Below are 52,179 nucleotides of genomic sequence, written 5' to 3'. Positions count from 1 at the left end.
GGACCGTAGCGGCGGAGCCGTGTAGGGCCGGCACCGCTCCCTACAAACCCACGCCCGCCGCCAGGCGCAACGGCGAACAACCCCCACGGCGGGACAGCCGACAACGTACGGCGCAGGCAAAGCGCAGCGGAGAGGCCGCAGGCGCAACGGCGAGAAACCCCCCACGGCGGGACGGCCGACAACGTACGGCTCAAGCAAAGCGCAGCGGACGGGTCAGTCCATCGGGTGACGCCCGCCCCACGCGCACCAACGTGCCGGGCCCTGTCGCCGTGGGCCCTGACGGCTCCGGAGGGCGAACGGTTCCGTCACCGGCCCCTTTGTGCGGTCGCGTGGGGCAAACTGGCTCGGTGGCGAGCAACATTCCCGAAGAATCAACCAGTTTCATCGGGCGTAGGGACGAACTGCGCCGACTGAACATCGAGTTGGCGCAGCATCGGCTGATCACCCTCACCGGCCCGGGTGGCGTAGGAAAGACCCGGCTCGCGATGCGGGCCGCGGGCGCCGCGGCGGCGCGTCATCCGGATGGGGCGCGCTGGGCCGATCTGTGGCCCCTGCAAGGCAACCGGCTGCTGCCGGCCACCGTCAGCGACGCGGTGGGGCTGTCCGACCACACGGCGCGGATACCGGTGGCGGCGCTGTGCGACTGGCTCGCCGACAAGCAGATGCTGCTGGTGCTGGACTCCTGTGAGCACCTCGTCGACGCCTGCCGGGACCTGATCGGCGATCTGCTGACGGCCGCCCCGCTGGTGACCGTACTGATCACCAGCCGTCAACCGCTGGACGTGGTCGGCGAGTGGGTCACCGAGGTCGCGCCGCTGCCGGTCGAGGGCGACAGCGATGCGCTGGCCCTGCTCAGCGAACGGGCCGGAGCGGCGGCCCCCAGGGTGCGGCTCACCGACCCGGCGAACGCCGCGGCCGCGGCCGCCATCTGCCGGCGCCTCGAAGGCATCCCGCTGGCCCTGGAGCTGGCCGGCGCCCAGCTGGCCGACAACTCCGCCGAGCGGGTCGCCGAACGGCTCAACTCCCGCTTCGACGCGCTCGACGGCGACGGCGACGGCGGCGGCGACGGCGTCGCCCGGCCCCCGTGGCACCGCACCCTGCGCACCGCCATCGGCTGGAGCCACGAACTGTGCACCCCACTGGAGCGGCTGCTGTGGGCACGGCTGTCCGTCTTCCGCGGCACCTTCGACGAGGAGTCCGCACAGTCGGTGTGCGCCGGCGGTCCGCTCACCGCGCAGGGCGTGCGCGCCGCGCTCGGGGGCCTGGCCGCCAAATCGGTGATCTGCCACGAGGGGCCGCGCTTTCGCATGCTCGACACGCTGCGCGAGTACGGCCGGATGTGGCTGGAGGAGCTCGGCGAGGCGACGGCGCTCGCCGACCGGCACGCCGAACACTTCCTGGGCTTCGGACGCCGCGCCGACGTCGGCTGGCTCAGCCCGGACCAGGTCAGATGGTACGAGCGGGTCGCCGAGGCCCATGTGGACCTGTGCACCGCGCTCGATCACCTATTGGTCGCCGATCCCGAACGCGCCCAGGAACTCAGCGCCTGCATCGGCTTCTTCTGGAGCTGCTGCCGTCATCTGCACGAGGCCCGCGGCTATTTGGAGCGCGCCCTCGCCGCCCACCTGGCGCCGAGCCCGGCCCGTACCCGGGCGCTGTGGATGCTCGGCGTCGCCCTGCTGCTCCAGGGCGACCTGGAGGCCGCCGACGAACTGGGCCGCCAGTGCTCTCGCGCGGCCCGCCAGGACGCCGACGCGGAGGCCCTGCGCGCGGCCGGCTATCTCGTCGGCCTCACCCACCTGATGGCGGGCCGCCCGCTGGCCGCCTACACCGTCGCCGACCATGTGCTCGGCCCGATGCCGGACGTCCCGTTCGAGTCCGCGGCCCGGCTGCGCTGCCACATCATCCGGATCTTCGCCCTCACCGGCCTGGGCAAACTCACCGAGGCACGCGCCGAAGCGACCGAACTGCGCCGCGGCTGTGTGGCGCACGGCGAATACTGGGCCCGCTCCTATGCCGACTACCAGCTCTCCCTGATCGCTCTCCTCAAGGGCCGCCCCGAGGACTCCGCGGAACACGCCCGCGCCATGCTCGTCGCCAAGCAGGGCATCGGCGACAACTTCGGTATCGCCCTCGGCCTGGACCTGCTGGCGGCCGCCGTGGCGGCACAGGGCAACGGCGAGAGCGCCGCCATGGTCTACGGCACCGGCCAGGCCTACTGGCGCGCCGTCGGGCACCCGCAGCGCGGCACGCCGGAGCTGCGCGCCGTACGCGAGGAGTGCGAGCAGCGGGCGCGCGCGGCGATCGGCGACGAGGCCTACGCGAACGCCTTCCGCCGGGGCACCGAAGCGCGCCCCGAGGCCTCCCTCGCGAAGGTGCTGGCGGGCGACCTCTAGGACCGGCCCGGCAGGGGCGGCAGCCTCACCCCACCGGGTCCCCGGCCAGTGCGTACAGCATGTCGTAGGCGGTGTCGACCATGTGACAGGTGCGCCCGCGGCGGGTGGCGACCGCCATCAGGCCGATGCCGGAGGCCGGCTGGAAGCCGAGGAACGCCTGCTGGCCGAAGGTCGCCCCGACATGGAAGAGCAGCGGCCCGCGCGGGGCGGGGTGGTGGTACCAGGTCAGGGTGTGGGTGTGCCGGTGCCGCCAGCCGCGGCGCAGCAGCGGGACCTGGACATCGCGCAGCGCCCCGGCCAGCGGGGTGTCCTCGGGGGAGAGGTGCGCCTCAAGGTAGGTGAGCAGGTCGTCCGGAGTGGCGTGCACCGCCCCGGCGGCGCGGAAGCCGCCCATGTCGGAGCCGGGGACCGGCGTTCTGCCGTTTGCGCGGTGGCCGATGGCGTCGGTGCCGGTGGTGCCGGCGCCGAGCGTGGCGCCGGTCAGCCCCAGGGGCTCCAGTACCCGCTCGATGAGCAGGGTCGCGTAGTCGGCGCCCGCCGCGCCCTCCATCGCCGGGCCGAGCAGCGCCAGCCCGAAGTTGGAGTAGCGCCAGCGGGTGCCGGGCGGGTGCCGGAGCCGGGTCCGGGCGAAGGTGTCCAGGAGGCGGCCGGTGTCGTAGCGGGCGTAGCCGTTGCTGTACGGGTGCAGCAGCGCCCCGGCCACCAGGTCGGCGGGGATACGGGGCAGCCCGGAGGTGTGGGTGGCCAGATGCCGCAGCGTGATCCGGTGCGAGGCGGCGTGCGGCAGGGGCAGCGTGGGCAGATGGTCGGCCAGCCGGTCGTCGAGGGAGAGCACACCGGACCGGGCGAGCTCGGCGAGCAGCAGCACGGTGAACGTCTTGGACAGCGAGCCGAGTTCGTAGCGCAGCGCATGCCGGGGCGTGGGCGGCGCGAGGGCCGTGCCACCGGTGATCACGGTCCGCCGGCCCCGGTGGGTGACGGCCAGCACGATGTCCGGGGCGTCGATGAGGGTGACCGCCTCCGCGAGACGGTCACCGAGGGCGCCACCGGGGCCGACGCGGCTCATCCGGCGGTGTCGGCGGACAGCGACCGGGAGGTGGCCATCGCCGAGGCGAACGCGGCCACCAAGGTGGGGTGGTGGACCAGGTCGAAGACGTCCTCCGGGTCGCCGGCCGGCATCCCGCGCTGAATGGGCATCGCGCCGCTGTCGGACTGCGCGGCGGCGTACCGCTCCCACATCTCACCGTCCAGGGTGGGCCGCGGCAGACACGCGTCGACGACGAGGAGCTCGCCGAGCAGATCCCAGTGCTCGAGGTCCGCCCAGTCCTCCATCCAGGCGGGCAGATACCGCGCGAGATAGTCGGCCAGCGCCGGGGGAATGCGGTCCGGCGCCTCGCCCCAGTTGGTGAGGTGGAAGACGGTGTGCGTGAGGTCGTAGGCGATGTGGTACTGCACCGTCCACGGCTCAGGCATCCGGCCCAGCCAGGTGGCCGCCAGGGCCCGGTCGAAGTCGTCACTGGGCGCGAGCTTCATCTTGCGTTCGGCGTTGAGGACTCCCAGCCGTCGGTTGGGCACCATCTCCAGCGCCGTCCAGGTGGCGGTGCGCCGGGGGATTTCGAGGGCCGCCTCCAGCGCGGGGTGGCGGTGGTCCAGTTCGTGGAAGGTCGCATAGATCTCCAGCGGAACGGGGGAGAGCGGCTCCTCGTGCTGGAGGGCGGCCAGTACGTTGCCGCCGTCCAGCAGCTCCCGCCAGGCGAAGTCCAGCAGCTGCCCGGCGCGCGCGTGCTGGCGGGAACCGGCCACGCCCTCCCGGAACAGCACCTGCATATTGATCGCCAACTCGCCGATGGGCTTGAGCCGTTCGATCAGGGCGCCGCCGGTGGCGCGGTCCTCGTCGGTCAGCCGGAAGAAGTCGCGGTGTTTGTCGAGCCAGGTCAGGGCCCGGTCGCCGACGCCGTGCAGCAGCGCGGGGGGAGCGGGTGCGGCGGTCACCGTCACGGAATTACCTCGCTTTCGCAGGGGGTCCGCAGGGCCGTCGCCGCCGCCCCGGATCCTTCCGGTGAAGGTCCCGGGGCGATCCGGGCGAGGGTGCCGGCGAACGCGGTCACCAGGGTGGAGTGGTAGCAGGCCGTGAAGGCCTCGGCGGGTTCGTCCGGGCGGGGCGCCGCGCCGGTCTCGGGCACGCTGCCGTCCGCCGCCTGCGCGGCGGCCAGCCGCTGCCAGGCGACGGGGTCGTACGGGGCCTCGGGCAGGCAGGCGGTCACGGCCAGCAACTCGCCCGCCAGGTCCCACAGTTGCTCCTCCAGCCAGTTCTCCAGCCAGGAGGGGAGCCAGAGCGCCAGATAGCCGGCGAGCTCCGCGGGCAGCCGCCCTGGGGCGCGGCCCCAGTCGGTCAGATGGAAGACGTCGTGGGTCAGGCCGTACACCGCCTTGCGGTCCAGTGCCCAGGGCTCGGGCAGCCGGCCCAGTCCGGTGTGCTGCAACACCGCATCGAAATCGGCGTGGGGGGGATGTCCGATGCGCCGCTCGGCGTTCAGCACACCGAGCGTGCGGGTGTGGTCCTCGCGCGCCACCCGCCAGCCGCGCAGCCGCGTCGTCGTCGACAGCAGTTCCTCGACGGCCGGATTGCGCAGCCCGGTCCGGGCGAAGACCCCGTAGATCTCCACCGGATAGGTGGCATGGGGCTCACCGCGGATCAGCTCGGCGAACAGCTCCCCGTCGAAGGTCTCCTCCCAGGCGAACGCCAAGAGCCCGTCCGCCGACTCCCGGATGTCGGCATGCGGGTGCAACGAAGCGATCACATGCATCAGTTCGGCCAGTTCGCCGAGCGGTTTGAGGGTCAGGTTCGGATCGGCGTCCGTGGTCACGTTCGCGGGCAGGCGGAAGAAGGGCTGCGCCTCGTCCAGCCACCCCAGGCTGTCCTGGACCATCCGGTCCAGCAGCCCCGGGGCGCCCCGGCCGCCGGTCACCACCCCCGCCCGTGGAACCGCTTGGCAGCCACGACATGCAGCGCCACCCGGGCGTCGCCGCCGCTCATCTGCCGTACGAAAGCGAGCCCGGCGTCCAGGCCCAGGGTCGTCGGTACGTCGGGCATCCGGGCCAGCCAGCGGCCGAGGCCGGCCGCCTGCAGCCAGTCCCGTCGGCGGATCGCGCGGACGAAACCGCGTGCCAGGTCGTCCGTGCGGGTCGTCAGATCCTCGGCGAGTCCCGGTGCCAGCCCCGGTAGGGCGAGCGCGGCCAGCTGGGAGGCCCGGTGGGCGAGCTTGGGCCAGGGGTCGGCCGTCACCCAATCGGCTCCGGCCGGTGGTGGCGGCGGCCAGTGCGCCGCTCCGCCGGGCAGATACGAGTGCGAGGCCTCGACCAGGCCCCGGTAGCTCCACACCGACACCTCCGAGGCATCCGCTGCCGGCGGGTAGGCGGCGAGCGTCTCGCGCACCACGGTCTCGTCGTCGCCACCGGGGGGTGCCCGGTGGTCCAGTGCATACGGTGCGAGCGCGTCGGCGCCCAGTACCCTCAGCGCCGCCAGTGACACCGCATCGCCCTGCCGCAGAATGCGTGACAGGGCGTAAGGGTCGCCCTCGCCCCGAAGGGCGAGGGCGACCCCGGTTGCGGCATCGGCGATCACAGCGCTCAGTGGGACTGCGCCCTGCGCCTGTTCAGCCAACGCATGCCCCTTTTACCGCGCGTCCGTCTTCGGACGGGGAGTGGGCGGCGAGATGAGCAGGAGCCCCAGAAGCAGCAGGCCTCCTCCGCACTCGCGGGTGTCGCGGAACACGCCGTGGGGTTCGGCGGAGTCCAGCAGCCCCTCGACTTCGGCGGCCAGAGTGGTCGTGTCGGTCGGTGCTGTGCGATCCGTAACCATAAGTTTTTTCCTCTCTTGTGCGGCGGACGAGATCCAGCCTTACATCCGCCCAAATAGCCCGCAATCGGAAGAAATCGGACCACGCGTCTTCCCGGCGTCCGGCCGGGAGGCCGCCCTGCGTGGCGTGTTGCCCGGACGGCTCGTCGGGTCCCGCCCCAACTCCCTTGAAAAGGAGACCTGTTGTCGGCGATGCGGTGACCGTCGCGCGGCGTACGGAGCGGTCCGGCACACCGCACCCGGCGGCCCTCGGCACTGCTCCGTTCGGGCGTACTACCCGCAAGTACGGCGCGCCGGGCGCCGTTCACACCTGCGGTACCGGCGCGGCGGCGGGCGCCGGGCACCGCGCCCCGGCGCGCTCGGCCCGGCCGCGGCTGCCCCGTGTGTGCGGCCGAAAGACCGGTCGGCGCTCCGCTTCTCCCGGAAGGGGAGCCGCGGAGGGAGCCCAGGGGGAGCCGGCCAGAGGGAGCTGTCCCCTGGCCATACCTTCCGTCGAGGTCTAAATTGGAAATTGGTTGAAGTCAAGCAACTAAATGCGGCCGATAAGCGCCGCTGGTGAGTGCCCGCACGTAGGCGCCGATGGGTGAGCGCCGGCGCATACGTGGCGCCGAGCACCCGACTGTCCCTGGTGGAGCCCTGTATCTATAGGGGTGGTGTTCCGTGGGAAAGACCGCCGAGCCGCCCGCTGCGACCGTTCTCGGTCCCGCAGCGCGCCATACGCCCGATCCCCGCTACAAATGGGTCGCGCTGTCGAACACGACGCTGGGCGTGCTGATCGCCTCCATCAATATGTCGATCATGCTCATCGCGCTGCCCGACATCTTCCGCGGCATCGGCGTGGACCCGCTCCGGCCCGGCAACACCAGCCTGCTGCTGTGGCTGATCATGAGCTATCTCGTCGTCACCGCCGTCCTGGTGGTCAGCTTCGGCAGGCTCGGCGACATGTACGGCCGCACCCGGATGTACAACCTCGGCTTCGCCGTCTTCACGGTCTTCTCCGTGCTGCTCTCGGTGACCTGGCAGCACGGCACGGCGGGTGCCCTCTGGCTGATCGCGATGCGCGTCCTCCAGGGCATCGGCGGCGCGATGCTGATGGCCAATTCCAGCGCGATCCTCACCGACGCCTTCCCCGCCGCCCAGCGCGGTCTCGCCCTGGGCCTGAACCAGGTCGCGGGCATCGCCGGCTCGTTCCTCGGGCTGGTCCTCGGCGGACTGCTCGGGCCCGTCAACTGGCGGCTGGTCTTTCTGGTGTCGGTGCCGTTCGGCGTCTTCGGTACGGTCTGGGCGTATCTGAAGCTGCGGGACACCGGGCTCCGGGTCCCGGCCCGGCCCGACTGGTGGGGCAACCTCACCTTCGCGGTCGGACTGATCGCGCTGCTGACCGGGATCACGTACGGCATCCAGCCGTACGGCGGGCACGCCATGGGCTGGACCAATCCCGCGGTGATCGCGGCGATGACCGGCGGGGTGGCGGTGCTGGGTGTCTTCTGCCTGGTCGAGCGGCGGGTCGCGGACCCCATGTGCGATCTGCGGCTGTTCCGGATCCGGGCCTTCACGGCCGGCAATCTCGCCAGCCTCCTCGCCTCGCTCGGCCGCGGCGGCCTGATGTTCATCCTCATCATCTGGCTGCAGGGCATCTGGCTGCCCCGGCACGGTTACGGCTTCACCCAGACCCCGCTGTGGGCCGGTATCTACATGCTGCCGATGACGGTCGGCTTCCTGGTGGCCGGACCGGTCTCCGGATGGGCGTCCGACCGCTTCGGGGCCCGGACCTTCGCGACCGGCGGCATGCTCCTCGCGGCGGGCACGTTCGTCGCCCTCCAGGCGCTGCCGGTCGACTTCTCCTACCCCGGCTTCGCGCTGATCCTGCTGCTCAACGGCATCGGCATGGGCCTGTTCGCGTCGCCCAACCGGGCCGCCGTCATGAACAGCCTGCCGCCCGACCGGCGCGGCGTCGGCGCCGGAATCAGCACCACCTTCCAGAACTCCGCCATGGTCCTGTCCATCGGCATCTTCTTCTCCCTGATGGTCGCGGGCCTGGCCGGAGCGCTGCCCGGCGCCCTCACCAGCGGCCTGACCGCGCAGGGAGTCCCGGCCGCCGACGCGGCCAAGGTTGCCGCGCTGCCTCCGGTGGGCGTCCTCTTCGCCTCCCTCCTGGGCTACAACCCGATACAGACCCTGCTCGGCCCGCACGTCCTGGGCCGTCTCCCGGCCGACCACGCCGCCTTTCTCACCGGCCGGGAATTCTTCCCCCAGCTGATTTCCCCGCCGTTCGCCGACGGACTGGCCGTCGCCTTCGACTTCGCCATCGCCGCCTGCCTGATCGCGGCCGTTGCCTCGCTGCTGCGCGGCGGGCGTTACGTCCATGACGAGCGGGTTCGGGACGAGGGGGTTGGGGACGAGGGGGTTCATGAGGTGCAGGTTCGCGGCGAGCGGGTCCCTCGCGAGCCGGTGCACGGTGCGGGGAGCCATGACGGGCCGGTCGCCGAGGGGCAGGCGCCCGACGCGCGGGGCCATGACGACCGGGCCCGCGACGACCGGATCCCCGGCACAGCGGCCCAGGGACCGGCGCAGCCCCCGCCGCCGGTGAGACCCCCAGGGAGCCCCTGATGGACACGCCCGGTACCACCCCGTCCGGTACCACCTCGCCCGGTACCACCCCGTCCGGCGTGGCCCCCGAGGCCCCGCAGTCCGCGGAGCTGGCCGGCCGGCTCCGCGCGGCCATCCAGTACCTGCTGCCGCTGCTCCGCCGCCAGAGCGTGCACGGCGATCTGACCCCCAGCCGGCTGACCGCCCTCGCCGTCCTCTCCTCCCACGGCCCACTGCGGATCAGCGACCTTGCCGCCCGCATGAACATCGCGCTCTCCACCACCTCCCGGATGGTCGATCTCCTCGACGGCTGCGGGTGGATCGCCCGCCGGCCCGACCCCGACGACCAGCGCGCCAGCCTGATCAGCCTCAACGACGACGGGAGCGCGCTGCTGACCTCCGTACGGCAGGAAACCACCGGCATCCTCGCCACGGAGATAGCGGGGCTGGCCCCCGAACGACAGCGCCTGCTGCACGACGCGCTCCCGGCGCTGGAAGAGCTCGCCGAACGCGCCCAGCGGCCCCGCCCCGAAAAGCCCGCTTGAACACTCGGGCGGCGCGCGGCCGACCCGGACCGGCACGTTCCCCGGACACGGCTGCGACCTCCCTTCGAAGGCGCACTCCGCCCGCCGCGCGCAGTGGTGTTACCCGCGCACCGAGACAACGCCCTCGCCCGAGGTGGTGGCGGGCGCGGGCCGGCGCTGCTCTAGAGTGCGGGGGTGCCGTCGTACAGCATTGGCCAGGCAGCCCGGCTGCTGGGAGTGAGTTCGGAGACCGTCCGTCGCTGGGCCGACGGCGGTCAGCTGCGGATGGACCGGGACGGCTCGGGAAACCGGGTGATCGACGGGGTGAGTCTCGCGGCGTTCGCCAAGGACCGCGCCGCCGGGATGCATCCCGTCCCCGGCGAGGTCCGCACGTCGGTACGGAACTCCTTCGCCGGAATCGTCACCGCCGTCGTCCTCGACGATGTCATCGCCCAGGTGGAGATCCAGTCCGGCCCGCACCGGCTGGTGTCGATGGTCAGCCGGGAGGCGGCCGAGGAACTGGGCATCGAGGTCGGCGTCACCGCCACCGCCCGGGTCAAGTCGACCAATGTGCACATCGACCGGCCGGACGACCGCGGGCAGTGAGCGACCGCCGGCCCCGTCACCTGTCGCACCGAAGGGCCGGCCGTCCCGTCGAAGTGCGAGCGGCAGGGGCCGCCCGCCTCAGACCTGGAGCTCGGACGGGAAGCCGGTCCAGCGAAGACCGGCGGGGAGATGTCCCATGTCGTTGTAGAGGAGCACGGACGCGGGCCGGCCGGGCGCGTAGCGGATGACCGTCAGCGCGGCGTTGGCGTGGTGGAGTCCGATCCAGCGCCACTTCGGAGCGTCCAGGGCCGCGCGGACCAGCCAGGCGACGAGGAAGTTGTGCGTGACGACGAGCTCATGGCGCGGTACGTCGCCGTCGACCGGGCCGGTGAACCGAGCAAGGGCGGCCCGGGCGAGCCGAGGACCGGGTTCGCGTTCTTCCGGTGGGAACTGCGCCAGTCGCTCCAGGGTGGAGTCGGCCATGTCCGGCGGCAGTTCTTGCCTGGTGGGAAGGTAGGGGACGTAGTCGCCTGCGGACTCGGAGGGCTCGAGGGGAACGCCGTCGAGTTGCTCGCGGATCAACTGTGCGGTCTGCGCCGCCCGGGGGAGTGGACCGTGGTGGATCGCCGAGAGGGGGGTGCGGCGCAGCCGTTCACCGAGCAAGGTGGCTTGGCGCCGTCCGTTCGCGGAGAGTTCGCTCTCGTCGTCGGACGCCTCACCGTGCCGGGCCAGGTAGAGATAGCGTGCGGCGGTCGTCATCGTGGCCTCCAAGATCGTATGTCTTCCCGGACGTTCCTCAAGGCGGTGTGGTTCCGCGCAGCGACGGGCTCCGTGCGCCGTGTGCCGCCGACTCCGCGCCGCTCCTTCGCCCAGCCGTCCGGGCTGTTGAAGAACCTCGGCGAGCCGTCCAACGCCTGGTCTACGATCGCCCGATGACCACAGTGTTGATCATCGGTGCGGGCGACATGGGCGAGCGGGTCGCGGACGGACTGGCCGCCGGCGGCCGGGTGCGGAGGGTGCTGGTGGCGGGCCGCTCCGCCGCACGCGATGCCGTCGCGGCGACCGTGGCCAGCGCCCGCGACTGCCTCGTCGAGGCGGTCCGGCTCGACGCGTCCCGGCAGGACGAGGTCGCCGAGCTGCTCACCGCCACCCGCCCCGATCTGATCGTGCACTGTGCCTCGCTGCGCAGCCCCTGGGCGATGTCCGGCCGTACCGATCCCGCGGCCCGGGCCGTCGCCGCCGCCGGTCTCGCCCTGCGGCTGCCCTACCAACTCCCGCTCGTCCTGTCCGTCATGCGGGCCGTTCGCGACGCCGGTTACACCGGGCCGGTGGCGAACCTGTCCTTCCCGGACGTGACCGGGCCGGTCCTCGCCCGCCTCGGCCTGGCGCCCACCGTCGGCCTGGGCAACGCCGCCATGATGCAGCTGCGGGTACGCGCCGCGCTGCGCGCCGCACACCCCGAGCGGACCGTGCCGCTGATCCGCGTGCTCGGGCACCACTCCCAGCTCCTCGACGTCATGCAGGCGCGCCGGCCCGCCGACCCGGAACGCCTGTGCAGGGTCCACCTCGGCGAGGACGGGCGACGGGACGACTCGCTGGCCTACCAGGCACCACCGCTCGCGCCCGGCCTCCGCTACAACGTCGTCACCGGGGCCGCGGTCGTCCCGGTCCTGGAAGCGCTGCTGCCCGGGGCGGGCCCGCTGCGCCATTCCACCGCCGCACCGGCAGGCCTGCCGGGCGGATATCCGGTCCGTATCGTCGACGGCTCCGTCGCCCTGGATCTGCCGCCCGGGCTCTCCGAAGCCGACGCGATCGCCTTCAACGAGCGGATGGCCGCCGGTGACGGTGTCGATCGCATCGATGCCGACGGCACCGTCCACTTCGCCGAAGCCTGTCACCAGGCTGTCGCCGGCATCGCGCCGGACCTGGCCCACCCCCTCGCCCTCGACGACCTCGCGGCGCGGGCGGCGCGGCTGGACTCCGTACTCGCCTGACCGGGCACCGGTCCGGTTCAGTCGCGCGGCGCCTCGGAGAGTCCCTGGCGGCACAACAGCGCGGCGTGCAGATCCAGTTTGTGGTCGAGCCGGGACAGATCGCGGCCGGTGAGCGACTCGATCCGCTGGATGCGGTAGTGGACCGTGTTGACGTGCAGGTGCAGGGTCTCGGCCGTACGCGCCCAGGAACCGTGCTGAGCGAGGAAGACCTCCAGGGTCTCCAGGAGCATCCGGTGCGAGGTGCTGCTGCCGCGGGCCAGCGGTCCCAGGACCCGGGAGCTGAAGGCCGTACGGACATCGGAGGGGACACCGGCGAGCAGCGTGCCCAGTGTGGTGAGGTCCTCGACGGAGGTGATCCGGGCGGCCTTCGGGGCGTCGGCGCGGGCCGCGGCCAGGGCGTAACGCGCTTGCGAGAGTGCGGAGTTGAGGCCGCCCGCGGCGGCCGTGAGGCTGCTGACGCCGGCGTGCAGCGGGGTCTGGGGGTGGCAGGCGTGGAGGGTCGGCCACAGGTCGCGCAGCGCGGTGTACCCCTCGCTGTCGGAGCTCGCGTCGGCGTCCGCGTCGGCGTGGACGACCGCGACGGCCTCGCCGCCCGGGAGGCGTCCGACGACGAACGGCGCGGCGGGGGAGTGCCGTAGCGCCTCCGTCAGCGCGCCGACGGCCCGGTCGCTGTCGTCGCCGCCCAGCGCGGCCACCACCACGCGGTACGGGCCCGAGACCGGCAGGCCGGCGGCGTGCACGGCGGAGTCCAGCGCGGCGCCGTCTGCCGGGGCGGCGTCGATCAGCGCCATCAGCTCGTCGGCGGCGCGGCGCCCGGCGTCCTGCCTGCGGTCGAGGAGATGCCGGTACTGGGCGATGACATCGGCGATCTCGTGCAGTACGCGCGGCGGGGCGTCGGCCGCGCCGCGCAGATGCAGATGCCAGCTGTCGTACGGGCCGAAGTCCCCGTCGATCCGCAGGCTGGTGCCGACCGCGCCGGTCAGATCGCGGGCGGCCTGCTGCGCGGACAGGAACGGGGCCGACGGGGTACGGGCTATCACCCGCCCGGTCGCCGTCAGCAGATAGCAGGCCGGCCCGCCGAGGTGGGCGAACGCGCGGTCCAGCAGCGCGTCCGGCGCCGCGCCCTCGGCGAGCAGGCGGGCCAGTTCCGTGCGGACGTTCTCCGGCAGCGCGTAGTGGTCGGTGGGGCGCCGGCTCAGGTCTCCCCACTGACGCAGGTACACCGCTTCCGTGATGGCCCGGAAGGTGGTGTGCGCGGGGACGGCGACCAGGGCGATGCGGTGTTCGCGGCAGGATGCGACGAGGTCCTCGGGCACCGAGCCATGGGTCTCCTCGCCCGCCAGCAGCGCCGCCGCCCCGGCCGAATGCAGCGCCGAGACGAAGCGGTCGACCTTCGCGCGGCTCTCCCCGGGCTTCCACCACACCAGTCCGCTGAGCACCAGCTCCCCCGGCTGCAGAAACCGCGCCGGGTCCTCCAGATCCGTGGCGGTCACCCCGCTGACCTCACGGGTGAGCAGGGAGCTCTCGCCCCACAGCAGGTTCAGATCGAGCGAATCGAGCTGGAGGAGTTCTTGGACGTGCATGTGCTGGCTCCTTGGGCGGCTGCCGGGGCGGAGGACGGACGGAGAGGGGCCCGGCATCTCACATTCACAAGGCGAATGCGAGTCCAGCCATCGTAAATGCAAGCCGTTCTCGCCGATATACCTCTTGGTTGATCATCCAGTTCCGGGCCGCCGCGCTGGTGTTTTTCCGTGGTGCGCACCAGTCGTGCCGAGCACCGCCGCGTTGCTTCACTCGCGGTATGGACCTCAACACGGTGCTGGAGGTGCGAGACGCCCGGCAGCGCGCCCCCTGGCGCACCGGCGACGCCTGGCTGGGCGGCGGCACGTACCTGTTCTCCGAGCCGCAGCCGCACATACGACGCCTGGTGGACCTGGGCCGGATGGACTGGGAGCCGCTGAGCCGGCAGTCCGACGGCTCCCTGGAGATCGCGGCGACCTGCACCATCGCCCAGCTCTCCCGCTTCGCGCGGACCTACGACGCCCCGGCGGCGCCACTGTTCGAACAGTGCTGCCGCGCCTTCCTCGCCTCGTTCAAGATCTGGAACATGGCGACCGTCGGCGGCAACCTCTGCAACGGCCTGCCCGCCGGCCCGATGATCTCGCTGACCGCCGCCCTCGACGGCACCGCCCTGCTCCAGGCCCAGGACGGCACGCTGCGCCGCACCAAGGTCGCGGACTTCATCACCGGCGCCGGTCGCAAGGACCTCGCCGAGGGCGAACTGCTGCGCTCGGTCACCCTGCCCGCCCGGGCCCTGCTCTCCCGTACGGCGTTCCGCCAGGCGTCCCTGTACGGACTCGGCCGCTCCGGCGCGCTGGTCATCGGCGCCCTCGACCCGCTGGACGGCTCGCTGGCCGTGACCGTCACCGCCGCCACCGTGCGGCCGTTCCGCCTCTGGTTCCCGACGGCGCCGGACGCCAGGGAACTGCGCGAGGCGCTCGCATGGACCATCGCCGACGGCGACTGGTTCGACGACATCCACGGACTGCCGGCCTGGCGCCGGCACATGGCGCTGCGGCTCTCCGAGGATATCCGCCGGGAACTGGGCCGGGAGGCCGGACGATGAGCTTCGACATCCACGTCAATGAGCGGCGGTTCGACGCGGAGCCGCGTCCCGGCCAGTGTCTGCGCACCTACCTCCGCGACCGCGGCTGGTTCGGGGTCAAGAAGGGCTGCGACGCCGGCGACTGCGGGGCCTGCACCGTCCATGTCGACGGCGAGCCCGTACACAGCTGCATCTACCCCGCCGTGCGCGCCGAGGGCCGCCGCGTCACCACCGTCGAGGGCCTGGCCTCGGCCGACGGCGAGCTCCACCCCATGCAGCAGAGGTTCCTGGACGCCCAGGGCTTCCAGTGCGGCTTCTGCACGGCCGGATTCCTGATGACGACATCGGCGCTGGTCGCGGAGGAGGGCGGCGAGAACGACGACGGGAAGCTGGCCGATCTGCCGCGCGCCCTCAAGGGCAACCTGTGCCGCTGCACCGGCTACCGGGCGATCGAGGACGCCGTACGCGGGGTCAAGAACGTCGAGGAGCCGTGCGCGGGCCAGGCGGTCGGCCGCAACCTGGGCGCCCCGGCCGGGCCGCAGGTGGTCACCGGCACCGCCCGCTACACCTTCGACATCGACATCCCCGGCCTGCTGCACATGAAGCTGCTGCGCTCCCCGCATCCGCACGCCCGGATCGTCTCCATCGACACCTCCGCCGCGCTCCGGGTCCCCGGCGTGCACACCGTCCTCACCCATCACGACGCGCCCGAGCGGCTGTACTCCTCGGCCCGGCACGAGCACCCCACCGAGGACCCCGACGACACCCGGGTGTTGGACGATGTGGTCCGGTTCGTGGGGCAGCGGGTGGCGGCCGTGGTCGCCGACACCGAGGGGGCCGCCGAGGAGGGCTGCCGCCGGATCGTCGTGGAGTACGAGGAGCTGCCGTATGTCATCGACCCGGAGGAGGCGATGCAACCCGGCGCTCCGGTGATCCACCCCAAGGGCCCCGAGACCCGGATCGCGCGGGCGGAGAACAACGTCGTCGGCGAGGTGCACGGCGAGATCGGCAGCGTCGAGGAGGGCTTCGCCGAGGCCGACCTCGTCTACGAAGAGAGCTTCCGCACCCAGCGGGTGCAGCACGCCAGCCTGGAGACGCACGGCTGTGTCGCCTACTTCGAGCAGATCGAGCAGATCGAGCAGATCGAGCAGATCGAGCAGATCGAGGAGGCCGAGGGGACAGCGGAGACCGAGGAGAAGGGGGCGGACTGGGCGGACGGCGGCGCGCGGATCGTGGTCCGCTCCAGCACCCAGGTCCCGTTCCTGACCCGCCGCGCCCTCTGCGCGCTCTACGACCTGCCGGAGGACAAGGTCCGGGTGGTCGCGGGCCGGGTCGGCGGCGGGTTCGGCGGCAAGCAGGAGATGCTCACCGAGGACATCGTCGTGCTGGCCGCGATGCGGCTGAAGCGGCCGGTGAAGCTGGAGTTCACCCGGGCCGAGCAGTTCTTCGGCGCGACCACCCGGCACCCCTTCCGCATCCGGCTCAAGGCCGGGGCCAAGAAAGACGGCACGCTGACCGCGCTCCAGATCCGGGTGGTTTCCAACACCGGCGCGTACGGCAACCACGGGCCGGCCGTGATGTTCCACAGCGTGGGCGAGTCGATGGCCGTCTACCGCGCGCCGCACAAGAAGGTCAATGCGTACTCCGTCTACACCAACTGCGTCCCCGCCGGAGCCTTCCGCGGCTACGGCCTGGGGCAGGTCACCTTCGCCGTGGAGTCGGCGATGGACGAGATGGCCCGCCGGCTGGGCATCGATCCCCTGGTCTTCCGGGAGCGCAACATCATCGGCCCCGGCGAGCACATGATCAGCCCCGGTGGCGAGGAGGAGGACCTGCATATCGCAAGTTACGGTCTCGACCAGTGCCTGAAGGTCGTCCGGGACGCCATCGCCGAGGACACCAGCGCCGCCGACGCCCCGGAGGGCTGGCTGGTCGGGCAGGGCACGGCGATGTCGATGATCGCCACCGGTCCGCCGGGCGGGCACTTCGCGGACGCCACGGTGACGCTGCTCGAGGACGGTACGTACGACATCGCGGTGGGCACGGCGGAGTTCGGCAACGGAACGACCACCGTGCACAAGCAGATCACCGCGGGGGCGCTGGGCACCACGGTGGACCGGATCGCCATCCGGCAGTCCGACACCGACGTCGTACGGCATGACACCGGCGCCTTCGGCTCGGCCGGGACGGTCGTCGCGGGCAAGGCCGTGATGAAGGCGGCCAACGGCCTCGCCGAGCGGATCCTCACCTTCGCCGCGGAGCATGTCAGGGTGCCGCGGAGCCTGTGCCGGCTGATGGCGGACTCGGTGGAGTGCGACGGGCGGCTGGTGTCGCTCAAGGAACTCCACGAGGCTGCGCACAGCAAGAACGTGGAACTTGTGGCGGCCGGGCACTGGGGCGGCTCGCCCCGATCGGTGGCCTTCAACGCCCAGTGGTTCCGGATCGCCGTCGACCCGCACACCGGGGAGATGAAGATCCTGCGCAGCGTGCACTCGGCCGACGCGGGCAAGGTCATGAACCCCATGCAGTGCCGCGGCCAGGTCGAGGGCGGCGTCGCCCAGGCGCTCGGCGCGACCCTCTTCGAGCAGGTCCTCGTCGACGACGGCGGCAAGGTGGTCACTCCCGCGTTCCGCCGCTACCGGCTGCCCGCCTACGCCGACGTGCCGCGCACCGAGGTGCACTTCATGGAGACCTCGGACGCGATCGGGCCGCTGGGCGCCAAGTCGATGAGCGAGAGCCCGTTCAACCCGGTGGCCCCCGCCTTCGCCAATGCGCTGCGCGACGCCACCGGGATGCGCTTCACGGAGGTGCCGCTGCTGCGCGACAAGGTGTGGCAGGCACTGGAGGAGCATCGGGCCGCGGGCGCGGAGGAGGGCTGGTCGGCCAAGGCGCATCCGTCGCGCGAGGGGTCGGTGTGAGACGGGCCGGTCTGAAACGGGTCGGTGTGGGACGGGGGCGGAGTGCGACGCCCGGACGCCGACGCGGCGCGTATGGCTGGATCGCAACACCGGACATGCCGCCCTCATGGCCCATTTCACCTCCCACACGCGAGGTAAAAATGCATATGAGGGTGGCATCCGTGGTTCGGATCCGGCCCGGTCGGGCATCACAGGGAGGCAGTCGCCACGCGAACAGCCTCGAGGGGGACTCGAATGAGCCGACTCAGCCCGCCGCCCCACCCCGTCGCCGTACACCCGGCGCCGGCGGACGCCGCACCCGCCGGTGCCCGGCGCTTTGTGATCCGCGGTCAGCTGGACCGTCCGCTCGCGCTGACCGTCGCGGATCTGCGGGAGCGGTGGGTGCAGCGGCGCGCCGAGGTGGTCTTCGACTGCGCCACCAACGGTCCGCAGCACCACACCTTCGAAGGGCCGCTGCTGCGGGAGGTCCTCGGCGAGGCGCGGCCGGCCTTCGACGCCCGGCGCCGCAAGGACCGCTCCCGCTTCCTGCTGGCCGTCACCGGCGGGGACGGGCACCATGCGGTGCTGTCGTGGGCGGAGCTGGACGTGGACTTCGGCGATGCGCCGATTCTGCTGGCCACGGCCATGGACGGGCGCGCGCTGGACGAGGCGGGCAGTCAGCTGGTGGTGCCTTCGGACCGCTGCGGGGCGCGGTACATCAGCGCCATCACCGGGATCTGGGTCGGTACGTGCGCCGTACCGGAGGAGTGCCTCACGGTCGACGGCCACTCCTGAGGCCCCCGACGGGCGGGGGCCTTGGGGAAGGCGCCGGGCTCAGGCGGTGGCGAGGGAGATCTCGGTGGACTTGATCAGCGCGGTGACCGGCGAACCGCTGGTCAGCGCCAGGTCTTCGACCGCATCCTTGGTGATCGCGGCGGTCAGCTCGCCCCCTGCGACGCTGATCTTCACCCCGGCCATCGCGCCACCGGTGGTGACGCCTTCGACGGTGCCGGGGATCTGGTTACGGATGCTCAGACCGTCGACCGGCCCGGTGGCGAGCGCGACCTCGGTGGACTTGATCAGCGTACGGACCGCCGACCCCGCCGCGAGGCCCAGGTCGTTGGCCGCCTCCCGGGTGATCGCGGCGGTGATGTCCTGGCCGCCGTCCAGTCGGACCTTGACGGTTGCCATGACCTCGCCGGTGGTAACGGAGGTGACGGTGCCGGGGAGGTGATTGCGGATGCTCAGGGGCATGGTGGGGGCCTCATATACGGAGTCGGGTGCGAAAGCGGATGGAGGGTGGAATGCCGGGGTTTCTCCTGACATACCGCCATTGCTTGCACTCTAGCCACACCCTGCGCAACCTTCCGGACACGCATTGCAGGTGCCAGGATGGCGAGGAATGCGCCTCACAAAACGGAGGCATGGAGGGAAGAGGTGGCGAGAAGTCGCCCTTGGCATTTCCTCCAACGCCCCTGGCGGCTGCTATATACATTCGCCAAAAGAATTGCAAATGCCAGCCAATGTTGCATATCTTGTCGCACATGCAGTCCTACACAATCGGCCAGGCGGCGCGATTGCTGGGCGTCAGCCCGGATACCGCCCGCCGCTGGGCGGACGCCGGAAAGGTCGCGACCCACCGCGACGACGGCGGCCGCCGCCTGATCGACGGCCGGGACCTGGCGGCGTTCTCCATCGAGGTCGCACAGAGTGGCACCGGTGAGGACGACGCCTCCTACACCTCGGCCCGTAACGCCTTCCCCGGCATCGTCACCGCCATCAAGCTCGGCGATGTGGCGGCGCAGGTCGAAATCCAGGCGGGACCGCACCGCCTGGTGTCCCTGCTGACCCGGGAGGCCGTGGAGGAACTGGGGCTGGAGGTCGGCATGCAGGCCACCGCCCGCGTGAAGTCCACCAGCGTGCACATCGACCGCACGTGAACCCCCGCGTGGCGCACCACTCTTGAGCCGCCGCGTGGCATACCGCTCGCGAACCCCCGTGCGACCGCCCGCTCATGAACCGCCGCGGTCACACCACCACCGAACCGCACCCACCGTCCCCACCGGTCGGCTGCCACACCCCAGCGGCGTCGCCCCGTCCACGGCGCGGCTGATCCCCATCCGCTCGGGCGGCGTCCGCCGCCCCGCGTCACAAGGAGTTCCGCCCATGTCCCGTGTCGTCACCCGGCGCCGCACCGCCGCCGCGCTCGTCACCGCCGCCCTGCTCGTCCCGCTCGCCGCCTGCGGCAACGACGACAAGAAGGACAGCGGCGCCGACAAGGCCAGCGACACCCCGAAGGCGAACCTCACCGTGCTGGCGGCCTCGTCGCTGACCGATGTCTTCAAGAAGGCCGGCGCGGTCTACGAGAAGGAACACCCGGGAACCAAGGTGAACTTCTCCTTCGCCGGCTCCCAGGAACTCGCCGCCCAGGTCAGGGAGGGCGCCCCCGCCGACGCCCTGGTCACCGCCGACACCAAGACCATGGACGGCCTGGCCAAGGCGGACCACGGCACCCCGACCGTCATCGCCAAGAACCGCCTGGTCATCGCCACCGGCGAGGGCAACCCGAAGAAGATCGGCAATCTCAAGGACCTCACCGACGCCAAGCTGAAGGTCGTCCTCGCCGCGGCCGAGGTGCCCGTCGGCCGCTACAGCAAGCAGGTCCTGGACGCCCAGAAGCTCCAGGTCAAGCCGGTCTCGCAGGAGCCCAACGTCCGCGCCGTCCTCACCAAGGTGGAGCTCGGCGAGGCCGACGCCGGCATCGTCTACAAGACGGACGCCGCCACCGCGCCCAAGAAGGTCGACGCGATCGACATCCCCGACGCGCAGAACGCCGTCGCCTCCTACCCGGCCGCCACCCTCAAGACCTCCAAGAACGCCAAGGCCGCGGCCGCGTTCGTGAAGTGGCTCAGCAGCCCCGAGGCGCAGAAGCTCCTGCAGGGCGCGGGCTTCCAGAAGCCGTAACCGTCCCGTGCGCCGCATGGGCCCGTCCGGCTCGGGGGAGCGGACGGGCCCGTGCGGCGCTCTCGCCGTACGCGGCCCGGGCCCGCCGGACCGGACCGGCCCGCCCCGATCCCTGGAACCGCGATGACACGTATGCGCACGCTTCCCCGGCCGTCCACGGCGACCCGGCCGGCCAAGCGCCACGCGCCCGGCACCCGCACCCCCGTCGCACTGGGCGTGCCCGCGCTGCTCGCGATCGCGTTCCTGCTGATGCCGCTGATCGCCATCCTGGCCAGCACCACCTGGAGCGACCTCGCCACGCATCTGACGATGCCCGGCGTCACCGAAGCGCTCCGGCTCTCGCTGCTGGTCTCCTTCTGGGCGCTGGGGCTCTCCCTGGTCCTCGGGGTGCCGCTGGCCTGGCTGCTGGCCCGGGTCAGCTTCCCCGGCAAGGCGCTGGTGCGCTCGCTGGTCCTGCTCCCGATGGTGCTGCCGCCGACCGTCGGCGGTGTCGCCCTCCTGTTGGGCTTCGGCCGCCGCGGACTGCTCGGGCCCTGGCTCGAGGACACCTTCGGCCTCACCCTGCCGTTCCACACCTCGGGCGCGGTGGTCGCCGCGACCTTCGTCGCGATGCCGTTCCTGGTGATCAGCCTGGAGGGCACGCTCGCCGGACTGCGCCCGCATTACGAGGAGACGGCGGCCTCCCTCGGCGCCTCCCCGGTACGGGTCTTCTGCACCGTCACCCTCCCCATGGTCGCGCCCGGTCTCGCCGCCGGCGCCGCGCTGACCTGGGCCCGCGCCCTCGGTGAATTCGGCGCCACCATCACCTTCGCCGGCAACCTGCCCGGCACCACCCAGACCCTCCCGCTCCAGGTCTATCTGCTGCTCCAGGACTCCCCGGAAGCCGCCACCTCCGTCTCGCTGCTGCTGCTCGTCATCGCCATGGCCGTCCTGGTGGCCCTGCGCGGCCGCTGGACCGGCGGCAGCGCCGACCGCCCGGCCCGCGCCGTACGCATCGACGACACCGACCTCCCGTCGTCGCCCGCCGTGCCCGAGGAGCCCGTCACCAAGACCCTGGCCTCCCAGGAACGCTGGCCGCTGCACGCCGACGTCACCGGCTTCAACCAGCTGACCCTGGACGCCGACCCGGGCACCACCATCGCCGTCGTCGGCCCCAACGGTGCCGGCAAGACCACCCTGCTGCGCGCCCTCCTCGGTCTCACCCCGCGCGCCCATGCCGCGCTGCGCCTCGGCGACACCGACGTCAGCGCGCTGCCCCCGCACCGCCGCGGCGTCGCCTGGGTGCCGCAGGACGGCGCGCTCTTCCCGCATCTGAGCGCCCTGGCCAACACCGCGTACGGGCTGCGCGCCCACGGCACCCCGCGCGCCGAGGCCCGCCGCGCCGCGCAGCAGTGGCTGGACCGGCTGGGCGTCGGCCACCTCGCTCACCGCAAGCCCGCCCAGCTCTCCGGCGGCCAGGCCCAACGCGTCGCCCTGGCAAGGGCGTTGGCCGCCCGGCCGCGACTGCTGCTGCTGGACGAGCCGCTCGCCGCCCTCGACCAGACCACCCGCGCCCACGTCCGGCACACCCTGCGCCGTCACCTCGCGGGCTTCGGCGGGGTCTGTCTCATCGTCACCCATGACCCCGTCGAAGCGGTCTCGCTGGCCGACCGGGTCCTCGTACTCGACGCGGGCCGCACCCTCCAGGACGCCCCGCCCGCCGAGGTCACCCGCCACCCCCGCTCGCCCTGGGTCGCCCGGATGCTGGGCCGCAACGCCTGGCCCGGCACTGCCACCGCCGACGGCCTCGCCCTCGCCGACGGCGGTCAGCTCGTCGTCGCCGACTGCCTCGCCGACGGCATCCCGGCCCTGGCGATCATCGCCCCCGAGGCGGTCGCCGTCCACAACGGCAAACCCGAGGGCAGCCCCCGCAACGTCTGGCCCGGAACGGTCGCCGAAATCACCTCCGCGGGCAGCCGACTGCGCATCCTGATCACCTCGCCCGAAGCCCCCGACCTGGTGGCCGAGGTCACCCCGCAGGCCGCCCTCGCGCTCGGCCTGGCCGACGGCGCCGCCGTCTGGACCAGCGTCAAGGCCACGGAGATCACGCTGGTCGGCCTCTGAGGGCCGTCCCGTAGGCGGCCGCGCCGGCCTGCCGATGCGGCCGCCCGCGAGGCGCCCGGCAGGTCAGTGCGCCGTCGGCGCCGGCTCCAGCACAAACACCGGGATCTGACGCTCCGTCTTCTTCTGGTAGTCGGCGTAGTCGGGGAAGGCCTCGACCGCACGGGCCCACCACAGCGCCTTCTCGTCCCCGGTGACCTCACGCGCCGTCATGTCCTGGCGTACCGGACCGTCCTGGAGCTCGACCCGGGGGTCGGCGATCACGTTGTGGTACCAGACCGGGTGCTTGGGGGCGCCGCCCAAGGAAGCCACCACGGCGTAGACGCCGTCGTGCGCCACCCGCATCAGCGGACTCTTGCGGATCTTGCCGCTCCGCGCGCCCCGGGTCGTCAACACGACGACCGGCATCCCGCGCATCGTGGTCCCTTCCTTGCCGCCCGAGCTCTCGTACAACTCGACCTGATCACGCACCCACTGCGCCGGGCTCGGCTCGTACTCACCCTCAAGAGGCATGCTTTCCGTCCCATCCTCGAAGCTCGCGACATAGGCCGCGCGGCGGCGGCTTGCGCCGCACACGGCAGCCATGACCTTCGCTCAACAACCGCGGCCACGCAATCATTCCGGTCCGCCCCGTCGTGTCGGGTCCGGTACGGTCTGCCCCGTAAAGGCCCGACACCATTGATGAGGCGTGCGCATGAGCCCGCAGCCGTCCCCACCTCCCTCGCCGCGGAACGCTCCCGCCGACCTGGCCGCGCCCAGCCTCGACCGGACCGCCATCGGCACCGGTGACCTGGTCTTCTTCGTGGTGGCCGCGGCCGCTCCGCTGACCGTGATGGCCGGTGTGGCGCCGGTGTCCATCGGCATGGCCGGAGAGGCGGCGCCGCTCGGCTATCTGGTCTCCGGGCTGCTGCTCGTCGTCTTCGCCGCGGGCTTCACCGCGATGAGCGGCTACGTCCGTAACGCCGGTGCGTTCTACGGGTACATCGGCCGCGGGCTGGGCGGGGCGACCGGTGCGGGTGCGGCGTATGTGGCCCTGCTGGCGTACAACGCCATCGAGGTCGCGCTGCTCGCCGCCTTCGGCTGGTTCGCCGAGTCCGGGCTGCACGATCTGACCGGCGTCCGCGTCCCCTGGTGGGCCTGGGCCCTGCCGGGGCTGGCTGCCATCGGCGTCCTCGGCTACCTCAAGGTCACCTTCAGCGCCAAGGTGCTCGGCGTGGCCCTGGTTCTCGAAGTGCTGATCCTGCTGGTGTTCGAGGCCGGGGTGGTCGCGCACGGCGGCGGACCCGACGGCCCCCAGTTCGGCGTGCTCGCACCGGAGCACCTGGGCACCGCGGGCGCCGGCGGCATGTTCGTGCTCGCCGTCGGCGCGTTCATCGGCTTCGAGGCCACCGCGATCTACGCCGAGGAGGTCCGCAGCCCGGAGCGTTCCGTGCCGCGCGCCACGTACCTCGCCGTCGGATTCCTCGCGCTCTTCTACACCTTCACGGCCTGGATGATCATCAATGCCTACGGGGCGGACGGGGCGCAGCGGGCCGCCAACGGCCCCGACGGCATCAACATGGTCTTCGCCGCCACCGAGCGGTTCGCCGGCGCCTGGGCCGCCGACACCATGCACATCCTCCTCATCACCAGCGCCTTCGCCGCCGCCCTCGCCTTCCACAACGCCGCCACCCGCTACTTCTACGCCCTCGCCCGCGAAGGCCTGCTGCCCCGACGCCTCGCCACGGTCACCGCCCGGACCCGCTCCCCGGCGCCCGCCGTCCTCCTGCAGTCAGCGCTCGCCCTCACCGTCGTCCTCGCCACCCTCGCCGCCGGACAGGACCCCTACACCGTCACGTTCCTCTGGGCGAGCGGCACCGGAATCCTCGGCGTGATGGCGCTCCAGGCACTGGCCGCGCTCGCCGTGTACGGCTTCTTCCGCCGCAACCGCCGCGGTCTGCCCGCCTGGCGGGTGGTGGCCGCGCCCCTGGTCTCCGGCGTCGGTCTCGCCGTACTGATCGCGCTGGTGTGCCGTGACTTCGCCCTGTTGACGGGCGCCTCCACGCCCGTCAACGGCGCCCTGCTGGTACCGCTGCCGCTGGCGTTCGCCCTCGGCGTGGCGGTGGCGCACCGCGTCCGCCGTCACCGGCGGCTCGCGGCGCACCGGCAACCGGAATCTTCCGGCCCGCTCACGGCCCAAGGGATCAAGGGCCGTGGCGGACCGGAAGATTGACGGTATGTCAGTCCCGCGGATTTCCGGGTATCAGGAGACCAGTTCCGCCGAACGGTCACGGCTGCGCCGGTGCTGCTCGGCCCAGTTGGTCAGCGCGGCGCCGCATGCGTGGTCGAGATGGCGCAGGCCGCTCAGGTCGAGTTCGACGTCCCGGTCCCGGGGGAGCGCCTCCAGCTGGTCGAGAAGCTTGGGCAGCCGCAGGAAGGTGGCATTGCCCAGGGCCCGTACGACGACCGGCCCCTCGCCTTCCGGGTCGTCGATCTCGAGGTGGACGTGCGAGGTCTCCCAGGCGGTCTTGGCGACGGCCAGCAAGAGACCGATGAGAACCCCCTCGAACATATTGACCGTGACGATGGCGATCGCGGTGACGAGCAGGACGACGGCCTCGCCGCGGTGCTCGCGCCACATCGGGCGCAGGTCGCGCAGCGGGATCAGCTTCCAGCCCGCATGCACCAGTACGCCGGCCAGCGCGGCCACCGGCACCACGCCCAGCGCCGCCGGGAACGCCGCCGCGAAGAGCAGCAGCCAACCGCCGTGCAGCACCCGCGAGACCTTGGTCCTGGCCCCCGCCTGGACGTTGGCGGCGCTGCGGACGATCACGGCGGTCATCGGCAGCGCGCCGAGCAGCCCGCACACCGCATTGCCCGCGCCCTGCGCCATCAGTTCCCTGTCGTACTCCGTCCGCGGGCCGTCGTGCAGCCGGTCCACCGCGGCGGCGCTGAACAGCGACTCCGCCGATGCGATCAGCGCGAAGGCCAGGACCGTGCCGATCACGCCGATCTCGGTGAGCCGGCCGAGGTCGGCGAGGCCGGGCGGCTGGATCGCCTCCAGCAGGCCGCTGACCCGGACGCGTGCCACGGGCAGATCCAGCGCCCACACCGCGGTGGTGGCCAGGGCCACGGCGGCCAGTGGAGCGGGCAGGATCCGCGCGGCGCGCCGCCAGCGGGGCCACAGCACCAGGACGGCGATGGTGGTGGCACCGATGGCGAGCGCGGTCAGCGCGGGGCCGGACACCGCCGTGGCGGTGACCAGGCCGGGCAGCGAGCCGAGGTTGGCGAGGCCGCTGCCCGGCGCCTTGGCATCCGTGAGGGCGTAGAGCTGACCGGCGATCAGGACCAGCCCGATACCGGCGAGCATGCCCTGGACGACGGCGACCGAGATGGCCCGGAACCAGCGCCCGAGCCGGAGCGCCCCCATGGCCAGTTGCAGGGCACCGGCCGCCAGCACCAGCGCTCCCAGCGCCCCGATGCCGTATTCCTTGACCGCTTCGAAGACCAGCACGGTCAGCCCGGCGGCCGGCCCGCTGACCTGGAGGCTGCTGCCGGGCAGCAGCCCGGTGAGCAGCCCGCCGACGATGCCGGTGACCAGGCCGAGTTCGGCCGGTACGCCGGAGGCGACCGCGACCCCGACGCACAGCGGGACGGCCACCAGGAAGACGACGATGGAGGCGGTGAAGTCCGCGCGGTAGGCGGTGAGTTGCTTGAAGTGCTGCCTCATGTGCCGGCCCGCCTTCACAGCGGGAGGAACGCGTCGGCGGCCGGGTCGTGCGCCAGCACCCGGCCGGTGTGCACCTCGTAGAACCAGCCGTGCAGCCGGACCTCGCCGGCCGCCAGGCGTTCCGCTACACAGGGGTATCCGCGCAGCCGCTCGATCTGTTCGCAGACATGCTGCTGGACGGCGGCGGTGACCATCGGTTCCGCGTCGTCGGGCAGTTCGTCGGAGAGCTGCTGCGCCAGCCAGTCCCGTACGGCGGGTGCCGCTGTCAGGTCCTCGCCGCGGGCCTTCGCGCCGACCGCTCCGCAGTGTGAGTGACCGCAGACCACGATGTCGGCGACGGCCAGCACATGCATGGCGTACTCGATCGTGGCGGCCTCCGAACTGGCCGCCATGCCTTCCTGGTGGATGGGCACGGCGTTGCCGGCCGTGCGGAGTTCGAAGAGTTCGCCGGGCTGCGCCCCGGTGATCAGGGACGGCACGACCCGGGAGTCGGAGCAGGTGATGAACAGGGCGAGCGGGGACTGCCCGTCGGCGAGCCGGCCGTAGGCCTCCCGCTCCTCACTCCGTTCGGCGATCCGGGCCGTTCGGCCGCGGGCATGCTGGATGAAGGTCTCCATGAGGAGGTCTCCTGCTGATGAGTGGTGCCACGCGAGGGTGGCGTGAACGTGCGATGCGCGAGTGGTGGGGCAGGCCACCACGGGCTCGCTCAGCAGCGGAAGATGCAGTGCAGTACGGGGAGTTCGCTGGGTCTTGAGGCGGCGGCGGCCGGGGCCGGTCCCCGGCCCTGCGGGGCACCGGGGGCGACGGCGGGCGCGGAGGTCGGGTCGGTGCGGCAGGGCGGGAGCGGCCGGCCGGTGCGCTGCGGAACGCCGACCGAGGTCCGCGCGGCGCGGCGCGGCTGGCCGCGTTCGCCCTCGGGCTCCGCGCAGTCCCCGCTGCCGTCCTCGGAGTCACCGACGACCGGGGCGGCACCGGCGGACTTGAGCGCCAGGGCGGCCGGCAGGGCGGGGGTCGGCGTTTCGGGCGCCGCGGTGGCACCGGCCAGCACGCACGCAAGGACGGCGACGACGAGGGCAAGAGGGATACGGCAGAGGCGGCGCAGCGATATGCCGGGCACCTGGGATATGCCGATGGAGCTGGGTATGCCGTTTCCCTTCCGCATCATCGCCCTCCGCCTCGACCTGGGTGCACCCCATACTGCACTCTTCAGGTTTCCAGTGTGATAACGGGAAATGACGTCATGTTTCCTTGGTTGTGCGCCGCGGGTGCGCGGTCGGTGCGGATACGCCTCCCGGGTATCCGAAGGTAAAAGAATCACCAAGTCATTGTCAATCAAGGGTAAGCGCTGCCGGTCACTGCGCCGCCCGGCGTCCACCGATCGGATGACCCGCCGCGCGGGTCCGGCGGTCCACCCCCGCTCCTGCGGAACGATCGCGACCAGTCATCGGCTCATCGGTACCAGCCCCAGGGGAGTCTGCCGTGCGCATTCTGCTCATCGCCGGCGCGTTCAACAGCCTGACCCAGCGGGTCTTCGCCGAACTCACCGACGGCGGACACCAGGTGGGCGTGGAACTCGTCACCCGGGAGACGCCGCTGCTCGAGGCGGTGCGCCGGCACGCCCCGGATCTGGTCGTCGCCCCGATGCTCAAGACCGCCGTCCCGCGGGAGGTCTGGTCCGCCTACACCTGTCTGATCGTGCACCCCGGCCCCGTCGGTGACCGCGGGCCGTCCTCGGTGGACTGGGCGGTGCACCTGGGCGTGGACCGCTGGGGCGTCACGGTGCTCCAGGCCAATGACGAGATGGACGCCGGCGATGTGTGGGCCACCGCCGAGTGCCCCGTCCCCGAGGTGGGCAAGAGCGACCTGTACCGCAACGAGATCGCGGACGCGGCCCTGGCGGCGGTCCACAGCGCCGTCGACCGCTTCGCGTCCGGCGCCTACCGCCCGCGCCCACAGCGCTCGTTCACCGCCGCCGAAAAACCCGGCCGGGTCCGTCCGCCGCTGCGCCAGGACGCGCGCCGTATCGCTTGGCGTACGGACCCGACCGCGACCGTCGTGCGGACGCTGCGCGCCGCCGATTCGCAGCCGGGTGTACGCGACGAACTGCTCGGCGGTACGTGGTTTCTGCACGGCGGCCACCCCGAGGACACCCTCACGGGCGAGCCGGGCGCGCTGCTCGCCACCCGGTGCGGGGCCATCTGCCGGGCGACGGCCGACGGTGCGGTCTGGATCCCGGAACTGCGCCCGCCGCGCACCCCGGGCGGCCCCGCCCCCGTCAAGCTGCCCGCCACCCTCGCGCTGGGCGACCGGCTGCCGCCCCTCCCCGAGATCCCGGCGCCACCGGAGCCGTGGGACGGGCCTCCTGCGCAACCCGGCCGCCCGCGTACCTGGGCCGATATCCGCTACCGGGAGGACGGCGCGGTCGGATTCCTGCGCTTCTCCTTCCCCGGCGGGGCGATGAGCACCGACCACTGCCACCGCCTGCTCGCCGCCTACCGGCACGCCTGCACGCGGCCGACCTCCGTGCTGGTCCTCGGCGGCTGCCGCGACTTCTTCTCCAACGGCATCCACCTCAACGTCATCGAGGCCGCCCCGGACCCCGCCGAGGAGTCCTGGGCCAACATCAACGCCATGGACGACCTCGTCCACGCCGTCCTGACCACCACGGACCGGCTGGTGGTCGCGGCCCTCGGCGGCAATGCCGCGGCCGGCGGGGCGATGCTGGCCCTCGCGGCCGACGAGGTCTGGTGCCGGTCGGCGGTGGTGCTCAACCCGCACTACCGGCTGATGGGCCTGTACGGATCCGAGTACTGGACCTACACCCTGCCCGGCCGGGCGGGGCCCGAGGCGGCCGCGCGGCTCATGGACCGGGCGTTGCCGGTCACCGCCGCCACCGGGCAGCGCCTGGGGCTGGTGGACCGGATCATCGACTGCGCCCCGCGGGAGTTCGCCGCGGAGACCGCACGGCTCGCGGCCCGCCTGGCCTCGGCGCCCGCCTGCCAGCCGCGGATCGCCGCCAAGAAGGCGAACCGGGAACGGGACGAGGCGCGCCGCCCGCTCGCGGCCTACCGGTCCCATGAACTGGCCAGGATGCACAGCAACTTCTTCGATCCCGATCAGCCGTACCACGCCCTGCGGCGGGCCTTCGTACGGAAGGAGCCCGCGGCGGGGACGCCGGCGCATCTGGCGGCGGCGGGCGGGATCGGGTGACGCCGGCGCCGCGACCCCTGCACCGGCGAACGGGGGGCGCCGGTGCAGGGGAGCGGGGCCGAAAAGCGACCGTGCCGGCCGCAGAACCCGCCGCCTAAGGGGTGGGCAGGTACTTGTAGCCGATGCCGAAGACCGTGCTGATGGAATCGCGACGGCCCGGCCCCAGGCGTCGCCGCAGCCGGGCGATGTGGACATCGACGGTGCGGGCGCTGGACTGGCAGGTGGGCCAGAGGGCGTCCATCAGCTGCTGCCGGGTGAAGGCGCGCTGTGGGTGCAGCACCAGGTGGGCCAGCAGATCGAATTCCAGCCGGGGCAGGCTGATTTGGCGTCCTTCAATGGATACGGTGCGGGCCGCGGTATCGATCTGTATGGGATCCGGTGGTGTCGCCGTGGGCGCGGGTGCCTGCGCGGAGGCGGGGTGGGGCGGTTCCTCGCAGGCCGGTGCCAGGATGATGTGCACCTCGTCCGGGAGTCGGTGGACCGACACGGGCTCGAGGTCGTGCAGGGTGAGTTGCCACTTGCCGTCGGGAAGCCGGTCGACCGCCAGGGGAGGCCCGTCGTCGGGGGCGGCGTCGGCCGGGAGGCCGAACTCTGACTCTGGTCGCAAGACAAGGGTCGTCGAGGAGTTCATAAACATGATCTGGGCCCATTCCTCTTGCAAAGCAGGCGTGTACGGACAGAGACATGGCGGTGCTCGACGTTCGGGTGTGCGCGAGTACTACAGGACGAGCGCGATGCGATACCGATGCGGATTGGCCAACCGGCACTTGTGATGCGGGTGTGGCCAGCGGGGCATTAGCTCCGTCCGTGCCGGAAGCATGTACGCGCGCCCAGGCCCGTGGTCAGCCGTGACGTGATGCAAAGCCACGGCTCAGGTCGAGTCGAACGCTACATGTGATCACATGCTTCCGGAAAGTAGCGTCCGCTAATCGCGGTTGGTCTTTGGACGTTTTCGCGTTGATCTGGCGGACCGTCAGATAGCACATGGAGGTTTCGTTTTGGTGTATGGATAGTTACTTCTATCTGAACATTGCAGGAACACATCAGGGATGCGTGGGGGATGCGGCGAGAGCGCCTCGGGGGCGCGGGGGAAAGTGGCGGGCCCGGGCGGGGAGAGTGGCCGGAACGGGGCGTCGTCGCGCCGTCCGAAGCCGCCCAGCGCGACACTCGGCGTGGCTGAAAATTCGTGTCGAATTGGCCGACATTTACGAATAGTTGAGGGATGAACGGGGTGTGAATCGCGTCATGATCGACCCGAAGCCGCCGCGGTCGGCCGGCGGAACCCCATGACCTCGGCCACAAGGCGGACGGGGTCCTGCCTGTAAGGGTTCAGCCGTACAAGGGCATTACCGCAGGGTGGGCGCATGAACCGCACCCACCACACCGACCACCTTGACACCCGCGTCCGAGGCACATGGCTGCCGCTCGCAGCCGCATGTCTGGGTACCTTCCTCCTCCTCGTCCACGCGACGATCGTGACGGTGGCACTGCCGCACATGGCCGACGACCTGGACGCGGACTTCGGCGCGCTGCAATGGATCGTCGACGTCTACACCCTCGCCCTCGCCGGGCTGCTGCTCGGCATGGGATCCCTGGGCGACACCCTCGGACGCAAGCGGCTGTACGTACTCGGCCTCGCCGTCTTCACGCTGGCCACCCTCGGATGCGGGATGGCCGGAAGCGTTCCGCTGCTGATCGCGGCCCGCGCCGTGCAGGGGCTCGCGGGCGCCGCGATGTTCGCCACGCTGTTACCGCTGATCGGCCTGACGTACAGCGGGCGGGACAAGGCCCGCGCCTTCGCCGTATGGGGTGCCGTCGCCGGGGCCGCCGCCGGTGTCGGCAATGTCGCCGGCGGCATGCTCACCGAACTCCTGTCCTGGCAGTGGATCTTCTACAGCTCGGTGCCGCTCTGCCTCGTCGCGCTGCTGCTGTCCCTGAAGGTGCCGGCCGGCGACGCGCCCACGCCGACGCCCGTCGACTGGCCGGGGATCGTCACCTTCACCCTGGCCGCGAGCGGCGTCACCTTCGGCTTCGTCCGCGGCGGCGAACGGGGCTGGGACGACGCCGCAACGCTGCTGGGCTTCGCCGTCGGCGCGGCCGCACTCACCGCGTTCGTCCTCGTCGAGCGGGCATCGGCGCACCCCATGATTCCCCTCGCGCTGTTCCGCAATCCCGCTTTCGACGGCCTGTTGGTCGCCTCCGGCGCCTACTACCTGGGCGCCTTCGGCTTCCTTCCGGTGCTCTCGCTCCGGCTCCAGAACGACGCGGGACTCACCTCCTTCGCCACCTCACTCGTCATCAGCGCCCAGCCGCTCGCCTTCTTCGTCACCTCCGCGCTGGCCGGCAGCGCCCTGCACCGGCTGCCCGCCCACTGGGCCGTCGGCGGCGGCTGTGTCCTCGTCGGCATCGGCGATCTGACCTTGCTCGCCGCGCAATCCGGCGCCAGCTGGCCGGCGTTGCTGCCGGGCCTCGCCCTCACCGGCGTCGGTGCCGGGCTCGTCTCCCCCGTGCTGCCGGCGACGGCCATGGCTGCGGCGCCCCCGACCCACAGCGGCGTCGCCGCCGCGGCGGCCAACTCCGCACGCCAGCTCGGCCTCGCCCTGGGAATCGCGCTCCTGGGTACGGCATGTCGTGCGTACGGTCTGCAAGCGGTGTTCCTGCTGGCGGGCGGCTGCGCGCTGGCCGGCGGGTCGGCGGCCGTCGCGCTGGGTAGTCGCCCACGGGGCCGCGTTCCGGACCCGGACGCGGCCCGAGGCCCTGCGAAGTGAGGGAGACAACCGATGACCGACCAGCAGCCCGCCGACGCGCAGCCCGCTCCCGTCGGGCCGCCGCCACCGTTCGACCCCGAGCTGGCCGGCCTCCTCGAGGCCATAGGGAAGGATCTGCCGCCCGCCCTGCTGCCCGACATGATCCCCGCACTGCGCCGGTCGCCCCTGATGGAGCCGCCGTCGGACGAGACGCTGAGCCTGGACGGCGCCTTCGCGTTCGAGGACCGTACGGTGCCGGGGCCGCAGGGCGCGCCGGACGTCTCGCTGCTCGTCCTGCGGCCGGCGGGGGAGCGGGGACCGCTGCCCGCCCTGTACGTGATGCACGGTGGCGGCATGATCGTCGGAACCCGGCACAGTGGCGCCCTGGGCTTTCTCGAGCTGGCGCGGGAACTGCGTGCGGTCGTCGTGTCGGTCGAATACCGGCTCGCCCCCGAACACCCGCACCCCGCACCGGCGGAGGACTGCTACGCGGGCCTCCTCTGGACGGCCGCCCACGCCGCCGACATCGGCGTCGACCCCGGCCGGATCGTGCTCGCGGGCGCCAGCGCCGGCGGCGGACTCGCCGCGGGCGTCGCCCTGATGGCGCGCGACCGGGGCGGCCCGCAGCTCGCCGGACAGCTGCTGCTGTGCCCGATGCTCGACGACCGCAACGACACCCCGTCCAGCTACCAGATGGCCGGGATCGGCGTCTGGGACCGTACGGCCAACAACACCGGCTGGACCGCGCTGCTGGGGGAGGCATGCGGCGGCCCGGACGTCTCGCCGTACGCCGCGCCGGCCCGTGCCGAGGACCTGTCGGGGCTGCCGCCCGCGTTCATCGACGTCGGCTCGGCCGAGACCTTCCGCGACGAGGACATCGCCTACGCCAGCCGGCTCTGGCAGGCCGGCGGCAGCGCCGAACTCCATGTGTGGCCGGGCGGGTTCCACGGATTCTCGGGCATGGCACCCCAGGCCGCCCTGTCCCGGGACGCGGGGGCGGCACCGCTGGCCTGGCTGCGCAGACTGCTGGCGAACTGACCGCCGCGCCGGTTCTCCCGCCGCCGCCCCGACGGGCGGGGGCGGGCCCAGGGTTGGGAGGACTGCGGTCAGTGGCCGCCGGACGGAACGTCGCAGCCGGTGTGGTCGGGGTAGCCGCCGAAGGCATCCGCCTGGGTGGTCCTGCTGTTCATCGTCCCCTCCAGACACAGCGGAGTGGCATCGATGAGGAAGCCGACCCCGGTGGGGCCGTTCTGATGCGCCTGCACCTTCCCGGCCGAGTAGCCGAGGCCGGTGAGCGCCTTGCGGGTGCTCTCCGGGTCGAAATCACCGCGCTTGCGCAGCGGTTCGAGCGCGCTCTCGATGCGCCCGACGGCCGCGAGCCCGTCGCAGCGGCGCTGGCCGTGCAGCGGGAAGGGAACCCTGAAGCCGTGGTTCTCGGCGTAGTGGTCGGTGGGCGGCGCGGCCGGGCCCGAGGGGTGTGCGGTCGGCGACGGCGTCGGCGAGGGGCTCTCGCCGGGGCACCGGAAGTCCGCCGGTTTGCCCGGCGTCGCCGCAGCCTTCCGCGAGGGGCCGCCCGCACCGGCGTCGTCCCCTGTCCGATGCGTTCCGCACCCCGCCGCGAGCACGGCCAGCACCGCTATCGGCAGCATCCCGCGCCGGACCCCCGTCGACCTGATCATCGTCATGCGCCGATCTTCCCCCGGATCGCGCCGGGCGTCCTGGGTTCGGCTCCTTATCGGGGCCCGGCACACGGGCCGAGGGCACCGCTGGACCGGCAAGGGGGCCACCGGCGCGGCGGCGAGGGAGCCTTCCCGGCCGTCGGTCCGGCTCGCCGAGGCACCCGCCCCGGCCCGGCTTCCGCGGCGCGACCGATGGCGGGGCTCGGGCCGCGCGGGCGTGCACAGGTACCCCGTGCACGCCTCCGCGGCGTGACGATCAGGACATCACGGCAGATACCGCTCGATGGCGGCCGGTCCCTCCTCATCGATCAGCTGCTTCGCCCACTCCAGGCTCGCGGGCGTCGGCTCCCGTCCGGACACCATCACCAGGTCCTCCGGGTCGAAGGGCCGCTCGCCACCCGTGTACAGCTGCGCCGGCCGGTGCTCGGCCGCGCTCTGGCTCCCGTTGCTCGTCACAGGACCTCCTTATTCCGCGCCCGCCGAATCCCTGGGCGGCCGCTTGACTCCATCATCGGTCCGCCGTCGAGCACCCGCACGGCGTACGCGGGCGGAGGCCCGCCGGGCCCTCAGCCCACCGGGCGCGGCGCCCCCGGATAGCGCGGCGGAAAGGACTGCTCGGTCCAGATCGTCTTGCCGTACGGCGTGTAGCGCGTCCCCCAGCGCTGGACCAGCTGCGCCACGATGAACAGCCCCCGACCGCCTTCGTCGTCGCTCGCGCTGTGCCGCAGATGGGGCGAGGTGTGTCCGGTGTCCGAGACCTCGGTCAGCAGCGTCAGATCGCGCAGCAGCCGCAGGTGCAGCGGCCCCGAGGCGTGCCGTACGGCGTTGGTGACCAGCTCGCTGACCACGAGCTCGGTGGCGTACGACAGCTCGTCCAGGCCCCAGCGCGTGAGCTGGCTGGTGGCCAGCTCGCGGGCCCGGCCCACGGCCTCCGGCTCGGCGGGCAGCTCCCAGGCGGCCACCTGCCGCGTGTCCAGTTCGCGGGTACGCACCAGCAGCAGCGCCGAGTCGTCGGCCGCCGCCCCGGAGGGCAGCAGCTCGGCCACCGCGCGGTCGCACAGCTCGTCCAGCGGCCTGCGGTGGTCCCGCAGCACCCCGCCCAGGGTGTCCAGACCCGCCTCGACGTCCCTCTCGCGCCCCTCGACCAGCCCGTCGGTGAACAGCGCCAGCAGGCTGCCCACCGGCAGCTCGACCTCCAGCGACTCGAACGGCAGGCCCCCCAGCCCCAGCGGCGGGCCCGCCGGCAGATCCGGGAACGACAGCCGTCCGTCGGGAGTGACGACGGCCGGCGGCAGATGCCCGGCCCGCGCCATGGTGCAGCGCCGCGAGACCGGGTCGTAGATGGCGTACAGGCAGGTCACCCCGGTGGCCACGTCGTCGTCGGTGTCGGTACCCGGCGTGCTCGTCCGGTCGTCCGCCGTCTGCCCCACCAGGTCGTCCAGCCGGCTCAGCAGCTCGTCGGGGGAGAGATCCAGCCGGGCCAGCGCCCGTACGGTCGTCCGCAGCCGCCCCATCGTGGCCGCCGCCTGCAGGCCATGGCCCACCACGTCCCCGACCACCAGCCCGACCCGGGCCCCGGACAGCCCGATGACGTCGAACCAGTCGCCGCCCACCCCGGCCTGGTTGTCGCTGGGCAGATAGCGGTACGCGAGGTCGACCGCGGACTGCGGGGCCAGATGCTGCGGCAGCAGGGTGCGCTGGAGCGCGAGCGCGGCGGAGTGCTCGCGGGTGAAGCGGCGGGCGTTGTCGAGCCAGACCGCGGTACGGGTGACCAGCTCGTCTGCCAGCTCGATCTCACCGCTGTCGAAGACGGAGGGGTGCTCGCCGCGCACGAAGGTGACCAGGCCCAGCGGGGTGCCGCCGGCCCGCAGCGGTACGACCAGCGTGGTGTCCACCAGCACCATCCCACCGGAGGAGAGGCTGCGGTACTGCGGCGAGCCCGGCGGATAGACGACCTGGTGGGCGCTGCCGGGCACCCCGCCCGTCGTCTCCCCGTCCGACCGCGCCGCGACCCGTACCAGGGTGGGCAGCCCGACACCGCGCTCCGGCTCGTCGCCCTCCAGGATGGACTGCACCAGATCGACGGTGACGGCGGCGGCGAACTTCGGCACCGCCACCTCGGCGACCTCCCGGGCGGTGACGGCCATGTCGAGCGTGGTACCGATCCGGCCGCCCGCGTCCACCAGGAGGTTCAGCCGCCGCTGGGCCTGATAGCGGCCGGTGATGTCGAAGGCGTCCTCACACACCCCCAGCACCCGGCCGCCGGCGTCCTGCAGCCGGTAGTAGGAGCACGACCACACATGATCGGTCCCCGGGTCGGTGGGCAGCTGCCCGACGAAGTGCAGGTCGACGACCGGCTCGCCGGACTCCAGGACCTGCCCCATCACCCCCTGGGTGCTCCTCGGATACCCCTCCGTGACGAACTGGCCCCGCGGATAGAGCTCATCGGCCCGCTTGCCTATGAAGTCCTCCAGCGGCAGCCCGATCTCCCGCCCGTACGTGGCGTTGAACCAGGTCAGCCGCAGCTCCGTGTCGTAGATGGCCAGGCCCACCGGCGACTGGGTGGCCAGCCCGTGCAGCATGGCCTGCTGCGACTCCCATGCCCGCAGCCCGTCCAGCTCGGCCGCCACCAGGATGCGGGCGGGCTCGCCGCCGGTACCGCCGCCGGTGTCGGCCAGCGGGCAGATGGACGTCGCCACCGACAGCAGCCGTCCGTCGCGGTGCCGCGCCGTACGGGTGACGCCGCCGAGCATCTGCGCCAGTATCGACGCGTCGTCGGGGCCGGACCCCGCGGACGGCAGCAGGGTCTCCAGAGGGCGGCCGACGATCTCGTCCGCCCGGTACCCGAGCAGGCGCTCGGCCGCCGGGCTCCACCCGATGACCAGGTTGCGGGCATCGAGCACCGCTGTGGCCGCCTTGGTGACGTCGAGGGGGCCACGGAAGTCGGCGCTCTCCACCGCACTCCATGCGTTCATGGCATCAACCCAGCCCGGTTAAGTACCTACAGCATCGAGCCTGATCAACACCGGCACAACCGCTCTGGCGCCCTACGGGGCACCCTGCGGGGCACCCTGCGGTGTGGTGGGCCGGGGCGGGAGCCGTTGGTGGTTGCTGTGGGTGGGGGAGCGGGCTGGTGGTGCCCCGGGCGGCACCCTGCGGTGTGGTGGGCCGGGGCGGGAGCCGTTGGTGGTTGCTCTGGGTGGGGGAACGGCCGTGCGGTCGCTCGTGTCGTGGGTCGCTGGCAGAGTGGGGGAAGGGCGGTGAGTACGAGGAGGCAGAATTTCATGTCCCCCCAAGACCCCGTCGTTCCCGTGCGCGGCGCCCCGTGCTGGGTCAGCCTGATGGCCCGCGATCTCAAGGCCGCGCAGGTGTTCTACTCGGCGGTCCTCGGCTGGCGGTTCCGTCCGGCCAGCCTCGGCGACGAGTTCTCCGTCGCGGTGTCCGACGGCGAGCCGGTCGCCGGTATCGGCGCGCTGGCCCCCAGCTTCCAGGTCGCGGTCGCCTGGACCTCGTACTTCGCGGTGAACGACGCGGACGACACGGCGGCCCGGATCCGCGAACGCGGCGCGACCGTCGCCGTCGGCCCCCTGAAACTCGGCCCCGGACGCGCCGCCCTCGCCGCCGACCGCGACGGCGCCACCTTCGGCTTCTGGGAAGGCCAGACGATGGCCTGGTCGGTCGGCCACGGCAGCGCCCCGGCCTGCCTGGAACTGCGTACCCGCGACGCCTTCGAGGCCGCCATCTTCTACGCGGAGGTCTTCGACTGGGCCGCCGAGGAGCCGGGCGGCTGCGATGTCACCTACGAGCACGACCAGGTGATCGTGAGCGACGGCACGCACATGGTCGCCGCCCTGCGCGGCGGCGCCGTCGAGGCGGCCCCCGATCCGCGGGTGCGCCCCCGGTGGCACGTCTACTTTCCGGTCCGCGACATCGAGGCGGTGACGGCCGCCGCGGTGGCCGCGGGCGGCACCGTCACCCCCATCATCCCGAACCCGGACGGCACCGGCGTCCAGTCCGTCATACGCGACCCCGACGGCGGCCTGTTCACCGTCACGGCACTGTGACCGCACCGGCCGGGGCGGCCGCCGTCACCCGCCCTTCTCCGGCTCCCACTTCGGGCACCACGGCGCCTGCTGCCGCCCGCCGACCCGGCCGCAGAAACCGGCCTGCGTGGGCCGGCCCATCGCGTCGATGTGCTGCACCGACAGCAGCTTGTCCAGCGGTACCTGGCGGTCCACATCGCCGCCGAAGCTGATGATCCCGCTCTCGCCGTCCAGCGCCTCGTCCCCGTGCACCCCGCTGATCGCATGCCACACCGCGGGCGGCGTCAGCGGCATCCCCGCGGCCTCCTCCCGCAGCTGCTTGACCGCGTTGATGTAGAGCTTGACCGCATCGAAGCCGAGCGCCGCATGGCCGTCCAGCGAGGAACTGGGCACCTTCGCGCATTCCTTGGGAAACAGCCGGCTCATCTCCGCGTACAGCTCGCTGGTGCCGTCGCAGCGGGCCGAGCCGAGGGTGAAGTCCAGGAAGTCGTACGGGATGCCGGGATAGTGCGTACGGCGCTCCGCGTCGGCGGCCAGCCGGGCCACGTCGTCGCCGCCGATGAGCAGCGGCGGAGCCGAATTGCAGGACTCGTTGATCCCGCTGAGCAGCGTCTCGAAGTCCTCCGACCGCCCCGCGAAGAACACCAGCCCCGGGTAGGAGCAGGTCCGCTGGCCGACCGCCCCCGCGCCGGGCGCGTCCGAGACCGGGTCGCCGCCGGGAGCCGGCGGCGGCGTGTAGGAGACCTTCTCGACCGCGAACCCGCGGGCCCGGAAGCGCACGGCGACATCGTCGCCGAGGGTCTTGCTGTAGGTGTCGCTCGGATCGGCCGAGCCGATCACCCGTACCTGCTTCTTCTTGTTCTTCCCCGTGGTCCGCAGGACATGGACGGCGTACGCGGCCGCCACCTCCGCCTCGCGGGAGTTCTGCGGCGACACCTGGAAGTACATCGGGGACTGCCGTACCAGGGAATCCGCGGACAAGGTGGTGGCCACCATCGGCAGCCCCACCTCGGTCAGCTTCCGTATCGTCCGGTTGGTCGCCTGCCGGCTCTGGTCCAGTCCCGTGACCCCGACGATCGAGGGATCCTGCCGCTTCAGCCCGTCCAGTATTTCCACCACCCGGGTCCCGAAGCGCATCCCCGACCCGGCGTTCGCGGGGAAGATCCGCAGGATCGGCTCCGCGCTTCCGGTGCTGCGCAGCTGCCGCGCCTGTGCGCTCGCCGCGCCCTGGAGCGCCTCGCGCCCGTAGGCGAGCTGCCCGCTGGACTTGCCCGTACTGCTCAGCAGCGCCGACAGATGGATCAGCGTGACGAAGGGGCGTTCCGGAGCCGCCCGGTGTGCCGCGTCGGCGCGGCCGTTCTGCTCGGAGATCTTCGCGAGGGTCTCGTTGAGCGCCCGGTCGGGGGAGTGGAAGGTGAAACCGTGCCGGGACACCCCGATGCACTCACCGGTCTCGGCGGTCCGCAGGGTGTCCGAGTCCTCCGCGAACCGGCTCAGCCCGCAGTGCGCCTGCCGGTACGCCGCCTCGCCCCGCAGCACCAGCCCGCCCGCCCCCAGCAGCGCGACGGTCATACCGCACGCCACCGCAACGGACACCGCCCGGCGGGCCCACAGCGGCGGTTCGGGGATCCGCAGCCGCGCGTCCTGGCCGACCTCCAGCCGCCGCGTCAGCTCGTACTCCTCCTCGGACGGCGGCATCAACTCCGGGACGGTCACCGGCAGATACCAGGGCGCCCGGTTGCGGGCCCGGCCGGTGTGCAGGAAGGTGTCCCGCCAGCCGCCGTAGAGCCGGTCGCTGAGCTCCCACAGCGAGCTGTGGCCCCAGTCCGCGCGGACCTGGGAGCCGGCCGCGGGCGGTTCGGCGCCGCAGCTGATGATCAGCAGCGGGTCGAAGGCGCCGGTCTCGTTGCGTACGTCGATGATCGCCTGCATCAGCGCGGGGCCGCAGTTCCCGGCGGCCGTTCCGTCGAGCAGCGCCACACAGTACGCGGTGCGCCGGGCCGTCCCCGGTCGCCAGATGCGCCGCCGGAATGCCCCCCGAAGGTCCTCCAGAAAGGCGTTGGCCATCAGTTTGCGTAACTGTTCGGGGTCTTCCACCTGGTTGTGCGGCGCGGTCAGCCGCTCGGCGAACCCGATGAAGGTGCCCGGGTCACGCGGCGCCAGATACGGCTGGTTGAGCAGCCACCGGTATTCGCGGCCCAGCCCGCGGCGCACCCGGAACCACGCGAGCGGAAAGACATGCACCGCGAAGAGCCACACCCACCAGGGCACGCTGCCGTCCACCGCCAGCTCGGTCTCCGGGGACCGCAGCAGCCCGAACATCCGGCGGCGCCGGAACTCCCGTTCGCGCAGCCCCTGCAGCAGGGTGTGGTCGCTGCCCTCCAGCCCGCCCGCGTAGTCCGGACTGCTGCCCGCACCGGTCTGCATCAGCCAGTTGACCAGGCCGAACCGGCGGAAGCGGACCCGGCCGTCGCTGCCGTTGACACTGAGGGCGAAGCCCTGCGCCAGCCGCTCCAGGGTGTGCCGCACCGCCTCGACGGACTCCGGATCCGAGGACGCGGTCTCGCCGTCGAGATCGTGCAGCACGTGCGGGACCCGGCGGGGATCGGCGTGGCTGAGGAAGTAGCTGATGCCCTTCGCCAGTTGGGCGTGGTCCTCGCCGCCGACCAGGCAGACCACGGGCAGGCCCTCCCGGCCCTGTGCCACGCCCCGGTGGTGCACCGGTTCGGGGCACTCGCGGCGCCGCGGCCGTCGCACAAGATCGGCTATCAGGCGCAGCAGATGCCCCGCTCCGCGGAACACCGGTATATGGGAATCGAGATCGTTCGACGCCATGGGTCCCCCGTGGGACGGCCGAAAGCAGGGCGGACATTCTGACACCTCACCGGCGTACGCCGGAAGCTCCGCGCCACGGGTGCCACCCGTCGAAGATCCCCCCGTTCGAAGGTCTATCGTGGCGGCATGTCCGCCCCAGAGCTGATCCGTATCGTCTCCCGTGACTCGCCCATGGCCCTGGCCCAGGTGGAGCGGGTCCGCGCCGAACTGCGCGCGCTGCACCCCGCAACCGCCACCGAGGTCGTCCCGGTCAAGACCACCGGCGACCGGTGGATGGGTGCCCTCTCCCAGGTCGAGGGGAAGGGCGCGTTCACCAAGGAGGTCGACGCCGCCCTGCTCGCCGGCGAGGCGGACCTCGCGGTGCACTGCGTCAAGGACATCCCCGGCGACCGGCCGCTGCCCGCCGGTACGGTCTTCGCGGCGTTCCTCAAGCGCGACGACGTCCGCGATGCGCTGATCCACCCCGGCGGTCTCACCCTCGACGAACTCCCCGCCGGAACCCGGATCGGCACCTCCTCCGTACGGCGCATCGCCCAGCTCGCCGCCTCCCACCCGGAGTTGACGTGCGTCCCGATGCGCGGCAACGCCAACCGCCGGATGGAGAAGCTGGCCGCGGGCGAGGCGGATGCGCTGCTGCTGGCGGTCTCCGGGCTCGAGCGCATCGGCCGTACGGATGCGATCACCCAGATCCTTTCCGTGGACGAGATGTGCCCGCCCATCGGCGCGGGCGTGCTGGCCCTGCAGTGCCGCGAGGACGACACCGCCACCATCGACGCCGTCAGCGGCCTCGGCGACCCCGCGACCTTCCGCGAGACCACCGCCGAGCGGATGCTGCTGCACGTTCTCCAGGGCCACTGCAACAGCCCGATCGCGGGCTATGCGACGACCGACCGGCGCGGCGAACTCGCCCTGCGCGCCTGTGTGTTCACCCCGGACGGCAAGACCGTCCTCAACGCCCACGAGTGGGCCGGGCCGCTCAACCCCGAGACGCTCGGCACGTCGGTGGCCGTCGCCCTGCTGCGGCAGGGCGCGCGCGAGCTGATCGACGCCATCGCGCACTGAGGCCGGAAGGGGAGGGCCCCGCACCGTGCGCCACGGTGCGGGGCCCTGGACCCGGGATCGGTGTGTGGTCGGTCAGTTCACGGCATCACCCCCGCCCGCGGCGCCGGCGCCTCCACCGGCGTCCCCACCAGCGCCTCCACCGGCGCCGATCTCGGCGCCCGTGGCCTGGAGCGCGGCGGTGACCGGCTGGAAGAACGTCTCGCCGCCCTGGGTGCAGTCGCCGCTGCCTCCGGAGGTCAGCCCGACGGCCGCGTCACCCGAGAACATCGAGCCGCCGCTGTCGCCCGGCTCGGCGCACACATCCGTCTGTATGAGGCCGTTGACGATGTCGCCGTTGCCGTAGTTCACGGTGGCGTCAAGACCGGTGACGGTCCCGTCGTGGAGCCCGGTCGTGCTGCCCGAGCGCTGCACCTTCATTCCCACGGCGGCCTCCGCCGCCTTGGTGATCGGCTGCGTCTGGCCGTTGCCGAGGTCGACCGCGCTCTGCGGCTGCGCGCCCGGATCGTCGTAGGTGACCAGCGCGAAGTCGGTCTTGGGGAACTGGGAGTCGGTCACGGTGCCCAGCGGCTGGGCGCCGCCCTGGTCGGCGGTCCAGGTCTTGGAGTCGTTGCCGCAGTGGCCCGCGGTGAGGAAGGCCGGAGCTCCCTGCACGGTGACGTTGAACCCCAGGGAGCAGCGGGCGTTGCCGCCGAAGATGGCGCTGCCGCCCACTGGTGCGGCGGCCGCGCCACCAGCGCCACCAGCGCCGCCGTCGCCTCCGGCACCACCGGCCGCCTGGCCCGCGCCGCCGTCCGCTCCGGCGCCGCCGTCCGCCGCGCCGCCGTCCGCCGCGCCGCCTCCGTCTGCTGCGCCTCCGTCGGTCCCGGCACCGCCGTCCGCTCCGGCACCGCCGTCCTCGCCCGTCCCGGCGGCGCTGCCGGCCCCGGCGTCACCGCCCATCCCACCGGCGCCCGGCTGCCCTTCCCCCATGCCTCCGCCGTCGTACCGCTTGAACTCTCCGGCCGACCGCTTGACGGTCACCATGCCGCCCATGGACCCGGTGGCCTTGGCCAGCGTGGCCATCTTCCGGCCGGTGACGGTCCGGTCGGCGAGCACCACGATTCTGTTCGTCCTCGGATCGATCGACCAGGCCGTGCCGGGCACCGACGCCGTGGTGCGCAGCGTCCGGGCACCCGCTTTCAGCGCGGACATGCTGTTGTGGACGACCTTGGCGACCGCGCCCTTGGACGTGACGCGTGCGGCGTCGTCCTCCGCCAGCACATTCATCACCAGATGACCGGTCGCGCCGTCCAGATACCAGCCACCCGACTTGTCCCCGAGGTCCTCGTTCAGGGACGCCGCGAGCCGGGCGGCCGACGGCGCGGAGAAGGTCCGCGGGACGGCTGGCCGGTCCGTACTGGCATGGGCGTTGGGCAGCAGGATCGCCGCCGCCGCGATGGCGGCCGCGGAGGCGCCCACGATGGCGCCGGTCCGCTTGTTCACATGACGGTGGCCCGCTTGCCCACGGCCGACGTGGGGGCGGCCCGCTTGCCGGTGGCTGACTTGTCGGGGACTCATTCACTGACCTCCAACTGGGGTGCACTGTTGCCACTCAGTCCTACGCAGCCGGTCCACCGCGGCCTCACCGCCACTCAAGGTGCGATGAATTCCGCCGGATCCGGCGCCGGGCCCCCTACACTCCCGGCCACTGCCCGCCCACCGGCCGGTTGTCAGTGCCGCATGTCAAGATTCGTTCCATGTCTGCACTGCCCGTGATGCCGCCCGCCGATCCGAAGAATTCGACCGTCTTCCTGGAGTGGGCGCGGCTGCACGCTCCCGACGCGGAGGACGAAGCTCACCGCCTCATCGCGACGGTGACGGACGGACTGGGGCGTGCGCTGAACAAACCGGGCCGGTTTCTCGACGAGTTGAAGTACCGCGCCGCCAAGCTCCCGACGGCGCAGCTGCCGTGGTTCTGGGACACCGTCGGCCATCGGATAGGCCCCTGGATGCCCCGCCACGCAGGCACCGCCTACGGGCTGGCCCGCCAGACGGAGGAGCAGCACGGCCTGCCGGTCGACGAGGCGTACCACCGCGCGAACGTCCTGCTCTACGCCCGCCTCGGCGCGCTGCCCGCCAAGGAAACCGCGGTCCATCAGCGGCGGCTGCACGGCACGCTCGAAGCGCCCGTCGCCCACCAGGAGTTCGTGAAGTTCCTGCTGGCCTTCGCCGCCGGCGGCGGCACGCCCGCCAAGGATCTGCACCGCAGGGTGCAGGCGTCGGCCCAGGCGGCGGGGCTCGGTATCGCGGAGAGCGCGCAGGCGCTCGGTGACATCGTCCTGGCGTCGAAGGGCCGGCCGCTGCCGGACGGCCTGCTGGACGGCCTCGGGCCGGTCTTCGCCCAGGTGCCGCCCCCGGCGCCGGTGCGCCAGGCGCTGGCGGAGCTGTTTCCGACCTCGGTCACCGACGGCGCGGCGTGGCTGCGGCTGCTGGCGGCCACCGGAGTCGACGACGCCATGGCCGAGGGCCGGATCGTCCCGGCCGGCGGCCTGAGCCACTGGCTCGGCCAGTTCGCGTTCCACTACTCCTACCGAGGCTCCAACTCCGGCGTCCGGCGCCAGCCGATGCCCGACGAGCTCTACGCCCTGGTGCCCCGGATCGCCGCCCGGATCAGTGCCGAGAACACCCCGGTCAGCCTGCACGCCTCGCGCTTCCGGCACACCCTCTTCGACGCCGATCTCGTCGACCTGTGCCTGGCGAACGGGATCGCGGTGACGGACCCCGGTTCGCGCGTGGGGCTGACGTTCTGGGGTGCCAAGGCCCGGCGCGGCTACCGCGCCCTGGCCGCCGATCCGGTGCTGGGGATACGGGTCGCGGGCACGGAGTACGCGCCGCGCGAGCCCCGCGCCGGTGCCCCACGCCTGCCGCTCGCTGACGGCGTCGACGCGGCGCTGCACGGGCGGGTCACCCGGCTGCTGGACGGCGTCGCGGACGGCGGACTGGGCGCGGCGGAGGAGGCCGTGGCCAAGCTGGACACGATCCTCGACCCGCCGACGATCGCCGCGCTCGACGGCATCGACGCGGCGCTGGACGCCCTCGACGGCGTCGGCCCGCTGCTGCGTACGCTGCGCGCGGGCCTGCCGGAGGAGCTGGCCTGGCCCGCGCTGGAGGAGGCCGTACGCCACCTGGGCGGCGGTGCGGCGGTCGCCGGCGTCACCTGCACCTGGCCGGTGCTGACCGTCTTCACCCGGGAGCGGGCGCTCGCCGTCGATCACTCCGGCGAGCGTGGCTCCTGCTCGTTCGCCCTCCCCGAAGAGGCCGTCTCCCACTCGGTGTTCTTCGTCGGCGGCAGCTTTCTGGTCGGCTGGAACAGCGGCAAGCGCTACGGCCGGTCGGCGGAGAAGGCGTTCTGGACCGACCGGCCCGAGGACGTCTTCGTGCCCGGGGACGCGTCCGGCCTGCTTCCCCACACCGGCAGTACGGACGGCGCGCTCGGCTATCAGTTCGCCACCCCGGACGGCGGCGGCCGGTACGACGGCGTCCAGGTGCTCCGACCCGGCGGCCGCGAAGGTATCGCCGACCATGAACAGCAGGTCGGCGACGGCGTCCGGCTGTGGAGCTCCCGTCTGTTCGGGGGCCGGTTCGGCCGAGCGGACGGCTGGCGCGAGCTCGACCCGGCGACCGGGCAACGCACCGACAACGCCACCCTGCCGCCCTTCCTCGCCGCCGACCCGCCCAACGGACTGTCCCGCACGCACGACCTGCAGACCCTCGCCCCGCTGCCGCCCGGCGCCCCCGACTCCCCGCTGGGCCAGGCGGACGGTGTCTCCGGCTGCCGGGTCCTGCACTGGGAGTACAGCGGCAACGCCCCGGTGCGCTATCTGCTGGAGGGCAACGACGGGCGGCGCGCCGAATTCCGGGTCACGCACCCAGGGGAGGACCCCTGGGGCATCATCCGGCTGCCCGAAGGCGGCGCCGAGGCCGTGCTGACGGACCACCGCCCGACGCGCTGCTATGCCGCGGACGACAACTCCCTGCTGTGGGAGGCGCGTGCCTTCGCGCCCGCCCCGCGGACGGGTGCGGGCTCCGCCGTGGCCGACGACGGGCCGATGTTCCCGCCGCCCGCCTTCTGGCACTTCCTGACCCCACGGGACGCCCGGTCCTCCAAGGCGCTGCGGACGGTCGAAGCGGACGCGGTAACGGCATTGCTGGCGGCAGCGGACACCGACGGCACCGACGGCGACGCGGCGGTACGCGCCGAGGCCGCCCGAGTGCTGCCCGGGGTGACCGACCCCGGCGTCCTGCAGGGCGTGCTGCGCGCCGTACGCACCGCCGCCCGGATCCGGGACCGCCGCCGCGCCGTCTCGGCGCGGGCGGCACTGGTCGTCTCCGGCGCCCGCGTCCGCCCCGCCGCGGAAACCACCGACACCGCGCTGGTCACCGCCCTGCGCGACCTGGTGACGGTCCCCGCCTCCTACAACGCCCCCAAGATCACCGATCGGCCCGCCACCGTCAGTGCGATCGCCGCCGACGGCGCATTCCTGCGCGGCCGGATCGACGACGCCGCCCGGCGGATCAGCCAGCCCGCCCGACCGCGTGACTGGGCGGTGCTGCTGGGCGGCGGGATCGAGGCCGCCGCCTGGCGGTGCGTGACGGAGACGACCCCGCCGGAGGACCGGGCGGCGCTGGCCGCCCTGCTGCGCACCTGGGCCGCGTCCCCGTTCGCCGAGCCCGGCACCTGGCGGCTCGGCCGGGCCACGAGCGAGGCACTGCGCCCGCTGTGCGAGACCGGCCGCGCGGTGGCCACCGGGATGGGTGACGGCAGCCAGGGCGTCGCCCCGGAGCCCACCGCGGCCCTCGAACCCAAGGGCACCTACCGTTTCGTCCAGCCCGAGTCGGCCCCCCTGCCCGAGGGCGCCACCGAAGTCCGTACGGTCACGGTCACCCACGACGACGCGGTCCGCCTCACCCGCCTGCTGGACCTGCTCGCCGAAAAGGGCCCGCTGCGCCTCGGTCCCAAGGCCGTCACGGCGTTCGTCGAACGCAGCGGTGTCCGCCGGGCGGTGGCCGTGCACGCCCTCGCCGGACTCCCCACGAAGCCGGAATTCGGCGCAACCGGGCGGATGCTGCGCGCCAAGCCGTTCCAGGCCACCCGGGCGGTCGCCGCCGAGGCCGAATCGCTGGCGCAACGCCTGAAGACCTCCGGCCGGATGCGCGTCCTGGCGGCGGGACTGCCCGACGACCCGGCGGAGCTGTGGACGGCCGGCGGGCTCGTGGCGGCCGCCGAGCGGATGGCCGCCGAATGGGTCGTGCTCCTTGGCCGACGGACCCAGGTGGACGAGGAGTTGACCGAGGAACTGGAGAAGGAGCTGAGCCTCGGCGAGCCCATGGCGGCGGCGCTCGGCGATCCCCGGGGCGGCAGCCTGCTGACCGAGGACCTGCGGCGGGTCGTCGTCGCCAACAAGTACGGCTCGCTGTACGTCCATCCGATGACGGCCGACGGCTCCCCGGGCGAGCGGCCGAGCTACGACACCCCGTATCTCCCTATGGCCTCCGCCCTGTCCTGGGTGCTGACCGAACGCCCCGTCGGCGATCCCGCCACCGCCGGGGTGCAGGCCCTCTGCTCGCGCCTGTCCGAGCGCCTCGACGCCCCGGACCTGCTCATCCGGCTGGGGCGCCACCGTTTCTCGCTCGACCAGGAGCGGATGACCGCCCTGTTCGGGCCGGAGCTGTACCCGGTGGCGGCCATCGAGCCGCCCGTCAGCGACCGGGCCCGCCCGCCGATGTACTACGACCAGGGCCTGCTCCTGGTCGAGGCGGTCGGCGGCTGGGGCTCGGTGTTTCTGCGTCCCGCGGGGTTCGGCCGAAGCGGGAAGTACGAAGCGATGACGCGGCTCTGCGCGGACCTGGGCATGACCGAGCTGGTCACGGAGATCGAGCGGATACGGGTGCTGCGCGACGGCATCGCCGAGCTGGCCGCCCGGGCCGCCGACAGCCCCGTACCGGTCGGCGGATACGAGGCGAATCCGCTGCTGAGCGTGCCGGAACTGGTCGATGAGGCGGCCGGGGCGCTGGGCGTCGGCCGGGACGCCGCCGCGCTCTTTCTCCAGCTGCGCACCCTCGCCCGTCCCACCGACCGCAATGTCCGGCGCTGGAACGGCTGGACCCTCGCCCGGCACCGCGCCGTACAGGCCGAACTCGCCGCCACCGGCGCGGTGGTGACGGAGAAGCGCACCCGCGCCGGTCGTACGGCCTTCGTCCCGGGCGGCTGGACCGATGTCAAGGCGCCCCATCTGCCGCTGGAGACCGTCAAGCTCGACGCCTACCTGGCCGCCGCCACCGAAAAACGCGAACTGGAGGGCCCGTTCACCCGGCTGCTGCCGCCTCGCCCGCTGCACGAGATGTTCGCCGATGCCTGGTCCGGGCGCTGAGGCCGACGGCCACGGCGGCCCGCGTCCACCGTCCTCGTGGCGGCCCGCTACGAAGGGCGGTGACCCGTAAGGAAGTCGATTCGCCTCACCGAGCCGCAGACACCGAACCGGAGGACGAACTCGCCCCATGACCACAGATGTCACCGTGCGCCCGGCCCGGCCCGCCGATGCGCGGCGCCTGGCCGAACTGCGGTGGACGTTCAAGCAAGAGGACCACGACGGGCGGCCGCCGGCTCCGTCGTGGTCCCTGGAAGAGGCCGAGCGCTGGATCCGCGACCGGCTCGGCGAGGGCCACTGGCTGGCCTGGGTCGCGGAGACCGGCGGCGATGTCTGCGGCCATGTCTTCCTCTGTGCCGTAGAGAGGATGCCGGAGCCGTTCGGCGACAACACCCCGGTCGGCTACGTGACGAACTTCTATGTCACGCCGTCGCAACGCAACAAGGGAGTGGGCTCGGCGCTCCTCGAGGCGCTGAAACAGCACTCCCGCAGCGCCCGCTTCGACACGCTGATCGTCTGGCCGTCGGAGCGCAGCAGTCCCCTTTACCGGCGCTCCGGCTTCCAGCCCCCGGAGGAACTGCTGGAACTGCCGCTCGACGCCGGTTGAGCGTCCTTCCGGGGACGCTCCACCGAACCGAGTGCGTGCCGTTCCCCCGACCCGCCGGGCGAGAATCGGTGCGGGCCGGCCCGCACCGCTACCGGCGTGGGGTCAGATTCAGCAGCGGGGCGCCGGCCGGCAGCAGGTATTTGGCGGCCAGGACGGGCCGGCTGCCCACGGACACGGTCTGCGTGATCAGCACGGCCGGGGTCTCGGGCGGCCGGTCCATGGTCCTGCCGCGCAGCGTGCCGAGCGTGGTGGCGCCCAGTGAACTCCGGCTGCTGAGGGGGTGGTTGCCGGCCACCTCGAGAAGCGCGGCGAGCATGCTGGTGGCCGATTGCCGTCCCTCGGGGTCACCGAGCGCCGTCACCAGTGCCGGGTCGACGGCCGCGAGCGTGGACTCCTCCGCCGCCCATTCGTGCGCCAGGCAGGCGGGGGTGCCGTCGACCTGGATGAGGGTTTCCCAGAAGTACGCCTGGCTGGTGGGCGAGATGCGCAGATGGAACCCGGAGAAGTCGGTCGGCTCATCGCAATGGACGGTCAGCAACCGGCAGTCGATGGTGGCGCCCTGCCCGAGCTGCGCCTCGATCGGCGTCAGTCGTTCCAGGCCGCGCACGGGCGGATTCGGGTTCACCCGGCTGCCCACGCCGTGCTTGCGGGTGATCACCCCGTCCTCCTGGAGCAGGATCAGCACCTCGCGCAGCGCGGGCCGGCTCACCCCCAGCCGAGCCGCGAGCTCGGGCTCCGGCGGCAGGTTCGCCCCGAGCGGGAAGGTGCCGTCGTGGATGGCCGCGGTGATCCGCTCGTACAGCTCGACGCGGGGCGGGCGCCTTCGGGACGCGGGCGGCCGGGGCATCTCTCACTTCCTCCTGTATTTGTCTGACGTCGTGTGCGAGTGACGTGGCGGGGAGCGCAAGCGTAGGTCGGGGTGTGGAGTGGGGCGTACGGCGGGGCGTGGATGCCGGTTTGTTCGCCTTCGTATGACTTCGCGATGGCGTCGGGTACGTCATTATCGCGCAGGTGAGTGCGTCGGAACGGCAAGGGGAGGGGCTTGTCTTCGTTCTTCATCGGGGTCGGCGTCTCTCTCCGTCGCGGTGTAAAGGTCTGACAACTGCACCGGAGCTCGTGATCGTGACCCCGGGGGCGTAAAGGGCAGCTGTGACCGCGCTTAAGAAAACCTCGATGGACCAGGCGGCCGACGTACGGAAGATTTCCTGACGGAGATCGGGCGGCCGAAATGTGCCCCCGGCAGGTCATATGCGCGTACGGGAGCCCATGCGGTGAAGGCACTGGTCAAGCAGAAGGCGGAGCCCGGACTGTGGCTCACGGACGTGCCGGAGCCGGCCGTCGGCGCGGGCGATGTACTGATCAAGGTGCTGCGCACCGGAATCTGCGGCACCGACCTGCACATCCGCTCCTGGGACGGCTGGGCCCAGCAGTCCATCAACGCGCCGCTCACCATCGGCCATGAATTCGTCGGCGAGGTCGTCGACACCGGCCGCGACGTCGCCGACATCAAGCCGGGCGATCTGGTCAGCGGCGAGGGCCACCTCGTCTGCGGCAAATGCCGCAACTGTCTGGCCGGCCGCCGTCACCTGTGCCGCGCCACCGTCGGCCTCGGTGTCGGCAGGGACGGCGCGTTCGCCGAGTACGTGGCGCTCCCCGCGGCCAACGTGTGGGTGCACCGGACCCCGGTCGACCTCGATATTGCCGCGGTCTTCGACCCGTTCGGCAACGCCGTGCACACCGCGCTGTCGTTCCCGCTGGTCGGCGAGGACGTGCTGATCACCGGAGCCGGCCCGATCGGCATCATGGCCGCCGCCGTCGCCCGGCACGCGGGCGCCCGCAACGTCGTGATCACGGACGTCAGCGAGGCGCGCCTGGAGCTCGCCCGGAAGGTCGGCGTCAGCCTCGCGCTGAACGTCGCCGAGACCTCCATCGCGGACGGTCAGCGCGCCATGGGCCTGCGCGAGGGCTTCGACATCGGCCTGGAGATGTCCGGCCGGCCCGAGGCGCTGCGCGACATGATCGGCAATATGACGCACGGCGGCCGGATCGCCATACTGGGCCTGCCGTCCCAGGAATTCCCCGTCGACTGGTCCCGGATCGTCACCTCCATGATCACGATCAAGGGCATCTACGGCCGGGAGATGTTCGAGACCTGGTACGCGATGTCCGTCCTGCTCGAAGGCGGCCTCGACCTCGCGCCCGTGATCACCGGCCGCTACCCGTACCAGGAATTCGACGCCGCCTTCGACGACGCCGCCAGCGGCCGCGGCGGCAAGGTCATCCTCGACTGGGCTGTCTGACCCGCCCCGCACCGGACCCCTCTCCCGTCCTGGATCGGCCCCCGTACCGGTCCGACACCCCTCAACTCCCGGAGAAAACCCAGATGTTCGACTCCGTACGCGACGAACTCCGCGGCACCCTCGACGAGATCCGCGCCGCCGGTCTGCACAAGCCCGAGCGGGTGATCGGCACCCCGCAGTCCGCCACCGTCGCGGTCACCGCCGGCGGCCTCCCCGGCGAGGTCCTCAACTTCTGCGCCAACAACTACCTCGGCCTCGCCGACCACCCCGAGATCATCGCCGCCGCCCACCAGGCGCTCGACCGCTGGGGCTACGGGCTCGCCTCGGTCCGCTTCATCTGCGGCACCCAGGAGGTACACAAGGAACTGGAGGGGCGGATCTCCGGCTTCCTCGGCCAGGAGGACACCATCCTCTACTCCTCCTGCTTCGACGCGAACGGCGGCGTCTTCGAGACCCTGCTCGGCCCGGACGACGCGGTCATCTCCGACGCCCTCAACCACGCCTCCATCATCGACGGCATCCGCCTCTCCAAGGCCCGCCGCTTCCGCTACGCCAACCGCGACATGGCGGACCTGGAGCGGCAGTTGAAGGAGGCCGCCGACGGAGGCGCGGGCCGCACGCTCATCGTCACCGACGGCGTGTTCTCCATGGACGGCTACCTCGCGCCGCTGGGCGAGATCTGCGACCTGGCCGACCGCTACGGCGCCATGGTCATGGTCGACGACTCGCACGCCGTCGGCTTCGTCGGCCCCGGCGGCCGCGGCACCCCCGAACTCCACGGTGTCATGGACCGCGTCGACATCATCACCGGCACCCTCGGCAAGGCCCTCGGCGGCGCCTCCGGCGGCTATGTCGCCGCCCGCGCCGAGATCGTCGCCCTGTTGCGCCAGCGCTCCCGCCCGTACCTCTTCTCCAACTCGCTCGCCCCGGTGATCGCCGCCGCCTCGCTGAAGGTGCTCGACCTGCTGGAGTCGGCCGGCGACCTGCGTGAACGGCTGGCCGCCAACACCGCGCTGTTCCGCTCCCGGATGACCGAGGAGGGCTTCGACGTCCTCCCCGGCGAGCACGCCATCGCCCCCGTCATGATCGGCGACGCGGCCGAGGCG

Annotated in this window: 40 protein-coding genes (1 of these 40 only partly in view); 21 read left to right on the top strand and 19 right to left on the bottom strand. The window is 72.5% G+C overall.

What is annotated here, in order from left to right; translation table 11 throughout:
- Positions 1–347: 347 nt before the first annotated feature.
- Positions 348–2,396 carry an ATP-binding protein gene (locus ACIGWZ_RS17410; RefSeq protein ID WP_400065386.1) on the top strand — a complete coding sequence of 683 codons (2,049 nt, stop codon included), beginning with the start codon at positions 348–350 and terminating at the stop codon, positions 2,394–2,396.
- Positions 2,397–2,421: 25 nt separating this feature from the next.
- On the opposite strand, the gene ACIGWZ_RS17405 is transcribed toward ACIGWZ_RS17410, so the two are convergent.
- From ACIGWZ_RS17405 to ACIGWZ_RS17385, 5 genes are read right to left on the bottom strand one after another with little or no spacing between them, the layout of a single operon-like run.
- On the bottom strand, positions 2,422–3,462 hold the full coding sequence (locus ACIGWZ_RS17405) for a serine hydrolase domain-containing protein (protein ID WP_400065384.1): 1,041 nt from the start codon (positions 3,460–3,462) through the stop codon (positions 2,422–2,424).
- Positions 3,459–4,394: a DUF6895 family protein gene (locus ACIGWZ_RS17400; protein ID WP_400065382.1), complete on the bottom strand. Its 936-nt coding sequence runs from the start codon at positions 4,392–4,394 to the stop codon at positions 3,459–3,461. Before ACIGWZ_RS17400 ends, ACIGWZ_RS17405 begins: the two co-directional genes overlap by 4 nt.
- Positions 4,391–5,365, bottom strand: a complete 975-nt coding sequence (locus ACIGWZ_RS17395) for a DUF6895 family protein (RefSeq protein ID WP_400065380.1) — start codon at positions 5,363–5,365, stop codon at positions 4,391–4,393. The genes ACIGWZ_RS17400 and ACIGWZ_RS17395 overlap by 4 nt, the downstream gene beginning before the upstream one ends.
- Positions 5,362–6,060, bottom strand: a complete 699-nt coding sequence (locus ACIGWZ_RS17390) for a hypothetical protein (protein WP_400065378.1) — start codon at positions 6,058–6,060, stop codon at positions 5,362–5,364. The genes ACIGWZ_RS17395 and ACIGWZ_RS17390 overlap by 4 nt, the downstream gene beginning before the upstream one ends.
- Before the next feature lie 12 nt (positions 6,061–6,072).
- A complete protein-coding gene (locus tag ACIGWZ_RS17385; protein ID WP_400065376.1) occupies positions 6,073–6,258 on the bottom strand; it encodes a hypothetical protein in 186 nt (61 codons plus the stop codon).
- Positions 6,259–6,915: 657 nt separating this feature from the next.
- On the opposite strand from ACIGWZ_RS17385, the gene ACIGWZ_RS17380 reads away from it, so the two are divergent.
- The 3 genes from ACIGWZ_RS17380 to ACIGWZ_RS17370 all read left to right on the top strand — a co-directional run bounded on the left by ACIGWZ_RS17380 (position 6,916) and on the right by ACIGWZ_RS17370 (position 9,974).
- Entirely contained in the window at positions 6,916–8,865 is a 1,950-nt protein-coding gene (locus tag ACIGWZ_RS17380) for an MFS transporter (RefSeq protein WP_400065374.1), read from the top strand.
- Positions 8,865–9,389: a MarR family winged helix-turn-helix transcriptional regulator gene (locus tag ACIGWZ_RS17375; protein WP_400065372.1), complete on the top strand. Its 525-nt coding sequence runs from the start codon at positions 8,865–8,867 to the stop codon at positions 9,387–9,389. The genes ACIGWZ_RS17380 and ACIGWZ_RS17375 overlap by 1 nt, the downstream gene beginning before the upstream one ends.
- Positions 9,390–9,563: 174 nt before the next feature.
- The gene (locus ACIGWZ_RS17370; protein ID WP_400065370.1) at positions 9,564–9,974 is read left to right on the top strand and encodes a molybdopterin-binding protein; all 411 of its coding nucleotides are present in this window, start codon (positions 9,564–9,566) and stop codon (positions 9,972–9,974) included.
- 78 nt (positions 9,975–10,052) lie between these two features.
- On the opposite strand, the gene ACIGWZ_RS17365 is transcribed toward ACIGWZ_RS17370, so the two are convergent.
- The gene (locus tag ACIGWZ_RS17365; RefSeq protein ID WP_400065368.1) at positions 10,053–10,673 is read right to left on the bottom strand and encodes a histidine phosphatase family protein; all 621 of its coding nucleotides are present in this window, start codon (positions 10,671–10,673) and stop codon (positions 10,053–10,055) included.
- 173 nt (positions 10,674–10,846) lie between these two features.
- Here ACIGWZ_RS17365 and ACIGWZ_RS17360 point away from each other — a divergent pair, with 173 nt between their 5' ends.
- Positions 10,847–11,908, top strand: coding sequence for a saccharopine dehydrogenase NADP-binding domain-containing protein (locus ACIGWZ_RS17360; RefSeq protein ID WP_400065366.1), 1,062 nt, complete (start codon positions 10,847–10,849; stop codon positions 11,906–11,908).
- Positions 11,909–11,925: 17 nt separating this feature from the next.
- Here the strand turns inward: ACIGWZ_RS17360 and ACIGWZ_RS17355 are convergent, their stop codons facing one another.
- The gene (locus tag ACIGWZ_RS17355) at positions 11,926–13,491 is read right to left on the bottom strand and encodes a PucR family transcriptional regulator (protein ID WP_400065364.1); all 1,566 of its coding nucleotides are present in this window, start codon (positions 13,489–13,491) and stop codon (positions 11,926–11,928) included.
- A 218-nt stretch (positions 13,492–13,709) separates the two neighbouring features.
- Here ACIGWZ_RS17355 and ACIGWZ_RS17350 point away from each other — a divergent pair, with 218 nt between their 5' ends.
- From ACIGWZ_RS17350 to ACIGWZ_RS17340, 3 genes are all read left to right on the top strand, one after another.
- Positions 13,710–14,534 carry an FAD binding domain-containing protein gene (locus tag ACIGWZ_RS17350; protein WP_400065362.1) on the top strand — a complete coding sequence of 275 codons (825 nt, stop codon included), beginning with the start codon at positions 13,710–13,712 and terminating at the stop codon, positions 14,532–14,534.
- The gene (locus ACIGWZ_RS17345; RefSeq protein WP_400065360.1) at positions 14,531–17,431 is read left to right on the top strand and encodes a molybdopterin-dependent oxidoreductase; all 2,901 of its coding nucleotides are present in this window, start codon (positions 14,531–14,533) and stop codon (positions 17,429–17,431) included. Before ACIGWZ_RS17350 ends, ACIGWZ_RS17345 begins: the two co-directional genes overlap by 4 nt.
- A gap of 234 nt (positions 17,432–17,665) precedes the next feature.
- On the top strand, positions 17,666–18,205 hold the full coding sequence (locus ACIGWZ_RS17340) for a molybdopterin-dependent oxidoreductase (RefSeq protein WP_400065359.1): 540 nt from the start codon (positions 17,666–17,668) through the stop codon (positions 18,203–18,205).
- A gap of 39 nt (positions 18,206–18,244) precedes the next feature.
- Here the strand turns inward: ACIGWZ_RS17340 and ACIGWZ_RS17335 are convergent, their stop codons facing one another.
- A complete protein-coding gene (locus tag ACIGWZ_RS17335; RefSeq protein WP_400065358.1) occupies positions 18,245–18,664 on the bottom strand; it encodes a molybdopterin-binding protein in 420 nt (139 codons plus the stop codon).
- A gap of 290 nt (positions 18,665–18,954) precedes the next feature.
- Here ACIGWZ_RS17335 and ACIGWZ_RS17330 point away from each other — a divergent pair, with 290 nt between their 5' ends.
- The 3 genes from ACIGWZ_RS17330 (at position 18,955) to ACIGWZ_RS17320 (ending at position 22,477) form a co-directional block, all read left to right on the top strand.
- A complete protein-coding gene (locus ACIGWZ_RS17330; RefSeq protein ID WP_400065356.1) occupies positions 18,955–19,350 on the top strand; it encodes a molybdopterin-binding protein in 396 nt (131 codons plus the stop codon).
- A gap of 226 nt (positions 19,351–19,576) precedes the next feature.
- Positions 19,577–20,374 carry a molybdate ABC transporter substrate-binding protein gene (modA, locus tag ACIGWZ_RS17325; RefSeq protein WP_400065354.1) on the top strand — a complete coding sequence of 266 codons (798 nt, stop codon included), beginning with the start codon at positions 19,577–19,579 and terminating at the stop codon, positions 20,372–20,374.
- 123 nt (positions 20,375–20,497) lie between these two features.
- On the top strand, positions 20,498–22,477 hold the full coding sequence (locus tag ACIGWZ_RS17320; RefSeq protein ID WP_400065352.1) for an ABC transporter permease: 1,980 nt from the start codon (positions 20,498–20,500) through the stop codon (positions 22,475–22,477).
- A gap of 63 nt (positions 22,478–22,540) precedes the next feature.
- On the opposite strand, the gene ACIGWZ_RS17315 is transcribed toward ACIGWZ_RS17320, so the two are convergent.
- On the bottom strand, positions 22,541–22,987 hold the full coding sequence (locus ACIGWZ_RS17315) for a nitroreductase family deazaflavin-dependent oxidoreductase (protein WP_400065350.1): 447 nt from the start codon (positions 22,985–22,987) through the stop codon (positions 22,541–22,543).
- Between the two features lie 181 nt (positions 22,988–23,168).
- Here ACIGWZ_RS17315 and ACIGWZ_RS17310 point away from each other — a divergent pair, with 181 nt between their 5' ends.
- Positions 23,169–24,686, top strand: a complete 1,518-nt coding sequence (locus ACIGWZ_RS17310) for an APC family permease (RefSeq protein WP_400065348.1) — start codon at positions 23,169–23,171, stop codon at positions 24,684–24,686.
- 30 nt (positions 24,687–24,716) lie between these two features.
- Here the strand turns inward: ACIGWZ_RS17310 and ACIGWZ_RS17305 are convergent, their stop codons facing one another.
- The 3 genes from ACIGWZ_RS17305 to ACIGWZ_RS17295 all read right to left on the bottom strand — a co-directional run bounded on the left by ACIGWZ_RS17305 (position 24,717) and on the right by ACIGWZ_RS17295 (position 27,348).
- Entirely contained in the window at positions 24,717–26,183 is a 1,467-nt protein-coding gene (locus ACIGWZ_RS17305; RefSeq protein WP_400065346.1) for a SulP family inorganic anion transporter, read from the bottom strand.
- Positions 26,184–26,197: 14 nt separating this feature from the next.
- Entirely contained in the window at positions 26,198–26,800 is a 603-nt protein-coding gene (locus ACIGWZ_RS17300; RefSeq protein WP_400065344.1) for a carbonic anhydrase, read from the bottom strand.
- A gap of 89 nt (positions 26,801–26,889) precedes the next feature.
- On the bottom strand, positions 26,890–27,348 hold the full coding sequence (locus ACIGWZ_RS17295) for a hypothetical protein (RefSeq protein WP_400065342.1): 459 nt from the start codon (positions 27,346–27,348) through the stop codon (positions 26,890–26,892).
- 314 nt (positions 27,349–27,662) lie between these two features.
- Here ACIGWZ_RS17295 and ACIGWZ_RS17290 point away from each other — a divergent pair, with 314 nt between their 5' ends.
- Positions 27,663–29,393 (top strand): hydrogenase maturation protein, encoded by a 1,731-nt coding sequence (locus ACIGWZ_RS17290; RefSeq protein WP_400065340.1) that lies wholly within the window; start codon positions 27,663–27,665, stop codon positions 29,391–29,393.
- 94 nt (positions 29,394–29,487) lie between these two features.
- Here ACIGWZ_RS17290 and ACIGWZ_RS17285 read toward each other — a convergent pair whose 3' ends face one another.
- A complete protein-coding gene (locus tag ACIGWZ_RS17285) occupies positions 29,488–30,000 on the bottom strand; it encodes a winged helix-turn-helix domain-containing protein (RefSeq protein ID WP_400065338.1) in 513 nt (170 codons plus the stop codon).
- Positions 30,001–30,757: 757 nt separating this feature from the next.
- Here ACIGWZ_RS17285 and ACIGWZ_RS17280 point away from each other — a divergent pair.
- On the top strand, positions 30,758–32,161 hold the full coding sequence (locus tag ACIGWZ_RS17280; RefSeq protein ID WP_400065336.1) for an MFS transporter: 1,404 nt from the start codon (positions 30,758–30,760) through the stop codon (positions 32,159–32,161).
- Positions 32,162–32,173: 12 nt separating this feature from the next.
- Positions 32,174–33,178 (top strand): alpha/beta hydrolase, encoded by a 1,005-nt coding sequence (locus ACIGWZ_RS17275; RefSeq protein WP_400065334.1) that lies wholly within the window; start codon positions 32,174–32,176, stop codon positions 33,176–33,178.
- A gap of 68 nt (positions 33,179–33,246) precedes the next feature.
- Here the strand turns inward: ACIGWZ_RS17275 and ACIGWZ_RS17270 are convergent, their stop codons facing one another.
- The 3 genes from ACIGWZ_RS17270 to ACIGWZ_RS17260 all read right to left on the bottom strand — a co-directional run bounded on the left by ACIGWZ_RS17270 (position 33,247) and on the right by ACIGWZ_RS17260 (position 36,794).
- Positions 33,247–33,825, bottom strand: a complete 579-nt coding sequence (locus ACIGWZ_RS17270) for a hypothetical protein (RefSeq protein WP_400065332.1) — start codon at positions 33,823–33,825, stop codon at positions 33,247–33,249.
- A 258-nt stretch (positions 33,826–34,083) separates the two neighbouring features.
- Positions 34,084–34,275 carry a hypothetical protein gene (locus ACIGWZ_RS17265; RefSeq protein ID WP_400065330.1) on the bottom strand — a complete coding sequence of 64 codons (192 nt, stop codon included), beginning with the start codon at positions 34,273–34,275 and terminating at the stop codon, positions 34,084–34,086.
- 110 nt (positions 34,276–34,385) lie between these two features.
- Positions 34,386–36,794 (bottom strand): SpoIIE family protein phosphatase, encoded by a 2,409-nt coding sequence (locus ACIGWZ_RS17260; protein ID WP_400065328.1) that lies wholly within the window; start codon positions 36,792–36,794, stop codon positions 34,386–34,388.
- A 309-nt stretch (positions 36,795–37,103) separates the two neighbouring features.
- Between ACIGWZ_RS17260 and ACIGWZ_RS17255 the strand changes: the two genes are divergently transcribed.
- A complete protein-coding gene (locus tag ACIGWZ_RS17255; protein WP_400065326.1) occupies positions 37,104–37,883 on the top strand; it encodes a VOC family protein in 780 nt (259 codons plus the stop codon).
- Positions 37,884–37,907: 24 nt separating this feature from the next.
- Here the strand turns inward: ACIGWZ_RS17255 and ACIGWZ_RS17250 are convergent, their stop codons facing one another.
- Positions 37,908–40,697 carry a hypothetical protein gene (locus ACIGWZ_RS17250; protein WP_400065324.1) on the bottom strand — a complete coding sequence of 930 codons (2,790 nt, stop codon included), beginning with the start codon at positions 40,695–40,697 and terminating at the stop codon, positions 37,908–37,910.
- A gap of 126 nt (positions 40,698–40,823) precedes the next feature.
- Here ACIGWZ_RS17250 and hemC point away from each other — a divergent pair, with 126 nt between their 5' ends.
- The gene (hemC, locus tag ACIGWZ_RS17245; protein ID WP_400065322.1) at positions 40,824–41,759 is read left to right on the top strand and encodes a hydroxymethylbilane synthase; all 936 of its coding nucleotides are present in this window, start codon (positions 40,824–40,826) and stop codon (positions 41,757–41,759) included.
- Positions 41,760–41,831: 72 nt separating this feature from the next.
- On the opposite strand, the gene ACIGWZ_RS17240 is transcribed toward hemC, so the two are convergent.
- Complete coding sequence (locus ACIGWZ_RS17240) at positions 41,832–43,241, bottom strand: S1 family peptidase (protein ID WP_400065320.1); 1,410 nt, start codon at positions 43,239–43,241, stop codon at positions 41,832–41,834.
- A 254-nt stretch (positions 43,242–43,495) separates the two neighbouring features.
- Here ACIGWZ_RS17240 and ACIGWZ_RS17235 point away from each other — a divergent pair, with 254 nt between their 5' ends.
- A complete protein-coding gene (locus ACIGWZ_RS17235) occupies positions 43,496–48,169 on the top strand; it encodes a hypothetical protein (protein ID WP_400065318.1) in 4,674 nt (1,557 codons plus the stop codon).
- A gap of 127 nt (positions 48,170–48,296) precedes the next feature.
- Positions 48,297–48,773, top strand: coding sequence for a GNAT family N-acetyltransferase (locus tag ACIGWZ_RS17230; protein ID WP_400065316.1), 477 nt, complete (start codon positions 48,297–48,299; stop codon positions 48,771–48,773).
- Positions 48,774–48,861: 88 nt separating this feature from the next.
- Here ACIGWZ_RS17230 and ACIGWZ_RS17225 read toward each other — a convergent pair whose 3' ends face one another.
- The gene (locus ACIGWZ_RS17225) at positions 48,862–49,620 is read right to left on the bottom strand and encodes a GntR family transcriptional regulator (protein ID WP_400065314.1); all 759 of its coding nucleotides are present in this window, start codon (positions 49,618–49,620) and stop codon (positions 48,862–48,864) included.
- Positions 49,621–50,044: 424 nt separating this feature from the next.
- Between ACIGWZ_RS17225 and tdh the strand changes: the two genes are divergently transcribed.
- Positions 50,045–51,073, top strand: coding sequence for an L-threonine 3-dehydrogenase (tdh, locus tag ACIGWZ_RS17220; protein ID WP_400065312.1), 1,029 nt, complete (start codon positions 50,045–50,047; stop codon positions 51,071–51,073).
- A gap of 83 nt (positions 51,074–51,156) precedes the next feature.
- Positions 51,157–52,179: the 5' portion of a glycine C-acetyltransferase gene (locus ACIGWZ_RS17215; RefSeq protein WP_400065310.1), read on the top strand. It continues 201 nt past the right edge of the window; the window shows 1,023 of its 1,224 coding nt (coding positions 1–1,023); its start codon is at positions 51,157–51,159; the stop codon falls past the right edge of the window.

This window comes from Streptomyces sp. NPDC053427 (genome assembly GCF_044544985.1).
Taxonomy (GTDB): Bacteria; Actinomycetota; Actinomycetes; order Streptomycetales; family Streptomycetaceae; genus Streptomyces.
The sequence above is the reverse complement of the archived record's forward strand: the minus strand, read 5'-3'. Positions and strand labels throughout refer to the sequence as shown.

What these genes read in the sequence shown, in the direction of transcription:
- ACIGWZ_RS17405 (WP_400065384.1), bottom strand. Translation starts at nt 3,462, where the DNA reads ATGAGCCGCGTCGGCCCCGGTGGCGCCCTCGGTGACCGTCTCGCGGAG.
- ACIGWZ_RS17385 (WP_400065376.1), bottom strand. Translation starts at nt 6,258, where the DNA reads ATGGTTACGGATCGCACAGCACCGACCGACACGACCACTCTGGCCGCC.
- ACIGWZ_RS17375 (WP_400065372.1), top strand. Translation starts at nt 8,865, where the DNA reads ATGGACACGCCCGGTACCACCCCGTCCGGTACCACCTCGCCCGGTACC.
- ACIGWZ_RS17365 (WP_400065368.1), bottom strand. Translation starts at nt 10,673, where the DNA reads ATGACGACCGCCGCACGCTATCTCTACCTGGCCCGGCACGGTGAGGCG.
- ACIGWZ_RS17360 (WP_400065366.1), top strand. Translation starts at nt 10,847, where the DNA reads ATGACCACAGTGTTGATCATCGGTGCGGGCGACATGGGCGAGCGGGTC.
- ACIGWZ_RS17355 (WP_400065364.1), bottom strand. Translation starts at nt 13,491, where the DNA reads ATGCACGTCCAAGAACTCCTCCAGCTCGATTCGCTCGATCTGAACCTG.
- ACIGWZ_RS17350 (WP_400065362.1), top strand. Translation starts at nt 13,710, where the DNA reads ATGGACCTCAACACGGTGCTGGAGGTGCGAGACGCCCGGCAGCGCGCC.
- ACIGWZ_RS17345 (WP_400065360.1), top strand. Translation starts at nt 14,531, where the DNA reads ATGAGCTTCGACATCCACGTCAATGAGCGGCGGTTCGACGCGGAGCCG.
- ACIGWZ_RS17340 (WP_400065359.1), top strand. Translation starts at nt 17,666, where the DNA reads ATGAGCCGACTCAGCCCGCCGCCCCACCCCGTCGCCGTACACCCGGCG.
- ACIGWZ_RS17335 (WP_400065358.1), bottom strand. Translation starts at nt 18,664, where the DNA reads ATGCCCCTGAGCATCCGCAATCACCTCCCCGGCACCGTCACCTCCGTT.
- ACIGWZ_RS17330 (WP_400065356.1), top strand. Translation starts at nt 18,955, where the DNA reads ATGCAGTCCTACACAATCGGCCAGGCGGCGCGATTGCTGGGCGTCAGC.
- modA (WP_400065354.1), top strand. Translation starts at nt 19,577, where the DNA reads ATGTCCCGTGTCGTCACCCGGCGCCGCACCGCCGCCGCGCTCGTCACC.
- ACIGWZ_RS17320 (WP_400065352.1), top strand. Translation starts at nt 20,498, where the DNA reads ATGACACGTATGCGCACGCTTCCCCGGCCGTCCACGGCGACCCGGCCG.
- ACIGWZ_RS17315 (WP_400065350.1), bottom strand. Translation starts at nt 22,987, where the DNA reads ATGCCTCTTGAGGGTGAGTACGAGCCGAGCCCGGCGCAGTGGGTGCGT.
- ACIGWZ_RS17310 (WP_400065348.1), top strand. Translation starts at nt 23,169, where the DNA reads ATGAGCCCGCAGCCGTCCCCACCTCCCTCGCCGCGGAACGCTCCCGCC.
- ACIGWZ_RS17305 (WP_400065346.1), bottom strand. Translation starts at nt 26,183, where the DNA reads ATGAGGCAGCACTTCAAGCAACTCACCGCCTACCGCGCGGACTTCACC.
- ACIGWZ_RS17300 (WP_400065344.1), bottom strand. Translation starts at nt 26,800, where the DNA reads ATGGAGACCTTCATCCAGCATGCCCGCGGCCGAACGGCCCGGATCGCC.
- ACIGWZ_RS17295 (WP_400065342.1), bottom strand. Translation starts at nt 27,348, where the DNA reads ATGATGCGGAAGGGAAACGGCATACCCAGCTCCATCGGCATATCCCAG.
- ACIGWZ_RS17280 (WP_400065336.1), top strand. Translation starts at nt 30,758, where the DNA reads ATGAACCGCACCCACCACACCGACCACCTTGACACCCGCGTCCGAGGC.
- ACIGWZ_RS17275 (WP_400065334.1), top strand. Translation starts at nt 32,174, where the DNA reads ATGACCGACCAGCAGCCCGCCGACGCGCAGCCCGCTCCCGTCGGGCCG.
- ACIGWZ_RS17270 (WP_400065332.1), bottom strand. Translation starts at nt 33,825, where the DNA reads ATGACGATGATCAGGTCGACGGGGGTCCGGCGCGGGATGCTGCCGATA.
- ACIGWZ_RS17260 (WP_400065328.1), bottom strand. Translation starts at nt 36,794, where the DNA reads ATGAACGCATGGAGTGCGGTGGAGAGCGCCGACTTCCGTGGCCCCCTC.
- ACIGWZ_RS17255 (WP_400065326.1), top strand. Translation starts at nt 37,104, where the DNA reads ATGTCCCCCCAAGACCCCGTCGTTCCCGTGCGCGGCGCCCCGTGCTGG.
- ACIGWZ_RS17250 (WP_400065324.1), bottom strand. Translation starts at nt 40,697, where the DNA reads ATGGCGTCGAACGATCTCGATTCCCATATACCGGTGTTCCGCGGAGCG.
- hemC (WP_400065322.1), top strand. Translation starts at nt 40,824, where the DNA reads ATGTCCGCCCCAGAGCTGATCCGTATCGTCTCCCGTGACTCGCCCATG.
- ACIGWZ_RS17235 (WP_400065318.1), top strand. Translation starts at nt 43,496, where the DNA reads ATGTCTGCACTGCCCGTGATGCCGCCCGCCGATCCGAAGAATTCGACC.
- ACIGWZ_RS17230 (WP_400065316.1), top strand. Translation starts at nt 48,297, where the DNA reads ATGACCACAGATGTCACCGTGCGCCCGGCCCGGCCCGCCGATGCGCGG.
- ACIGWZ_RS17225 (WP_400065314.1), bottom strand. Translation starts at nt 49,620, where the DNA reads ATGCCCCGGCCGCCCGCGTCCCGAAGGCGCCCGCCCCGCGTCGAGCTG.